The organism is Pseudomonas sp. M5 (assembly GCF_016907075.1).
Taxonomy (GTDB): domain Bacteria; phylum Pseudomonadota; class Gammaproteobacteria; order Pseudomonadales; family Pseudomonadaceae; genus Aquipseudomonas; species Aquipseudomonas putida_E.
Window position 1 is genome coordinate 1,580,490 of the sequence record NZ_JAFBBH010000001.1, and the last position, 56,096, is coordinate 1,636,585.

Sequence of the window (56,096 nt, forward strand, 5' to 3'; positions counted from 1 at the left end):
GTCGACCTGGGTGTAGGCCATCTTGTGGAATTCGCTTTCCACAGTAACGCCTGGGAAGGATTTCTCGACCAGGAACAGACTCAGACGTGGACGACCAGTTTCGGCATCGACGCTAGTACGCGCCAACGTCAGCAGCAGCGTGGCACGCTCACCGTTGGTGACGAAGATCTTGGTACCGTTGATCACGAAATCCGAGTCGTCTTGCGACGCAACAGTGGTGATCGATTGCAGGTCAGAACCCGCAGCAGGCTCGGTCAGGCAGAGAGCGCCACGGTGTTCACCGGTCGCCATCAGAGGCAGGTAATGACGCTTTTGCTCTTCGGTACCGTGCTTGCTGATCGCGTAGGCCACAGTACAGTGGCTATTGATGAAGGCAGCCAAGGTTGTCCAGCCGGCAGCGATGGTTTCCATCACAGCAGCGAACACCGGCAGGCGCAGTTGGTAGCCACCGTACTCTTCTGGAATTGCCAGACCGAACAGGCCCATCTCCTTCATCGCAGCCAGCATCTCTGCCGGGAACGTCTTGCTCAATTCAAGCTGCTGGACGTTGGGCCGGACTTCTTTGGCGATGTACTTACGGACGGTTTCGAGAATCTCTTTCTCGACGTCGTTGAAGTCGTTGAATTGGCTCATGCTGTCCACCCTCCGTCCGCAGCGATAGCTTGGCCAGTGATGTAGCTCGCCTCTTCAGTGGCCAGGAAATAAATGAGGTTCGCGATCTCTTGCGCAGTACCTTTGCGCTGAGCCGGAATGATTCGGCTGATCCAATCAGGATTCGCACCAACGCCACGGTTCATGAACTCTGCAGCGGAGCTGACGATCGCAGCCGAGTTGCCGCGAACATCAGTGTCGATGGCACCTGGGCAGACTGCGTTGACGGTGATGTTGTGCTTCGCGTGGGTCTTGCTGATCTGACGACTCAGGCCAACCACGCCGAATTTCGAAGCAGTGTAGGAAGCGCCGTCGGCGCCGCCGATCAGGCCACCAATGGATGAGGTATTGATGATTCGCCCATAGTTCTGCTTGACCATGTGCTTGATCGCGGCCTGGCAGCCGAAGAAGGTGCCTTTAAGGTTGATATCGACCATGTGATCCCATAGGTTCTCAGTGGTCTCTTCGATATCAGCCATGCCGTCGAAGACGCCGGCATTGTTGACCAGAATGTCGACGCGGCCATATTGGTCGACAGCACCCTGCACCAGCGCTTCCACTTCCGCCTGGTTGCGTACATCTACCTTGACGAACCGGACTTCAGCGCCGGTTTCTGCCAGTTCACGAGCAACGGCTTCACCGCGCTCAGCGAGAATTCCGCCAATGACGGTTTTCACGCCAGCAGCTGCGAAGGTTTTGGAAAGCGCTAAGCCGATACCGGACTCACCGCCGGTGATGACCGCTACGCGGCCTTTGAGGTCAAACATGGTTATCTCCACATCACGGGGCCGGGTCGAAGGACTCAGCCCCTCAAACAGACTTATTTAGTGAAGCGCTGACGACGTCCGAAACGCTCACGAACCTCAGCAAATTCTTCTGGACGCTTCTGGGTCATTTGCTCGTAGTAACCGATGCGGCTGATGCCGTATGCGCCCATCTGCTTCAGCAGGCCGAGCGACTCTGCCATCTTCAGTGCGAAGGTGTTGGGGTTGAGAATAGTGGGGTCGCGGTACTGGCGATTGCTGAGCAGCCATTTCTCTGTTGCTGCAGAAATGATGGTGCAGGACAGAATGACGGCTTCTACGCCGCCAACCTCGCGGGCCTTTTCAGACGCCGAAAGCGCGTCACGTGCGACGCCTTCCAAGTCCTTAATCATGTCGGTGATGTGCCAGTCGATGTAGCGCACGTCGCGGCACTGCTGCTCAGCCCCATACAGACGTACCAGGTCTTTCATATACGCGGCAGATTTGCGGTGGTCGGTGACCAGCAGGTAGTCGTAGCCGAAATAGCTCACGTGCTGCATCGCGGCTTCAAGCGGGCCGATGACCGGAATGTCAACTAACTCGCGGGCTGCACGAACGCCTGGATCATTGCAGCAACCAATGATCACGGCATCGAAGCCATCTTTCTCAGCTTGGATCACGCACTCGAAAAGCTCCTCTTCGACCAGGTGCTTCGGGTACCACCAGTCGCAGTTTTCAGGAACGTTTTCGGTATTGGTAACCACCAGCTCGTTCCCCTGATTGAGGTACGGCGTCAGGGTTTCAGAGATCAAACCGTTGTAGGCCGGCGTCCCGAAGGGGTTGATGAAATTGACACGAACACCCATGAGAAAAGCTCCGCAATTGTTATGTGCCCCATCTTGGACGGAGCTTTCTAAAAAACCAACCGTTCGTATTAAAAATTAGACCGTTGAGTCAGTATGATTGAATCTTGCGTCGTGTCAATAGGCCGCAGCGCTCTTGATCAGCCGCTAATCAGACGCCGATGTGCCCACTCAAGACCGCACCAGATCACGGCATCGTGCTCCAGATCGGTGCAGTGGAAACTCTTCACGAGCCCCTTGCACGGTGAAGGTCTGTTGTATAGATTATACCCACCGGTCAGTTTTTTAGTATGGCGGGACAATCAGACAGAGGTGACTCACACCTCCAATTCCAAGAAACGATGTGAGGAGCAAGGGATGATCAAGGCAGTAAATGTGGGCGCGGGCTTCCCAGGCGTATCCACCGCTACCCTTACGGGGGAGGGCGAAATTCTCTTCTTGAGCGGCCATTGCCCAACCGATAGCAATGGTGACGTGGTCAAGGGCGACTTCGAAGCTCAGGTTCGAGCAGTATTCGAGAACTTGAAAGCGACCCTCGCCGAGGCCGGCGTGGGCTTTGAAGCTGTTGCCAAGCTCACCACCTACGTCGCGAACTTCGAGCCATCGATGCTTCCCGTCTTCAAGAAAGTGCGAAACTCGTATGTCAACGAGGCGTGCCCGCCAGCGAGCGCCCTAGTCACCGTACCGATGCTATACGACCCAGCCGTACTGATCGAAATCGATGGCTTCGCAGTAGTGCCACGTCAACCGAAGTAAATAAGCGAGTTGCCAGAATGTCTCAATTCGATGCTGTAATTGTCGGTGCTGGCCATAACGGCCTGGTATGCGCCGCGTACCTGGCCAAGGCTGGGAAAAAGGTTTGCGTGGTCGAAAGGCGCAACATCGTAGGCGGCGCAGCTCTCACCGAAGAACTGTGGCCCGGCTTCCACCTTTCGGTTGCATCCTATTGGATGTCGTTGATGCAGCCTAAGATCATGCTTGACCTTGACCTGCTCAAATATGGCGTCGAAGTGATTCCGACCCCGCCGGGCATTCATCCATTCCAGGACGGCTCTGTCGTCACACATTGGTCGGACGTCGACCGCATGTGTGCTGAGATCCGCCGGTATTCCGAGAAGGATGCGGATGCCTACCCGGGCTATGTCGAGCACATGAAGAAACTCGTGGGCCACCTGCGGAAGCTGTTGTTCGAAGTACCCATCGACATCTCTACCGGCAAAGTGAAGGATCTCACTAAGTCTGCCGCCCTTCTGTGGCGCATGAAAGCGGCAGGCCCAATGTTCTACGACATCTGGGATTTGCTGACGCTGAGCTGCCACGACTTCCTGCGCCGCTGGTTCGAGAGCCCTCAAGTGCTCACCATGTTCGGCTGCTACACCTCGGGCAGCGGCGGCAACATTGGCCCGATGGTACCTGGGACTGCGTATGTACTCGCACGCCCTTACCTGCGAGATGGCACCACCAAAGCTGGCCAGGGAGGCCTGGTTAAAGGTGGCATGGGCGCACTGGCGAACGCCATCAAGCAGTCGTGCCTGGATCATGGCGTTACCATCCGTTGCAGCGCTCCCGTAAAAGAGATCGTTGTCAAAGACAAACGCGCCGTTGGCGTGCGCCTGGAAAGTGGTGAGGTCATCCACGCCAAGTCTGTCGTCAGCAACGCGAACGCTAAAACTCTGTTCTTGCGACTGCTTAAACCTCAGGATCTGCCGCCGGCAGTCATTGATGCCGTGAAGCGCATTCGCACCAAAGCGAGCACCTTCAAGATCAACATGGCGCTCTCCGGTCTGCCCAAATGGCAAGGCCTAAAGGCTTCGGACAACCAGACTCCTGGCTCGATCACGATCGCAGAGAACCTAGAAGAGCTGCAGACTGCGTATGAGTCGGCTCAGCACGGTGAGATGGCCCAGCATCCTTATATGTGGATTCTGACACCAAGCGTGTTCGATCCGACCGCCGCGCCTGAAGGCAAACATACAATGAGCCTGCTGGGCGGTCATGTGCCTTACGCACTTCGTGATGGCCGGCCCTGGGACGAGACTACCAAGGAGGAGCTATTCAACATCGTGGTCAACCAGATCGAGCGCTACGCCCCTGGTTTCCGTGAGCTCGTGCTGCACAAACAGGTGCTGGTACCGTCCGATCTAGAGGCAATGTTCGACCTCCCAGACGGCCACGTTCACCACGGCGAGTTGAGCATCGACCAGATCTTCTTCCGTCGCCCAATCGCCCACTACGCCGATTACCGCTCGCCAATCGCCGGGCTGTATCAATGTGGTGCATCGACCCACCCAGGTGGCGGTGTGACAGGGGTTCCCGGTCACAACGCTGCTCAGGTCATCCTCAGCGAAATCTAGTTATTGTTGTGTCGTTTCCCCCCTCTGCTTGTCAGAGGGGGGTTCCCACCCTCTCCCACTGATGTCTTTCCTTTCCCTCCGCCCTTCCCTAACCGGTCTTTTCGCCTATTCCTTGGCAATTCTGTATGCACCCATAGAGCGCTGACTCGACACTCCGCCGAGCCAGACTAGCAAGATAAAAAATTTGACGTGTCGGTCTATAAAACTGACAATGGACATCCAAGGAGCGTGAAGAACCACTTCATTCGCTCTCTATCGCATGCCAGTATCGAGTGGATGAATGAATGGAAATCACGTACCGAGGTGTTGTTTACCCAGCGCAAACGGATGCAATGGGGCACATGACTGTGCAGTATTATGTGGCAGCCTTCGACCAGGCCTTCTGGCATCTGATCCACTCGTTGGGCTATAACGCCGACTGGCGCTTCGAGCGCAAGGAAGGCTGGGCAGATGTTCGCTACGAAATTGACTACAGAGCCGAACTGAAGGTAGGTGACCTGTTCAAAGTGGCGAGCATGGTTAAGAAAGTAGGTAATGCCTCTATTGTCACTCACCATCAGATGTTCAGCGCCAACGATGAGCTCTGCGCGGAAATCCAAATGACGTCGGTCTATTTCGATTTGGAGCAGCGGACGTCCAAGGCCATACCGAATGCCATCAAAGAAGCAGCCATGAGCAGGATTCAACTGCCTAGCGATCTTTAACCTTTATCCAGGTGGATACCTTGAATACTGTCGATATGCGCGACCAACTCAAACAAAAAAAACAAGCCTACGTCCAGGACGAGATCCTCTCTTCCGCCGCCACCCTTTTCGCTGACAAAGGGTTCCGTGCCATCACTATCAATGATGTTGCGGCCAGCCTGGGGTACACCAAATCGGTCGTTTACTACTACTTCAAGAACAAGAACGAGATCTTGTGGCAAATCTTCAATCGCATGCACCAGTGCTACGAAGACACGATCGTAGGGATCCTGCAGGAAGATCTGCCAACTGATGAGACCCTTAAGAAGATCCTGTGCCAGCACGCTCTCAACGTGATGCAGCGCAAGGACTGGACGGCGATCTACTTCCGGGACGAAAGCGAGCTGGAAGAACCGCAGCGCCTGCTGATTCGCAAGCGTAAGCGTGAGTACGACAAGATGATCGAAGGCGTTTACCAGCGCGGTGTGGACGAAGGCTTCTTCAAGCCAGTGCCCACACACATCGCGGTAAGCGGCTTCATGGGTATGTGCAACTGGCTGCACACCTGGTTCGACGAGAACGGCAAGATGACTGCCGAGCAGATCGCCGAGACCTACGTGGACATGATGGCCGGCGGTTACCGGAAATAAAAAAAGCGCCTCACGAGAGGCGCTTTTTGTTTCACCCTACTTACTGGTCAGCATAACGAGGCTCGCCGACGTCCGCACCATCAGCACGCAGGCCCTGGTCGGTAAGCAGGCTCCCCAGCTTGCCCGATTCACGCATGCTCTTGACGGTAGCGTTGATGGCCGCACCCAGCTCAGGATTGCCCTTGCTGTAGATGAACGCCGTTTGGGCCGGGTAGACCGAAGATTTCACCTTCTCGTCCGGCTTCGCAACCTTGATCTGGATGTCCTTACCGATACCGCCTTTTTTCTGGCTTTCAGCACCGATTGCATAGGTGTTGACTGCAGCATCGATGCGACCACTGTTCAGATCTTGAGAAAGCGCCACGGCGTTTGGATACAGCGACAGCTTGCCACCGTAGAGCTTCTTAAGCTCCGGTACCCAGAGGTAGCCAGTTACAGTACCCACCTTGCGATCTTTGAGCTGATCGAATGTGTCGGCGCCGTCACGCGAGTAGATGGCGGTCTGCTCCAGGTAGACAGGATCGGAGATGCCCATGACCTTCGAGCGCTCGAAGGTGCGGTACCAGGCGCCCACGGAGATGTCCGATCGAGATGCCACAACGTACTGAATCGAAGCCGCAGAATCGGTGACGATGTGATTGACCTTCAGGCAGTTGTCCTTGGCGATCTGCTGAATGATTTCCCCGTCCACGCCGCTGAAGCGACGGGCCTGGTCATCATATGCAAACGGCGGCAACACCACCGAGGTAACCGTCAGCTCGCCAGGCTGGATGGTCTTGAAGGAGTGCAAAGGCTTGCACTCTTCCGCCACCGCAGAAGCCGAAATGGCCAGAGCCAAAACCGAAGCGCCCATGCCCAGCAGACCTTTGATGCTATTTGTTTTCATCGTCTCACCTAGCTTTTTGGATTAACCGAGGGAACGTGAGCTTCAGCAAATGAAGGGTAGCTCGCGTCAACTACTACTTACTCGTCACAGCTTGAAGCACGAATTTCTGGATCTGCCTCACCAGAGAGTCGACACAAAGGTCGCTTCCCCACTCCTTGGTGAGCGCGCCATCCAAGGTGGCGCAAATCGTCCCTGCGGTCAGGCGGTCATCCTGGAGATGAAAAACGCCCTTCTTTCGACCTGAAGCGATAACACCAGACAACACCTCTACAACTCGAACGCGGATTCGATTGATATCCGCCTGCTGATCAACCATCAGATTGCAGGTTTCACGTCGCGACAGGACATAAAGCGAGCGGTTTTCAAGCGCAATGCTCATGTAGGTTTTGACGAAGGCACCGAGCGCATCAATCGAATTGCTGCGACCTTTGAGCTCTTTCATAACCGCATGCAACAACAGCGAGTCGAGCTCCTCAATGAAGTCAAACAAAAGCGTTTGTTTGCTCTCAATGTGGTTGTACAAAGAGCCAGCCTGAATTCCTACAGCATCGGCCAATTGCCGAAGGCTGACAGACTGAAACCCTTTGGTAACGAATAATTCCAACGCAGTGCGACGCACAACAAGCGACTTGCATGAGCCGCTTTCAATATTGGCATGGGTGGCAAGCGAACTGGCAAGACTTCCCATATTGATACCACCAACCTCGTACAACTTGATGCCGTTGTACTTAATGAAAGAGTTTCAATGAAAACGCTGCCGCCTGTGAAAGCGGCAGCAGTACCGCTTACAGGCCGCTTTTCGCCAAATCTTCAGCAAAGTTGCGGCGCTCGCGAGCGTAGTCCACCTCACTGTCACTGATCGCGCGAATACGCACCTTGCTCTTCATTTCCTCGGAAATGTGGGCGACCACACCTGGCATGGTGGAGATGACAGCCAGACCGGTCATCTCTGCTGGGGTGAAGCCCATCTGAGCCAGGATGGCACCCATCATGCCGACTTCGTTGATCACGATCTCAGGCTTGTTGGCCTGGGTGGTAAAGGCCTTGTGCACGGCCTCATACCACTCGCAGATGTCACCCCATACACCGGTTTCGATTGCCAGGGCCTTGAGCTGCTGGGCACGCGGATCGGTATAACGGAAAACCGGGTGACCCAGGCCTGGCACACGCTCTTTCCGGGCACGCATCCCTTCCACCAAGGCGTTGGCCGAAGCTTCGAAGTCGCTTGCGTCTGCCGAGAAGGTAGCGTTCAGGAAGTTGCCAGTCTGGTCAGGGGCCAGCGAATACTCACCTGCAGACAAAACGGCAGTGGCCAGGCCAGCAACCATGGACGGGTTACTGGAAACGCAGAAGCGAGCAGCGGCAGTGCCTGGTTTCTTCAGCGCGTAATCCAAAACCGAGCAAAGGATGCCGTCGATCATCTTGGACTCGCCGGCATTCGGCAGACGGCCACGGATCAGCAGGTAGGTGGCCGAAGCGAAGCTCAGCTTGCCGATCAGGTCGCCCAGATCGTAGCCCCGGATGTAGACAGCGGACTCCTCAACGTCGCTTACCGAGGTGCTCCAATACCGCTTTTCTGTAGTCATTGCTGGTTCCTATCGAGTGTGCCTGCACCGCCCACTTGGACGATCGCTTGGTTCGACTGTATTCCAGGTATATTTTTTTGTCCAGCGGGTACGTAAAAATGATTGGCGGGTTTTGACCTCGCCCGGAATCTCGGCCAGGCAGCGTCCGAAAGCCAGGGAAACTCGGGCGGACGAAGCAGCCATAGGTGGGTCAGGGAGGAGGACGCATCGGGTCCGTGGAAGGCGATGAGAGGTACATACCAAATGTTCAAAAGTTTTGACCAATGGGTTTTTTCAGGTATCGTGCGTCCTCTCAGGACGAGCTCGCCACTCGCGAGCAACCATCGAACAAATGGTGGTGCTTCGCAGCTTGGCTACATGAGCCTTTGATACATCTGCCCAAATAAATCTAAAAGTACAGCGGATGAATTACGCCCCCTCCCCCAGTCAGAATCGGTGCACAGTTGACTCCATCCGTTGCAGGCCAACGGAACGCTCTCTCTTACAAGACTAAAAAATTTCTACCGCTGTTGCTGCAGTAGTACTTAGAGATAACCTGGATATTTACATGGCTCGTTCACAATCGCTTGATGACGCGGTGCTCACGCGCACCCATAAACATATTTTCCTTTCAGCCCTGGGTAGTCCATTTATTGCCGGCTACGTTCTGAGCTTGATTGGTGTCGTTATTGCCCAGATCTCAGGCGAGCTGAAACTCTCAACAATGTGGGGGGGCCTGATCGCTGCTGCCGCCCTGTTGGGTGTGTTCTTTGGGGGCACGCTAGGGGGATGGATCACCGACATTTCGGCAGAAAGTTTCTATACCTCTTGAACCCGGTGCTGATTTTCGTTTTCTCTGTGGCGCACATGTTCACCGAAACGGCACTGACGTTATGCCTTCTGCGCTTCATCATCGGAGTGGCAGTCGGGGCGGATTATCCTGTTGCCTCCACAATTCTCTCTGAGTTCATGCCCAAGAAACATCGCGCTCCCATGATCGGCGGCCTCGTCATCATGTGGTTTGCGGGCTCTGCGACTGCCTACATCAGCGGTGAGCTGATCAGGAGCACCTGGGGTGATAAGAGCTGGAGGATAGTGCTCGCCGCTGCAGCCATCCCATGCGCCCTGTTCTTCTTCATGCGTCTGGGCAGTCCAGAATCCCGACGCTGGATGGGAGATCGCGGAAACCTGGCGGCAGCCGACCAGATCGTCAAAAGCGTTTACGGCCAGCAATACTCCATCAACGACATGCCCGAGGAAGAAGAGAAGAAGCTGTCACTTCGCTCCCTCTTCAGCGCTGGTCATGGCCGCAACATGCTGTTCGTCACGCTCTTCTGGACTTGCTCGATCATTCCCCTGTACGCGGTCAATATTTTTGCCCCCAAAGTTATGCAGGCCCCGGCACTCTCCGGGCGCTGGGCGAGCCTTGGCTCCATCATGATCATGCTGCTCTTCGTCGTCGGATCGATGCTGGCATCTAAGATGCTCAACATGATGGGCAGGCGCCAATTGCTCACTCAGAGCTTCATAGGCTCGACGATCCCCCTGCTGTTGCTCGGGACTGCATTGGTGGCACCCAGGTGCTGCTCTTCGTTTACCCGACGGAATTGTTCCCGACTTCCATCAGAGCCTCCGCGCTGGGTGGAGGTACCTCGTTCTCAAAGCAGGGCGCAGCTGTGGGAATTTAGCTGGTACCAATGTCGGTAGCGTCGTTCGGCATTTCACCAACGATGTATGCCGCAGCGGTAATATCACTGATCGGCCTGATAGCTACAGTGCTCATGGCACCCGAAACACGATCAAACGGACTCATGAAAACCGCATAACAAAAAAGGGCGCTCAGCGCCCTTCTTTTAGCTTAAACCCCTGCCCAAGGTATCTCTTGGGCAGGCATTTTTACCCCCGGCTCAAAGCCCGATCCTGCAACAGGGCACGACACCAGCTCGGCAACCTGCCGGCCGACGGCCAAGGCGCAAATCGCGTTCACATCGTGTCCCACGGCCATGATTGCCCCGGGTTTACCTGCAGGGCGCACAACATAAGGTTTACCGAGTGGTGTGATCGGAACGTTCACCATATCGTCACCCGCTGCGACACGCTCCTCCTTGAGCTTCAGATCCAAGCCTAAACACCCTTCAAACCTGGCGCTTAGCACGCCTGCCGCAATTACCGTTTCATCTGCCAGGAACTGCCCACCAGTGGTGGAGACGCCAACGACTTTACCGCCAGAGACCATCAGCTCAGACACTTGTAGGCCTTCGAAAATGCGACCACCGCGATCATTCACAATGTTCTTCATGTCCATGAGCATGTCATGCATCAGAAGCTCATCCGCACGAGTGCCACGACGCACGCTATTGGCGGTGATCGTTGACTGCGAGGTGAAACAGAATCGGCTGACTAGACGCATGTTGTAGCCCAGATCCTCAAATAGCGGGAACAGCAGCTCCTTGCCACGCTTAGCCAAATCAGTAGATAGCTCGTCACCTACACAATCGACGAAGGGTGCCCGGGGCGCATTGGCCCCTACCCTTGACTGCTCGATCAGGGTAACCCGCATCCCGGCCTGCTGCAGGAAGTAAGCAGAGCTAACGCCAACCGCTCCTCCGCCGATGATGATCACATCCAGCCCAACGTGTTTTCCCACAGCGTCTACCTCGCGGTTAGCAATGCCTCGGCGTGCACAAACAATCGTCCGTTGAGCAGCCCTCAACAAAAATACCCAATGGACTATTTAGAATACCCGGAGGTCAGTATTTCGCTCGAACCTGTCCCTGTCAATGATCCTTCGAGCGCTAGGGCAATATAGGTTGACCAGTGGTAAGCCGGATTGGAGACAGAGCGTCTGCGTCCGTGAAGGAGAGATCACTCAAGATGCTTTTTGGGGGCAGAGAGAGGCATGTGTATACGATGAACGTGAGGACGATGACTCGCCTGGGCTTATCTACCGTTAGCCTAGATTTTTTTGATGCTCATCACGTTTTAGAATCAAATCAGAAAGACTGCTCTGTCATTTTTTTTTGCGGGACGGAATTCTATATTTGAGGCCTAAAGAAAAGCGGGATCTCCGTCCCACCGCCTTTCTCGGATCGAATTGAACGCCAAGGCGCCTGCTTTTCGGGCGTCTTTTTTCAGGCTGGGAGGTTGCTCAGGTCACTTGCCCTTCTCTGCCCCCTTGGGCAGGGGGGAGTCGGGCCTTCGGTAGCTTCAGCTACCGCTGCTTTAGCCTTTGACTTCAAAGAACAAAAACCTTTTCAATTTTTTGACAAGTGTGCAGCTGGAATTCTGATAGGACTCTCGGGATCAGAGGTATGCATTAGTGTGCATCCGAGGGCAGTTGACTCACGTGAATGCTTGGACAAGGGACGCTTGCCCCAAGAGAGGAAGGGTAAAAACAGGCACAAAAAAAAGGGCTCAGATCTCTCTAGCCCTTGATTCGCTTGTGTTTGGCGGGGAACCAGGGATTCGAACCCTGGGAACGCTCTCACGTTCGCCGGTTTTCAAGACCGGTGCATTCAACCACTCTGCCAATTCCCCGATGCAATTCTGAAGATATCCTGAAGTGCGCATCTGGGGACTACCTGAGATAAGAACTCTAGGATAGTTGCCCATCGACGGTTTTCAAGACCGTTGCCTTAAACCACTCGGCCACGCTTCCAGCTCGTTTTGCGGCCGCCATAATACCGTAATGAAACACGCTGTCAAACTCTCTATGTCGCCGGTTGCAGGAGCTCTGATAGACTCCTAGCATCTGAACGTTCCAAAACCACAGGTTTACCAAGGAGTGTCGCCATGCGCGAACAGGATTATGCCGTACACAGCGGCCAACAGGTCGAGCAGCGCGAGGTCAGCAAGGTCCTGCGCAACACCTACAGCCTGCTGGCACTCACCCTAGCCTTCAGCGGTGTCATGGCTTTCGTTGCCCAGCAGATGCGTGTCGGCTACCCGAACATCTTCGTCGTGCTGATCGGCTTCTACGGCCTGTTCTTCCTCACCAACAAACTGCGTGATTCGGTCTGGGGCCTGGTTTCCACCTTCGCTCTCACCGGCTTCATGGGCTTCATCCTCGGCCCAATCCTCAACCGTTACCTGGGCATGGCCGGTGGCGCTGAGGTGGTCAGCTCGGCCTTCGCCATGACGGCCCTGGTGTTCGGTGGCCTGTCGGCTTATGTGCTGATCTCGCGCAAGGACATGAGCTTCCTCAGCGGTTTCATCACCGCCGGCTTCTTCGTCCTGCTGGGCGCCGTAGTGGCCAGCTTCTTCTTCCAGATCAGCGGCCTGCAACTGGCGATCAGCGCTGGCTTCGTGCTGTTCTCGTCGGTCTGCATCCTGTTCCAGACCAGCGCGATCATCCACGGCGGTGAGCGTAACTACATCATGGCGACCATCAGCCTGTATGTATCGATCTACAACCTGTTTGTCAGCTTGCTGCAACTGTTCGGCATCATGGGTCGCGACGACTGATACCGGTTGCTTGAGCCCGTTGAAAAAGCCCGCTTCGGCGGGCTTTTTTGTGGGTACGTGCAGGCCTGTATCCTGTAGCCCACCCTTTCCGCGCCAGCTGACCTAAAAGTCAGGTTATTACCCGAATGCTCGCCGATCTTGCTGCCATCGTGCGCGCCACTACCGCAATCCCCCTTCACCCCGTAGAATGCGCTCCTTTTTTCTTCCGGGGCAGCTTCACCGATGAGCTCACACGAACACAGCCCGGGCGCGGATGCGCCTGCCAACGAACTGGTGCTTGGCCTTGAGGACAAGCCACGGCTGCTTATCGGCCTGCTGGCGGCGCTGCAGCACCTGCTGGCGATCATCGTGCCGATCGTGACCCCGGGCCTGCTGATTTGCCAGGCGTTGGGTGTTTCGGCGCGTGATACCAACCTGATCGTGTCGATGTCGCTGGTCATCTCGGGTATCGCCACCTTCGTGCAGTGCAAGCGGTTTGGGCCGTTTGGCGCGGGCTTGCTGATCGTGCAGGGCACCAGCTTCAACTTCGTCGGCCCACTGATTGCCGGTGGTGCGCTGATGGTCAAGCAGGGCACCCCCGTCGAAAGCGTGATGGCAGCGATTTTCGGCGTGGTGATCGCCGGCTCGTTCGTCGAGATGGGCGTGTCGCGCATCCTGCCCTTCGTCAAGCGTCTGATCACGCCGTTGGTGACGGGCATTGTGGTGCTGATGATCGGCCTGACCCTGATCAAGGTCGGTTTGATCAGCATGGGCGGCGGCTTTGGCGCCATGGCCAATGGCACCTTCGCCAATGGTGAGAACCTGCTGCTGTCGGGCGTGGTGCTGGCAATCATCGTCATCCTGAACCGCATCCCGGTGGTGTGGATGCGCAGCTGCGCCATCGTCATCGCCCTGGCGGTGGGTTACGCCCTGGCGGGTTACCTCGGCCGGCTGGACTTCACCGGCATGCATGAAGCTGCACTGTTCCAGGTACCGACGCCGCTGCACTTTGGCCTCGGTTTCTCGTGGGCGCTTTTCATCCCGATGCTGGTGATCTACCTGGTGACCTCGCTCGAAGCCATCGGCGACGTTACAGCCACCAGCAAGGTCTCGCGCCAACCGGTCGAAGGCCCGGTGTGGATGCAGCGCATCAAGGGCGGCGTGCTGGTCAACGGTGCCAACTCGCTGCTGGCGGGCCTGTTCAACACCTTCCCCAGCTCGATCTTCGCGCAGAACAACGGCGTGATTCAGCTGACCGGCATCGCCAGCCGTCACATCGGTATCTGGATTGCCGTGATGCTAGTGGTACTGGGCTTGTTCCCGAGTGTTGCCGGCGTGATTCAGGCTGTGCCTGAGCCTGTGCTGGGCGGCGCGGCCATGGTCATGTTCGGTGCCGTGGCCGCTTCGGGCATCAACATTCTGGCCAGCACGCGCCTGGACCGCCGTGCACTGCTGATCATCGCCGTGTCGTTGGCGTTGGGCTTGGGCGTGGCTCAGGTTCCGGAGTTCTTGGCGCACATGCCGGCGGCCATTCGTAACGTACTGGAGTCGGGCGTTGCCACCGGTGGTATCTGCGCCCTGGTGCTGAACTGGTTCCTGCCAGAGAGCAAGGAACACACCTGATAGCCCCTCCCCGGCCAACCAGCCCGCGCCCACCCGCGCGGGCTTTTTGCTTTATCATGGCCGCATTCCTTTACACGAGTTGCCCATGAAATTCGCTATCGCGGTTTTTTCCCCGGCCCATGCGCCCTCCTCGCGGCGCGCCTTGCGCTACGCCGAGGCGGTGCTGGCCGGCGGGCATGAGATTGCCCGGTTGTTCTTCTATCAGGACGGTGTTCACAGCGCCTCGGCCAACGTGGTCGCGCCCCAGGACGAACAGGACATCGCCGCCCAGTGGCGCGCTTTTGTCGAGCAGCACCAGCTGGACGCCGTGGTGTGCATCGCCGCTGCCTTGCGCCGCGGCGTGCTCGATGAGACCGAAGCCAGCCGCTACCAGCGCCAAGCGGTGAACCTGCCCAAGCCGTGGGAGCTCTCCGGCCTGGGCCAATTGCATGAAGCGGCACAGCTGGCCGACCGCCTGGTCTGCTTTGGAGGCGACTGAAATGGCCAAATCCCTGTTGATCATCAGCCGCCAGGCGCCCTGGAGCGGCCCGTCTGCCCGCGAAGCGCTGGACATCGCATTGGCCGGCGGCGCTTTCGATCTGCCACTGGGCATGCTGTTCCTCGATGACGGCGTGTTCCAGCTTGCTCCTGATCAGCAACCGGTTGCCGTGCAACAAAAGAATCTGGCCGCCAACCTGCAGGCACTGCCGATGTTCGGTGTGGAGGAGCTGTTCGCTTGCCAGCACAGCCTGGCCCTTCGCGGGCTTGCTGCCGACACCCTGGACCTGCCCGTTGAGGTGCTGGACGACGCGGCCTTGAAGGCACTGGTTGCCCGTTTCGACCAAGTGGTGACGCTCTGATGCCGACTTTGCATGTGATATCCCACTCGCCCTTCGGCGATGATCGCCTGGGCAGTTGCCTGCGCCTGCTCGGCGGCGAAGATGCCTTGCTGCTGTGCGGCGATGCGGTTTATGCCCTGCGTGACGGCAGCGAACCACAGCGCCTGCTGCAGGCGGCAGCGCTGGAGCAACGCCTGTTCGCCCTCGACGAAGACCTGCAGGCGCGCAGCGTCAGCAGCGGGCTGGCAAAGGCCGTGGACTACCCAGCGTTCGTCGCGTTGTCGTTGCACTATGACAAGGTCAACAGCTGGCTATGAACACCTTGACCATAGACAACCAGGCAATCGCCCTGGACAAGGACGGCTTTCTGGTCGACCTGCAAGACTGGTCCCACGCCGTCGCCGAGGCACTGGCCGCGCGCGAAAGCATTGCCCTGACCGCCGAACACTGGGAAGTGCTTGAACTGCTACGCCAGTTCTATGAGGAATTCCAGCTGTCTCCGGCCACGCGCCCGCTGATCAAGTACACAGCGCTAAAGCTGGGCCCTGAAAAGGGCAACAGCCCGCACCTCAACCGCCTGTTCAACGGCACCCCCGCCAAACTTGCCGCCAAGCTGGCGGGCCTGCCCAAGCCGACCAATTGCATATGACAGACGCTCGCCCGCTCACCCTTCAAACCCCGGCCGAACACCCGTTCGCCGAATTCGTGCGCATCCTTGGCAAAGGCAAACGCGGTGCCCGCAGCCTCACCCGTGAGGAAGCCCGAGCCGCCATGGCCCTGCTGCTTGAAGGCAAGGTTGAAGACACTCAGCTCGGTGCCTTCCTCATGTTGCTGCGGCACAAGGAAGAGAGCGCCGAGGAGCTGGCCGGCTTCACCGAGGCCCTGCGCGCCCAACTGCATGCACCACGCATCGCTGTCGACCTGGACTGGCCCAGCTATGCCGGCAAGAAGCGCCACCTGCCCTGGTTCCTGCTGGCCGCCAAATGCCTGGCCGCCAACGGCGTGCGCATCCTGATGCACGGTGGTGGCGCCCACACCGCCGGGCGCATGTACACCGAGCAATTGTTGGCCCTGCTGGACATTGCGCTGTGCCGCGATTGGTCTGCTGTCGAGCAAGCACTGGACCAGCAACGCCTGGCGTTTTTCCCGCTGCACGATTGGGCCCCGCAACTGCAGCGCATGATTGACCTGCGCAACATACTTGGCCTGCGCTCCCCCATCCATTCGCTGGCCCGCGTGCTCAACCCGCTGAGCGCCCGCTGCGGCCTGCAGAGCATCTTCCACCCCGGCTACCAGGCCGTACACCGCGAGGCCAGCCGGCTGCTGGGTGACCATGCGGTGGTCATCAAGGGCGATGGCGGCGAAATCGAAGTCAACCCGGATGTCATCAGCCACCTGTACGGCACCAGCGCAGGTGAAAACTGGGACGAAGAGTGGCCGGCGCTGAGTGAGCGGCGCCATGTAAAACCTGCAAGCCTGCAGCCAGAACAACTGCTGGCGGTTTGGCGTGGCGAGGCTCAGGACAGCTATGGGGAAATGGCCGTGGTGGCGACCATGGCCCTGGCGTTGCGCGGCTTGGGGCAGGAGCGGGAGCAGGCGTTCGCGACCGCACGCGGCTATTGGGGCGCTCGAAACCAATCGAATAACTAGATCATTTTTGCGCAGTCTTTGCGCTATTTATTCGAACGCTTTGCCCTAGACTGGGTTCCAACGACAAACAACTTTGTTCCGAGGAGCTCACCATGGGCCTTTTGATCGACGGTCGCTGGCACGACCAGTGGTACGAAAACGGCAAGGATGGCGCCTTCAAGCGCGAGAACGCCCAGCGCCGCAATCAGTTGCCCGCCCCCGAAGCCGGTCGCTACCACCTGTATGTGTCGCTGGCCTGTCCATGGGCTCACCGCACCCTGATCGTGCGTGCGCTCAAAGGCCTGGAGCCGCTGATCGATGTGTCGGTGGTCAGCTGGCTGATGCAGGAAAACGGCTGGACCTTCGACCAGCAACAGGGCTCCACGGGCGATCACCTCGACGCCCTAGAATTCATGCACCAGCGCTATACCCAAGATGACCCGCACTACACAGGCCGCGTGACCGTGCCCGTATTGTGGGACAAAAAGGAAAAGCGCATCGTCAACAACGAGTCGGCGGAGATCATCCGTATCTTCAACAGCGCCTTCAACGAACTGACAGGCAATACCCTCGACCTGTATCCGCAGCCGCTGCGCCCGACCATCGAAGCGCTCAATGCACGCATCTACCCAGCGGTGAACAATGGTGTTTACCGTGCAGGCTTCGCCACTACGCAAGAAGCCTACGAGGCTGCGTTCGACGAAGTGTTCAACGAGCTGGACTACCTGGAAGCGCTGCTGGACCGCCAACGTTACCTGGCAGGCGAGCACCTGACCGAGGCCGATGTGCGCCTGTTTACCACGCTGGTGCGCTTCGATGCGGTGTATCACGGCCACTTCAAGTGCAACCTGCGCCGGTTGAGCGACTACCCGAACCTGTCAAACTGGCTGCGTGAGCTGTACCAGTGGCCGGGTGTGGCGCCGACGGTGAACATGGAGCACATCCAGAAGCACTATTACATGAGCCACAAGACCATCAACCCGAACGGAATCGTGCCCAAGGGGCCGCTGCAGGACTTCAATCTGCCGCATGATCGGGAGCGGTTGCCAGGCAAAGGGATCTGGGGCTGAGAAAGTTGGGGCTGCGTTGCAGCCCCCGCTATTACTGGTCTTGCTGCGAACCTTCAAACCAGGCCAGCTTTTCGCGCAACTGCACCACTTCCCCGACAATCACCAGGGTTGGCGCGTGCACTTCATGCTCGGCCACCAATGCTGGCAGGTCGGCCAAGGTGCCAGTGAACACCCGCTGATTGCGCGTAGTCCCCTGCTGCACCAACGCCGCAGGCGTGCTCGATGCACGCCCATGGCGAATCAGCTCGGCGCAAATGGTCGGCAACCCTACCAGGCCCATGTAGAACACCAAGGTCTGGTTCGGCGCCACCAGGTCATTCCAAGGCAGGTTGCTGGTACCGTCCTTGAGGTGGCCGGTCACGAAACGCACCGACTGGGCATAATCGCGGTGGGTCAGCGGAATGCCACCATAGGCAGAGCAACCACTGGCCGCGGTAATACCGGGCACCACCTGGAACGGGATGCCATGCTCGGCGAGCTCTTCGATCTCTTCGCCACCACGACCGAAAATGAACGGGTCGCCTCCCTTCAGGCGCAACACGCGCTTACCCTCGCGGGCCAGGTCGACCAGCAGACGGTTGATCTGGTCCTGCGGCACGGCATGCTCGGCGCGGCGTTTGCCGACGTAGATACGTTCGGCATCGCGGCGGCACATTTCAATGATTGCCGGCGCCACCAGGCGGTCATACAACACCACATCGGCCTGCTGCATCAGGCGCAAGGCACGGAAGGTGAGCAAGTCCGGATCACCCGGCCCCGCCCCCACCAGATACACCTCACCACCCTGCTGCACCGGCGCACCGTCGACCATGGCCTGCAACAGCCGCTCGGCCTCGGCACCCTGCCCGGCCAGCTGACGCTCGGCGATCGGGCCCTGGAACACGGTCTCCCAGAAGCCGCGCCGCTGATTGACATCCGGGTACAGCGCCTTGACCTTGTGCCGGAAGCGCGCCGCCAAGGCGGCCAGTTCGCCATAAGTGGACGGGATCCAGGTTTCCAGCTTGGCGCGAATCAGGCGCGCCAGCACCGGGGCGTCACCGCCGCTGGATACCGCAACCACCAGGGGCGAGCGGTCGACAATGGCCGGGAAGATCACCGTGCACAGGGCCGGTGCATCCACCACGTTGACCGGCACGCAAAGCGCCTGCGCATCCGCCGACACCTGGGCATTGAGCCCGGGGTCGTCGGTGGCTGCGATCACCAGGCGGCAGCCGACCAGGTCGGCCGCCTGATAACCACGCACCAGGACCTCACCGCCACCTTCACGGGCCAGCGCAGCCAGTTGGCCGTCGACCTCGGGCGCCACCACCCGCAGCGCGGCGCCAGCATCGGCTAGCAGGCGCGCCTTGCGCAAGGCGATCTCGCCGCCGCCGACGACCAGCACGCGGCCGCCCTGCAGCTTGTGGAACAGCGGCAGGTAATCCATTTAGCGGATGACCTCGACACCGCCCATGTAGGGCTTGAGCACTTCCGGCACACGGATGGAGCCATCGGCCTGCTGGTAGTTTTCCAGCACAGCGACCAGGGTACGGCCTACGGCCAGGCCCGAGCCATTGAGGGTGTGCACCAGCTCCGGCTTGCCGGTTTCCGGGTTGCGCCAGCGGGCCTGCATGCGGCGCGCCTGGAAGTCACCACAGTTGGAGCAGGAGCTGATCTCGCGGTACTTGTCCTGGCTTGGCACCCACACTTCCAGGTCGTAGGTCTTCACGGCGCCGAAGCCCATGTCACCGGTGCATAGGGCCAGTACGCGGTAGGGCAGCTCCAGCAGCTGCAACACGCGCTCGGCGTTGGCGGTGAGGCCTTCCAGGGCTTCCATGGACTTGGACGGCTCGACCACCTGGACCATCTCGACCTTGTCGAACTGGTGCTGGCGGATCATGCCGCGCGTGTCACGGCCCGAAGCGCCAGCCTCACTGCGGAAGCACGGGGTGTGGGCGACCAGCTTGAGCGGCAGCTGCTTGGCGTCGATGATCTCGCCGGCCACCAGGTTGGTCAGCGACACTTCAGCGGTCGGGATCAGGTAGAAGTCGGCTTCGCCTTCGCGGGTGATCTTGAACAGGTCCTCCTCGAATTTCGGCAGCTGGCCGGTGCCCTGCAAGGCCGGAGCCTGGACCAGGTAGGGGGTGTAGTGTTCTTCGTAGCCATGCTCACCGGTGTGCAGGTTGATCATGAACTGCGCCAAGGCACGGTGCAGGCGGGCAATCGGGCCGCGCAGCACGGCAAAGCGGGCGCCCGACAGCTTGGCAGCTGCTTCGAAGTCCAGGCCACCGCTGATCTCGCCCAAGGCGACGTGGTCCTTGATTTCAAAATCGAATGCCCTCGGCGTGCCCCAACGGCGCACTTCGACGTTGTCGTCCTCACTGGCACCGACCGGCACGCTAGCGTCCGGCAGGTTGGGGATGGTCAGGACAATGCCATCCAGTTCGGCCTGGATGCCGTCCAGCTCGACCTTGCCAGCGGCCAGCTCATTGGCCATGCGTTCGACGTCAGCCATCAGCGGCGCGATGTCCTCGCCCTTGGCCTTGGCCTGGCCGATCGATTTGGAGCGGGCGTTACGCTCGGCCTGCAGCTGCTCGGTGCGGGTCTGCACCGCCTTGCGGCGCTCTTCCAGCGATTCGATGCGCGCGACATCCAGGCTGAAGCCACGGGAGGCGAGGCGGTCCGCCACTTCCTGAAGTTGGCCGCGTAACAGTTTGGAATCGAGCATGTCGTTCTCTCGTTATGTGTGTAGGTTGGTTCAGAGTCGGGTCAGGGACAGGCCGGCCCAGGTGGCCAGTAGCCCGCCCATCACGCTAATACCGGTATAGCCCACGGCCAGGGGCGCTTGCCCACTTTCCATCAGGCGCACGGTATCGAGCGAAAAAGAGGAAAACGTCGTCAGCCCACCGATGAAGCCGACGATAAGGCCAAAGCGCAGGAACAGCCCATGGAACAGAGCGCTCACGGCTTTCTCCGTTGACGCGGGCTGCTGCGATCAAGGTCGGCCAGGTGACGCAGTTTCTCGCCGATCTTCAGCTCGAGCCCTCGGGGCACGGGCTGATAATACTGGCGTGGCTCGAGCTGATCGGGGAAGTAATCTTCACCCGCAGCATAGGCATCGGGCTCGTCGTGGGCATAGCGGTACTCCTCGCCGTAGCCGAGCTGCTTCATCAGCTTGGTCGGGGCGTTGCGCAGGTGCAGGGGCACCTCCAGCGAGCCGTGCTCGGCGGCTTCGCGCAGGGCAGTCTTGAAGCCCATGTACACGGCGTTGCTCTTTGGCGCGCAGGCAATATAGGTAATGGCCTGAGCCACCGCCAGCTCGCCCTCAGGGCTGCCCAGACGCTCCTGCACGTCCCAGGCCGCCAGGCACAGGCTCAGGGCCCGGGGGTCGGCGTTGCCGATGTCCTCGCTGGCCATGCGCACCACGCGGCGGGCAATGTACAGCGGGTCGCAGCCGCCATCGAGCATGCGCGCGAACCAGTACAGCGCGGCGTCCGGGTTGGAGCCGCGCACAGACTTGTGCAGGGCGGAAATCTGGTCGTAGAAGGCCTCGCCGCCTTTGTCAAAGCGCCGGCGGCTGTCACCGAGCAGGCTCTGCAGCAGGTCTACGCCAATCTCGCCGCCATCTTCGGCCAGGTCCGAGGCGTTTTCGAGGAAGTTGAGCATGCGCCGGCCATCACCATCGGCGGCGGCCATGAGCATCTTGAAGGCGTCGTCGCCCACGCTCAGGTTGCGCTTGCCCAGGCCGCGCTCTTCGTTGAGTGCGCGGTCGACCAGCTTGCGCAAGGCAGGCTCGTCCAGGCTCTTGAGCACATACACCCGTGCCCGCGAGAGCAAGGCATTGTTCAGTTCGAAGGACGGGTTCTCGGTGGTGGCGCCGATGAAGATCAGCGTGCCGTCTTCGACAAAGGGCAGGAAGGCGTCCTGCTGGGACTTGTTGAAGCGGTGCACCTCATCGACGAACAGGATGGTCCGGCGGCCATACTGGCCGGCCTGCTGCTTGGCCACCTCGACGGCCTGGCGGATTTCCTTGACCCCCGCCAGTACCGCAGAAACCGTCTCGAAGTGCGCATCGCAAAACTGTGCCAGAAGCCGTGCGAGCGTGGTCTTGCCCACGCCCGGCGGCCCCCAGAAGATCATCGAGTGCAGCGCACCCTGCTCCAGCGCCTCACGCAGCGGTTTGCCACGCGCCAGCAGGTGCTCCTGGCCGACATACTCGTCCAGGTTGGACGGGCGTAGCCTGGCAGCCAGGGGCTGGGCAACGGGTTCGCTTCGAAACAGGTCCATGGTGCGCTCTGCTTACTCCTTGATGACGTCCGCGCCTTTCGGGATGTCGAACTTGAAGGTGCTGTCCGGCACCGCCTGGTTGGCCTTGACGCCATTGAACAGGATGTTGGTGCGCTGGCCGACGCTGTCGATCAGCTGCATGTCGTTGATCAGGCCACGGCGGAACGACACGCGCAGCGAATCGAACAGGGTGTCCTTGGTCGTTGGCTTGAGGGTGAAGTCCATCACTTCGCCCTGCTCCTTGGAGGTGATGTCAAAGCTCTGACTGATCTTCGACACGTCACCGGACAGCAGCAGCGCCGGGGTCTGGTTCAGGCGCACATCGAGCTTCTTGATGGTGGCCTGCTCCAGGTCAGGGTCCCACAGGGTGACGTTCTTGCCGTCGGACACCACCACCTGCTCCTGGGGAGCATCGGTGTGCCAGTAGAACAGGCCCGGGCGCTTGACCGTCATCTTGCCGGTTGTCTCCTGCAGGCTGGTGCCGCCGGCATCCAGGGTCAGTTGGGAGAAATTGGCCTCGATGGTCTGCGACTTTTCCAGCAACTGGGTCAGGCGCTGCACGTCCTGCTCACCAGCGTGAGCCGACAGTGTGGCCGATAGCGAACCCAGGGTCAGGGCAGAAACCAACAGCATGCGAATCGCGCGCATGTTAATCCTCATTGAGCATTTAAGAAGCCGGGCGCCACCGTCGGCGCCCGGCAAGGTGTTCATCAGTCGCGCGGGCCGCCCGGGGCAATCACTTCCCGCGAGCCGTTGCTGTTCATGGGGGTGACCACGCCGGCCATTTCCATCGCCTCGATCATGCGCGCAGCGCGGTTGTAGCCGATCTTGAGCTTGCGCTGCACGGCCGAAATCGACGCCCGACGGCTTTCGAGGACGAATTGCACCGCCTCATCATACAGCGCGTCGCTTTCCGAATCCTCGTCGCCGCCACCGCCACCACCGCCTTCGAAGCCGCTGCCGGCCTCCTCGACGCCGTTGAGGATGTCGTCGTTGTAGTCCGGGGCGCCACGCAGCTTCCAGGCTTCCACCACGCGGTGCACTTCATCGTCGGAGACGAATGCGCCGTGTACCCGGATCGGCAGGCTGGTACCTGGCGGCATGTAGAGCATGTCACCGTGGCCGAGCAACTGCTCGGCGCCACCTTGGTCGATGATGGTGCGCGAGTCGATCTTGCTCGACACCTGGAACGCCATGCGGGTCGGGATGTTGGCCTTGATCAGGCCAGTGATCACGTCCACCGATGGGCGCTGGGTGGCGAGGATCAGGTGAATACCGGCGGCCCGCGCCTTCTGGGCGATACGGGCGATCAGCTCTTCGACCTTCTTGCCGACGATCATCATCATGTCGGCGAATTCGTCGACCACCACCACGATGGTCGGCAGGGTCTTCAGGGCCGGCGGCTCGTCTTCCATGCTCTCGCGGCGGAACAGCGGATCGTGGATGATCTCGCCAGCCTCCTGGGCATCCTTGATCTTGCGGTTGAAGCCGGCCAGGTTACGCACGCCCATGGCCGCCATCAGTTTGTAACGCCGCTCCATCTCGGCCACGCTCCAGCGCAGCGCGTTGGCGGCGTCCTTCATGTCGGTGACCACCGGGCACAGCAGGTGCGGGATGCCTTCGTAGATCGACAGCTCGAGCATCTTTGGGTCGATCATGATCAGGCGCGCGTCTTCAGGGCCGGACTTGAACAGGATCGACAGGATCATCGCGTTCACACCCACCGACTTACCGGAGCCGGTGGTACCGGCCACCAGCAGGTGTGGCATCTTGGCCAGGTCGGTGATGACCGGCTTGCCGCCGATGTCATGACCCAGGGCCAGGGTGACGGGCGACTTCTGCTCGTCGTACTGCGGCGTCGACAGCACCTCGGAGAAGCGCACCATTTGCCGGTTTTCGTTGGGGATCTCGATACCCACGGTGGTCTTGCCGGGGATGACCTCGACCACCCGCACACTGGTCACGGCCAGCGACCGTGCAAGGTCCTTGGCCAGGTTGGCGATGCGGCTGACCTTGACCCCGGCCGCAGGCTGGATTTCGTAGCGGGTAATGACCGGGCCCGGGTGGATGGAGTCCACCGAGACTTCGACGCCGAATTCCTTGAGTTTGATTTCCAGCAACTGACCGACGCCGGCCAGTGATTCTGGCGAATACTCGATCTTCTTCTGCTCGGCCGGGTCGAGGATGGAGATGGACGGCAAGGTACCTTCCACGGCGCTGTCGACGAACAGCGGCGCCTGCTTTTCCTTCATCACCCGCTTGCTCGGCTCCACTGCCTTGGCCGGCGCTGCCGGCGGCATGATCACAGGGGCAATCGAGGGTTCACGAGGGACAACAGTCTCGCGCGGGGCAATGGGTTCGCGCTGGGCTACGACAGGGCGCGCGGGCGGCTCATCGCGCTCACCGATGCGCTCGCGCAGTTGCGCCTTGGCCGGTTCGCGTTTCTCGGCAGCCGCCGGCGCCGCGTCGAACCTTGGTTCGTCCACCTCGCGCAGCTGCGCCTCCAGGCGTTTGCGCTCGTTGCGCGCCTCCCACCAGCGATTGGCCGCGCCTTGCACGAGCTCGAACAGGTCGAGGGTGATCTTGCCGGTCATGTCCATCACCTTGAACCACGAGAGGTCGGTGAACACGGTCAGGCCGAACAGGAACAGGGCGATGAACATCAGCGTGCTGCCCTGCACGTTGAGCAGGTTGCGCGCCAGGTCGCCGAGGCTTTCGCCCAAGGCACCACCGGCGGAGAACGGCAGGCTCGCCGGGGGGTGGAAATGGATATGCGCCAGAGCGGCACCCGACAGCACCAGGAACACCAGGCCGATGAGGCGCCAGGAGAACAACCAGCCGCTCCACTGCCAGGGTTGATGGCGCTCGCGGAAGATCTGCCAGGTTTTGATGGCCAGCAGTAAAGGGAAGATGTAGGCGAAGTAGCCCAGCACCATGAACATGATGTCGGCGAAGTACGCACCGGCACGCCCGGCAGCGTTCTGCACCTGGTCGACGTTGCTGGTGTGGCTGAAGCCTGGGTCGGAGGTATCGTAGGTCAGCAGCGCCATCCACAAGTACAGGCACAGGGCGCCGACAGCGATCAACGCACCTTCCTTGAGGCGGTAATGCAGCTGCTGCCGCCACAGGGGCACAGGCAGAGGAGCTGGAGTTGCGGTGGATTTCTTCAAAACGCGTCTATTCCTGCGCGTGCTGCGCGTCCAGTAGTGATTGGCCGATAACGGGCCAATGAACCACTACTTTTAACATTACTGCCCGCCGGCCGCCATGGCGGCACGCCCTATGGCGTTTGGGTGGGGGCGACTTTCGTATAGGTGCAATTTGAGCATGCATTTTCTTTTGTGACAAAGGCTTATGCTGTGTTTTTGCACAGGTGTGACAGCAAATGTGCCAGATGGTGCCTGCAACCTCACGATTGTGTAGGAAATTGCCGACCATATCGCCTGACTGAACGCACACGCAGGCAGGCCTGGCCCCACATGGGCCAGCATTGACCCAAAGCGCCCTCCTTGCCATGCTGCCCCTCCCCTCCCCCACCGCACGATAGACCATGCTCACCTGGCTGACTCGCGACTCGCTGACCTTCCCACCCCTGGAAAAGGCCCTGCAGGATCCTAACGGCTTGCTCGCCGCTGGTGGCGACCTCAGCCCCGAGCGCCTGGTGCAGGCCTATCGCCATGGCTGCTTCCCGTGGTACCAGGACGGCCAACCCATCCTCTGGTGGTCGCCCGACCCTCGCACCGTTCTGTTCCCGGACGAGCTGCATGTCTCGCGCTCGCTGGCCAAGCTGTTGCGCCAGGGGCGCTATCAGGTCAGCTTCGACAGCGACTTCCCCGCCGTGATCGACGCCTGCGCGGCACCGCGTGACTACGCGGATGGCACCTGGATCACCGACACCATGCGCAACGCCTACTGCGAGCTGCACCGGCGCGGTATCGCCCATTCGGTGGAGGTGCGCCACAACGGCGAACTGGTGGGCGGCCTGTACGGCCTGGCCATGGGGCGGTTGTTTTTCGGCGAGTCGATGTTCAGCCGCGCCGACAATGCTTCCAAGGTCGGCTTCGTGACCCTGGTCAAGCACCTGCAAGAGGCGGGCTTTGTGCTGATCGACTGCCAGATGCCGACCGAACACCTGCATAGCCTGGGCGCCCGCGCCATCAGCCGCGCCAGCTTCGCCGATTACCTAGCCCACCACCTCGACCAGCCCAACAGTGCCAGCTGGCGCAGCTAGGCGAGTTCCGAGAGCTGGCTTACACTTAAAGCAAAGTCTCACCGAAGGGGTCGACCATGACAGAGTTGGCGCGGTTGAAGTTCTATGCCACTCAGCCCCACTCCTGCAGCTATCTGCCGAACGAGCAGGCGACCACCCTGTTCCTCGACCCCAGCCAGCCGATGGACGTGCATGTGTATGCCGACCTTTCGGAGATGGGCTTTCGGCGCAGTGGCGACCACCTGTACCGCCCACATTGCCAGAACTGCAATGCCTGCGTTCCAGCCCGCATTCCGGCCGCACGCTTCATCCCCAACCGCCAGCAGCGGCGCATCCTCAAGCGCAATGCCGACCTCACCGTGACGGCTGCCCGGCCGGCGTTCAAGGAAGAATATTTCGACCTGTACCGGCGCTACATCGAAACCCGCCATGCCGATGGCGACATGTACCCGCCAAGCCGCGATCAGTTTTCCACCTTTCTGGTGCGCGACTTGCCGTTCTGCTGGTTCTACGAATTCCGCCTGGCAGGCCGCCTGCTGGCGGTGGCGGTGTGCGACCTGCTGCCCAACGGGCTGTCAGCGGTGTACACGTTCTACGAGCCCGACGAAGAACGGCGCAGCCTGGGGCGCTTTGCCATCCTTTGGCAAATCACCGAAGCCCTGCGCCAGGACCTCGAAGCGGTATACCTCGGCTACTGGATCAAGAACTGCAAGAAGATGAACTACAAGACCCAGTATCGCCCGATCGAACTGCTGATCAACCAGCGTTGGGTCACCCTCAACTGAAAGCATTGGCTTGACACACTATTTTCCGGCATAATCCACGCCACTTTTTTGCCCGGTGCGGTTATGCGTCGGGCCAACACTGGACACCGAGGGCTCAACTGCATGTCGAAAGAAGACAGCTTCGAAATGGAAGGTACTGTCGTCGACACCCTGCCCAACACCATGTTCCGCGTGGAGTTGGAAAACGGGCACGTCGTAACCGCGCACATCTCCGGAAAGATGCGCAAGAACTACATCCGTATTCTCACTGGCGACAAGGTCCGCGTCGAGCTGACGCCTTATGACCTGAGCAAGGGCCGCATCACCTACCGTGCGCGCTAAGCTCCAGCCATGAAAAAGCCCGGCCATGTGCCGGGCTTTTTTGTACCTTCAAATTGCAAGGGGCCGCAAAGCGGCCCCTTGCGTCACGCTACTTCTGCCGTAGTCTCGAAGTCGAACACCAACTCGCCATCGCGCAGGTCGATGTGCACCACACCGCCATGCTCGGCCAGCTCGCCAAACAGGATCTCCTCGGCCAGCGGCCGCTTGATCTTGTCCTGGATAAGCCGCGCCATCGGCCGCGCACCCATCTGCACGTCGTAGCCAGAAGCCGCCAGCCAGCCGCGGGCGGCATCGCTGACTTCAAGCAGCACACGCTTGTCTTCCAGCTGCGCCTGAAGCTCGATGAGGAACTTGTCGACGATGCTCTTGATCGTCTCGTGACTCAGGCGGCCGAACTGGATGATTGTGTCCAGACGGTTGCGGAACTCCGGCGTGAAGCTCTTGCGAATGACTTCCATCGCATCGGACGCATGGTCCTGATGGGTGAAACCGATGGAAGCGCGTGCCGCAGTTTCAGCGCCGGCATTGGTGGTCATGATCAGGATCACGTTGCGGAAGTCCGCTTTGCGCCCGTTGTTGTCGGTAAGCGTACCGTGGTCCATCACCTGCAGCAGCAAGTTGAAGACTTCGGGGTGCGCCTTCTCGATTTCATCGAGCAGCAGCACGCAATGCGGCTGCTTGGTGATCGCCTCGGTCAGCAGGCCACCCTGGTCGAACCCCACATACCCGGGAGGAGCGCCGATCAGGCGTGACACAGTGTGCCGCTCCATGTACTCGGACATGTCGAAGCGCACCAGCTCAACGCCCAGTGCCTTGGCCAACTGGCGTGCCGCTTCGGTCTTGCCCACCCCGGTAGGGCCGGCGAACAGGAACGAGCCGACCGGCTTGTCCGGTGCCTTGAGGCCTGCACGGGACAGCTTGATTGCCGTAGCCAGCGAATCGATCGCCTGGTCCTGACCGAACACGGTCAGTTTCAGGTCACGCTCCAGGTTACGCAGCAGCTCCTTGTCGGAGCTGGTGACGTGCTTCGGCGGAATCCGCGCGATCTTGGCCACGATATCCTCGACTTGCGGCACATCGATACGCTTGACCCGATTCGCCTCAGGCTGCAGGCGCTGATACGCACCGGCCTCGTCGATCACGTCGATGGCCTTGTCCGGCATGTGGCGGTCATTGATGTAGCGTGATGCCAGCTCAGCGGCGGCGCGCAGGGCTTCATCGCTGTACTCGATGTTGTGATGGCTTTCAAAGCGCCCCTTGAGGCCGCGCAGAATGCCCACAGTGTCCTCGACGGACGGCTCGCTGACATCCACCTTCTGGAAGCGCCGCGCCAAGGCACGGTCCTTCTCGAAGATGCCGCGAAACTCCTGGAAGGTCGTCGAACCAATGCAGCGAATCTCGCCGGAAGACAGCAGCGGCTTGAGCAGGTTGGACGCGTCCATCACGCCGCCCGACGCAGCACCGGCACCAATGATGGTGTGGATTTCGTCAATGAACAGGATGGCCTGTGGGCGTTTGCGCAGCTCACCGAGCAACGCCTTGAAGCGCTTCTCGAAGTCGCCGCGGTACTTGGTACCCGCCAGCAGTGCGCCAAGGTCGAGGGAATACACCACGCTCTGCGACAGCAGGTCGGGCACCTGGCCATCGACGATGCGTTTGGCCAGGCCTTCGGCGATGGCAGTTTTGCCCACACCAGCCTCACCGACCAACAGCGGGTTGTTCTTGCGCCGACGGGCAAGGATCTGCGCCACGCGCTCGACTTCCTGCTCGCGCCCTACCAGCGGGTCGATCCGCCCAGCGCGGGCCAGTTCATTCAGGTTGCTGGCGTAAGCATCCAGCGGGTTACTCGAGGACGACGTCTCGCCGCCCTCCTCGTCCTGCATTTCCGGGTCGCTGTCGCTGTGCGAGCCGTGGCCCGGCACCTTGGAAATGCCGTGGGCAATGTAGTTGACCACGTCGATACGGGCCACGCTCTGCTGCTTGAGCAGGAACACGGCCTGGCTTTCCTGTTCGCTGAAAATCGCCACCAGCACATTGGCACCGGTGACTTCGCGCTTGCCAGAGCTTTGCACGTGGAACACGGCACGCTGGAGCACACGCTGGAAGCCCAGGGTCGGCTGGGTTTCGCGATCCTCGTCGTTGACGGGAATCAGGGGAGTGGTGGAATCGATGAACTCTTGCAGGTCATGCTTGAGTTTGTCGAGATTGGCGCCACAGGCGCGCAGAACGGTCGCAGCAGCCTCATTGTCAAGGAGTGCCAGCAGCAGATGCTCGACGGTCATGAACTCATGACGCTTCGAACGAGCCTCCTTGAAGGCAAGATTGAGGGTGACTTCGAGCTCGCGGTTTAACATAGCTTCACCTCATACCCAAGTGGTCGGCGATTAACCGTCCTTCTCGATTTCACAGAGTAGCGGATGCTGGCTTTCCCTGGCGTATTGGTTGACCTGCATGGCCTTTGTTTCGGCGATGTCCCGGGTAAACAATCCGCACACTGCCCGCCCTTCGGTATGGACGGTCAGCATGATCTTGGTCGCCAGCTCGCGGTTCAGACTGAAGAACGTTTCGAGCACTTCGACGACGAAATCCATCGGCGTGTAGTCATCGTTGAACAAAACCACCTTGTACATCGGTGGCGCCTGCAGGATCGGCTTGGCTTCCTGTACCGCAAGCCCTGAGCCGTCGTCCTCATTCGATTGCGGGCGATCCTGATTGAATGTTAGTCGAATCTCGCTACGTGCATGCATGGAAAGAATTTCATCATGATCGACAGGTTAAGGTTGTGAGTTGACCGCTCAAGCCGCAGCCCGCGCGAAGACGGGGCGACCTTGACTATCGGCAAAACGGTGTTACAACCAATAAGAACCCACCGTGGTCGATAAAGATCCGCGCAGTCAACCAGATTTTTCGCAAGGTTCGTATGCGGATGAAGTGGATGATACTCCAGTGATGGAGTCCTTTGCAGAGGGACATAGGGATGGCAAGCGGTAAAGTCAAGTGGTTCAACAATGCCAAGGGCTACGGATTCATCAATGAAGACGGCAAAACCGACGATCTGTTCGCCCATTATTCGGCGATCAAGATGGACGGTTACAAAACCCTGAAGGCCGGACAAGCCGTGACTTTCGAGATCGTGCAGGGCCCCAAGGGCCTGCATGCGACCGAGATCGCCAACGCTGTTGCCAGCACCTCAACAGGAGCCTCGCAATCATCGACCGCTGAAGCCTGATCCCTGCTTTGCGTCGGCATACGAAAAAACCGGCCGCCCCACTTAACAGGGGCGGCCGGTTTTCAATTGTTTCACATATGCTTGATCATTTCGTCGCCGAAGCCTGAACTACCCACCAGCTTCGCGCCTTCCATCAGCCGCTCGAAGTCGTAGGTAACCGTCTTGGCCCCGATCGCGCCATTGGTGCCTTTGATGATCAGGTCGGCCGCCTCGGTCCAGCCCATGTGGCGCAGCATCATCTCTGCAGAGAGGATCACCGAGCCCGGGTTGACCTTGTCCTGGCCGGCATACTTGGGCGCAGTGCCGTGGGTGGCCTCGAACATGGCCACGGTGTCGGACAGGTTGGCGCCTGGCGCGATACCGATCCCACCCACTTCCGCCGCCAGTGCATCGGACAGGTAGTCGCCGTTGAGGTTGAGGGTGGCAATCACGTCATACTCGGCCGGGCGCAGCAGGATCTGCTGAAGCATGGCGTCGGCAATGGCGTCCTTGACGATGACCTCGCGGCCGGTCTTGGGGTTCTTGAACTTCATCCAAGGGCCACCATCGAGCAGCTCGGCGCCAAACTCATCCTTGGCCACCTCGTAACCCCAGTCCTTGAAGGCACCTTCGGTGAACTTCATGATGTTGCCCTTGTGCACCAGGGTCAGCGACTCACGGTCGTTGTCCACCACGTATTGCAGGGCCTTGCGCACCAGGCGCTTGGTGCCCTCGCGGGAAACCGGCTTGACGCCGATGCCGCAGTCCTGGTCGAAACGGATCTTGGTGACGCCCATTTCCTCCTTGAGGAACTTGATGACCTTGTTCGCTTCGGGCGAGCCGGCTTTCCATTCGATACCGGCGTAGATGTCCTCGGAATTCTCGCGGAAAATCACCATGTCGACATCGCCGGGCTTCTTGACCGGGCTAGGCACGCCCTCGAACCACAGCACCGGCCGCAGGCACACATAGAGGTCAAGTTGCTGGCGCAGCGCCACATTCAACGAACGGATGCCCCCGCCGACCGGAGTGGTCAGCGGCCCCTTGATCGATACGACATAGTCGCGCACCGCGTCCAGGGTCTCCTGCGGCAGCCAGGTGTCCTGGTCATAGACCTGGGTAGCCTTTTCCCCGGCGTACACCTCCATCCAGGCGATCTTGCGCTTGCCGCCGTAGGCCTTCTGCACGGCAGCGTCCACCACCTTGATCATCACCGGTGAGACATCGACGCCAATGCCGTCGCCTTCGATATAGGGAATGATGGGGTTGTCGGGCACGTTGAGCGAATGGTCTGCATTGACGGTGATCTTGGCGCCGTCGGTCGGAACCTTGATTTTCTGGTATCCCATGCTTGCACTACTCCGCTTTCGGGTGTGATTGGACATCATGCGATCCCACTGAGCCTAAACCACATCTGCCGACCTGCAAGCGCTGCGACATCACGCCACATTGCCGCTACGTCTTTGGTCTTATAAATGGCGCCGATGTCACTTCGCCTTGCTGAATAGCCCGATTGGTTTGATATACTGCGCCGCGACCGAAGGGTCATCGGGGCGAATCCCAGGAAAATGCGGCTCGCCCTCGGCCAGTAACTGGCCAAAAAGCCTGGGCTGTTACCGCAGTTCAGCACTTGACGCTCGACTGATGCATCCACCATCACCGCTCGCAGCCTCTCGACTTTCCGCTCATGGCGTCGCCAGGGCGAAGCGCCTACCCTGCGCACCTCGAGACTCGAGTACGCTCAGCACATAGAGAGTTAACCCGCATGCCCACCCGTTCCAAGATCATCTATACCTTCACCGACGAAGCCCCCGCCCTCGCCACCTACTCGCTGCTGCCGATCGTCGAAGCTTTCACCGCTTCGGCTGACATCGCCGTCGAAACTCGCGACATTTCCCTGGCTGGCCGCATCCTCGCGGCATTCCCGGAGCAACTGGGCACCGAGAAGCAGGTAGGCGATCACCTGGCGGAACTGGGCCAACTGGCTACCACACCTGAAGCCAACATCATCAAGCTGCCGAACATCAGCGCCTCGGTACCGCAGCTCAAGGCCGCGATCAAGGAACTGCAAGGCAAGGGCTTCAATATCCCGGACTACGCCGACGAGCCGGCCACCGCGGAAGAAAAAGAATCCCGCGCGCGCTACGACCGCATCAAGGGCAGCGCCGTGAACCCGGTACTGCGCGAAGGCAACTCCGACCGCCGCGCACCCCTGTCGGTCAAGAACTACGCGCGCAAGCACCCGCACAAGATGGGTGCCTGGGCCGCCGACTCCAAGTCGCACGTTGCCCACATGACCCAAGGCGACTTCTACGGCAGCGAAAAGGCCGCACTGATCGAGGCTGACGACAGCCTGCGCATCGAGCTGGTCGCCAAAGACGGCAGCACCACCGTGCTGAAAGAAAAGACCGCCGTCAAAGCCGCCGAAATCATCGACTGCGCAACCATGAGCCGCAAGGCACTGAAAGCCTTCATCGCCGAGCAGATCACCGATGCCAAGGCCTCCGGCGTGCTGCTGTCGGTGCACCTGAAAGCCACCATGATGAAGGTTTCGGACCCGATCATGTTCGGCGTCATCGTCGAAGCCTTCTACGGCGAAGTGCTGGCCAAGCACGCTGCCGCGCTGGCCGAAGTGGGCTTCAATGCCAACAACGGCATCGGTGACCTGTATGCCCGCATCAAGGATCTGCCAGCCGACAAGCAGGCCGAGATCGAAGCCGACATCCAGGCCCTGTACGCCGAGCGCCCGGCCCTGGCCATGGTCAACTCCGACAAAGGCATCACCAACCTGCACGTGCCGAGCGACGTGATCGTCGACGCCTCGATGCCGGCCATGATCCGTGACTCGGGCAAGATGTGGAACACCGCTGGCGAGCTGCAGGATGCCAAGGCGATCATCCCGGACCGCTGCTACGCCGGCATCTACCAGGCCACCATCGAAGACTGCAAGGCCAACGGCGCGTTCGACCCGACCACCATGGGCAGCGTACCGAACGTCGGCCTGATGGCACAGAAGGCCGAAGAGTACGGCTCCCACGACAAGACCTTCCAGGTCAAGGCTGACGGCGTCGTGCGCGTGGTCGATGGCAAGGGCAAGGTCGTTCTGGAGCAGAACGTCGAAGCCGGTGACATCTTCCGCATGTGCCAGACCAAAGACGCGCCGATCCAGGACTGGGTCAAGCTGGCCGTCAACCGCGCCCGCCTGAGCGACACCCCGGCGGTGTTCTGGCTGGACCCAGCCCGCGCCCACGACGGCGTGATGATCGAGAAGGTGCAGAAGTACCTGAAGGATCACGACACTGCAGGCTTGGACATCCGCGTTCTGGCGCCGGTCGACGCCATCAAGTTCTCGCTCGCCCGCATCCGCGAAGGCAAGGACACCATCTCGGTGACCGGCAACGTGCTGCGCGACTACCTGACCGACCTGTTCCCGATCATGGAGCTGGGCACCAGCGCCAAGATGCTGTCGATCGTGCCGCTGATGAACGGCGGCGGCCTGTTCGAAACCGGCGCTGGCGGTTCGGCACCCAAGCACGTGCAGCAGTTGGTTGAAGAAAACTTCCTGCGTTGGGACTCGCTGGGTGAATTCCTGGCCCTGGCCGCTTCCCTGGAGCACCTGGGCAACACCTACGACAACCCGCGCGCCAAGGTCCTGGCCAACACCCTGGACCAGGCCACCGGCAAGTTCCTCGACACCAACAAGTCGCCTTCGCGCAAAGTCGGTGGTATCGACAACCGTGGCAGCCACTTCTACCTGACCCTGTACTGGGCAGAAGCGCTGGCCGCCCAGACTGACGACGCCGCCCTGCAGGCGCGCTTCGCACCACTGGCAAAAACCCTGGCCGAGAACGAAGCGACCATCGTCGCCGAGCTCAACGCCGTGCAGGGCAAGCCGGCCGACATCGGTGGCTACTACGCTCCGGATGCCGAGCTGACCGCCAAGGTGATGCGCCCAAGCCAGACCCTGAACAGCGCCATTGCCGCCCTGTAAGGCTCGCTTGAGGTAACAGCACAAACCCCGGCCACGCACCGGGGTTTGTGCTTTCTGAAGCACAGACGCGCCAGCTGTGTAGGAGCGGCCCGCGCCAACCATAGGAAATGCCCATGTCCTGGCAACCCCACATCACCGTCGCCACCATCGTCGAGCACGCAGGCAAATTTCTCTTCGTCGAAGAGTTCAAAGCCGGCCAGCACGTGTTCAACCAGCCCGCCGGCCACCTGGAGCCAAACGAAACACTGCCCCAGGCCGCCCTGCGCGAAACCCTGGAGGAAACCGCCTGGGAAGTCGAGCTTACCGGCGTGGTCGGCATCTACCTGTACACCGCACCCAGCAACGGCGTGACCTACCAGCGCATCTGCTTTGCCGCACGCCCCGTGCACCACCACGCCGACCTTGCGCTGGACAGCGACATCGTCCGTGCCGTCTGGCTCACCCGCGAGGAACTGTTGGCTGCCCCCGACCGCTGGCGCAGCGAGCTGGTACCACGCTGCCTGGATGACTACCTTGCAGGCCCGCTGCATAGCCTTGATTTGCTGCGCGACTGACGCGCAGCCTCGGGTTTGGTAGACTCGGCGCTTTTCCCCCTTGATACACATCGGTAGCCATGACCAGCCCAGCACTCAAAGACCCCGCCAAGACCCGCGTCATCGTCGGCATGTCCGGCGGCGTGGACTCTTCCGTCTCCGCCCTTCTGCTCATGGAGCAGGGCTACCAGGTGGAAGGTCTGTTCATGAAGAACTGGGAAGAGGACGACGGCACCGAATACTGCACTGCCCGTGAAGATCTGGCAGACGCCCAGGCCGTGTGCGACCGCATCGGCATCAAGCTGCACACCGCCAACTTCGCTGCCGAATACTGGGACAACGTTTTCGAGCACTTCCTCGAAGAGTACAAGGCCGGCCGTACACCCAACCCGGACATCCTCTGCAACCGCGAAATCAAGTTCAAGGCGTTTCTCGACTACGCACTGTCGCTGGGTGCAGACCTGATCGCCACTGGCCATTACGTGCGCCGCCGCGACACCGGCGCAATCACCGAACTGCTCAAGGGCCTGGACCCGAACAAGGACCAGAGCTACTTCCTGCATGCCGTCGGCGGCAAGGAAATCGCCCGCACCCTGTTCCCGGTCGGCGAACTGGAAAAGCCCGAGGTTCGCGCCATCGCCGAAAAGCACGGCCTGGCCACTGCCAAGAAGAAGGACTCCACCGGTATCTGCTTCATCGGTGAGCGCCGCTTCAGCGACTTCCTCAAGCAGTACCTGCCGGCCCAGCCAGGTGAGATACAGACCACCGACGGCGAAGTCATCGGCCGCCATCACGGCCTGATGTACCACACCATCGGCCAGCGCCAGGGCTTGGGCATCGGGGGCTTGAAAGACGCCGGCGACGAGCCGTGGTACGTGCTGCACAAAGACCTGACCCGCAATGTGCTGGTGGTCGGCCAGGGCAACGAACACCCTTGGTTGTTCTCCCGCGCCCTGCTCGCCTCGGAGATCTTCTGGGTCAACCCGATCGACCTCAGCAGCCCGCGTACGCTCACTGCCAAGGTGCGCTACCGTCAGAGCGACCAGCGCTGCACCCTGGAGCTGACCGAAAGCGGCTACCGCGCTGTGTTCGACGAGCCGCAGCGCGCCGTTACCCCTGGCCAGTCGGTAGTGTTCTACGACGGCGAGGTGTGCCTGGGCGGCGGCGTGATCGAGACGGCCGAGCCGTGGAGCCCGCGCGCATGAACAAACTGCAGGAGCAATTGATTGCCCTGGGTGGGGTGTTTCAGGCCGCCGTGCTGGTCGACCGCATCGCCCGCACCGGCCAGGCCAGCGAGGCCGATATCGGCTGCATGCTGGGCAGCCTGCTGGTGCGCGACCCCAAGGACACCCTGGAGGTATTCGGCGGCGACGACCTCAACCTGCGCGACGGTTACCGCGCCCTGGTCGGCGCCCTGGAACGCGACCCCAGCAGCCTACAGCGCGAACCGCTGCGTTATGCGCTGTCGATGCTCGGGCTGGAACGCCAGCTGAACAAGCGTGGCGACCTGCTCGACACCATCGGCAACCGCCTGCCGCAAATCCAGTCACAGGCCGACCATTTCGGCCTGGTTCACGAAAACGTCATCGCCTCCAGCGGCGCCTTGTATCAGGACACCTTGAGCACACTGCGCCAGCGCATTCAGGTGCATGGCGACATGCGTTTCCTGCAGCAGGCCAGCAACGCGTCGAAGATCCGCGCCCTGCTGCTGGCAGGCATCCGCGCCGCACGCCTGTGGCGCCAGCTGGGCGGGCATCGCTGGCAGCTGGTGTTCAGCCGGCGCAAGTTGCTCAACGAACTGTACGATATGATGCGCACACCTTCCTGAAGGCGACGCTGAACCCTCGGTAGGAGCGGCCTTGCGTCGCGAAAAGGCTGCGCAGCAGCCCCGGCAATCTATGCTGGGGCGGCGATTTGGGGGCCGCTGCGCAGCCCTTTCGCGACGCAAGGCCGCTCCTACAGGCATTTTTCATGTATCATATGCGCCCTTCCAAAAGCCTGACTGTCCGAGAACACCCCATGCAGCTTTCTTCGCTCACTGCGGTTTCCCCTGTAGACGGCCGTTATGCCGGCAAAACCCAGGCCTTGCGCCCCATTTTCAGCGAATTCGGCCTGATCCGTTTCCGCGCCCTGGTCGAAGTGCGCTGGCTGCAGCGCCTGGCCGCTCACCCGCAAATTGGCGAAGTGCCGGCGTTCTCCGCTGAAGCCAACGCCCTGCTGGACGGCCTGGCCACCGACTTCAAGCTCGAGCACGCTGAACGCGTCAAGGAAATCGAGCGCACCACCAACCATGACGTCAAGGCGATCGAATACCTCCTCAAGGAGCAGGCTGCGCAACTGCCTGAGCTGGCAAAGGTCAGCGAATTCATCCACTTCGCCTGCACCAGTGAGGACATCAACAACCTGTCCCACGCGCTGATGCTGCGTGCTGGCCGCGACGACGTGCTGCTGCCGCTGATGCGTCAGATCGCCGAAGCCATTCGTGCCCTGGCCCATGCCCACGCCGACGTGCCGATGCTGTCGCGCACCCACGGCCAGCCGGCTTCGCCGACCACCCTGGGCAAAGAGCTGGCCAACGTCGTCTACCGCCTGGAGCGCCAGATCGCTCAAGTGGCCGCCGTGCCGCTGCTGGGCAAGATCAACGGCGCCGTGGGCAACTACAACGCCCACCTGTCGGCCTACTCGCAGATCGACTGGGAAGAAAACGCCCGCGCCTTCATCGAAGACGAACTGGGCCTGGTGTTCAACCCGTACACCACCCAGATCGAACCGCACGACTACATCGCCGAGCTGTTCGACGCCATCGCCCGCTTCAACACCATCCTCATCGACTTCGACCGCGACGTCTGGGGCTACATCTCGCTGGGCTACTTCAAGCAGAAGACCGTCGCTGGCGAAATTGGCTCGTCGACCATGCCGCACAAGGTCAACCCGATCGACTTCGAGAACTCCGAAGGCAACCTGGGTATCGCCAACGCCCTGTTCCAGCACCTGGCCAGCAAGCTGCCGATCTCGCGCTGGCAGCGTGACCTGACCGACTCCACCGTGCTGCGCAACCTGGGTGTGGGCTTCGCCCACAGCGTCATCGCCTATGAAGCCAGCCTGAAAGGCATCGGCAAGCTGGAAGTCAACGCCGCGCGTATCGCCGCCGACCTGGACGCCTGCTGGGAAGTCCTCGCCGAGCCAATCCAGACCGTGATGCGCCGCTTCAACATCGAGAACCCCTACGAGAAGCTCAAAGAGCTGACCCGTGGCAAGGGCATCACCCCAGAAGCGCTGCTGACCTTCATCGACGGCCTGGACATGCCAGCCGAAGCCAAGGCCGAGCTCAAGCAATTGACCCCTGCCAGCTACATCGGTAACGCCGCAGCGCAGGCCAAACGCATCTAAGCTGAGCGTCGCCTTCAACGCCCGGCCTGGCCGGGCGTTTTTATTCCCGGACGAAAATTACGTTTTTTCAATAGGTTGAACATGAATCCTGATACTCCACTGCAGTTGCTCGGCGGCATCTCGGCCCGCGAATTCATGCGCGACTACTGGCAGAAGAAGCCGCTGCTGGTGCGCCAGGCATTCCCGGACTTCGAAAGCCCGATCGACCCCGACGAGCTGGCCGGCCTGGCCCTGGAAGAGGAAGTCGAGTCGCGCATCGTGCTCGAGCACGGCGCCCACCCGTGGGAGCTGCGCCGCGGCCCGTTCAACGAAGACACCTTCGCCGACCTGCCTGAAAAGGACTGGACCCTGCTGGTTCAGGCCGTCGACCAGTTCGTACCGGAAGTGGCCGAACTGCTGGAGCACTTCCGCTTCCTGCCAAGCTGGCGCATCGATGACGTGATGATCAGCTTCGCCACCCCCGGTGGCAGCGTAGGCCCGCACTTCGACAATTACGACGTGTTCCTGCTGCAAGGCCACGGCCAGCGCAACTGGAAGATCGGCCAGATGTGCAACAGCGACAGCCCGCTGCTGGACCATGCCGACCTGCGCATCCTCGCCGAATTCGAACAGAGCGGCGAATGGACCCTGGAGCCAGGCGACATGCTCTACCTGCCACCGCGCCTGGCCCACTACGGCGTAGCCGTGGACGACTGCCTGACCTACTCGGTCGGCTTCCGCGCCCCAAGTGCCGCCGAAGTGCTGACCCACTTCACCGACTTCCTCGGCCAGTTCCTGCCGGACGAGGAGCGCTACAGCGACGCCGACGCCGAGCCTGCCAGCGACCCACACCAGATCCAGCACGACGCCCTCGACCGCCTCAAGGGCCTGCTCGACAAGCACATGAACGACAAGGACCTGCTGCTGACCTGGTTCGGCCAGTTCATGACCGAGCCGCGCTACCCCGAGCAGGTCGTCGGTGAAGAACTGGACGAGCAGGAGCTGATCGAAGCGCTCGAAGATGGCGCCATCCTGATCCGCAACCCAAGCGCACGCATGGCCTGGTCGGAGCTTGGCGACGACCTGATGCTGTTCGCCAGCGGCCGCAGTTGCCCGTTGCCAGCCAAACTGCGCGAGCTGCTGAAGCTGGTTTGTGCCGCCGACGCGTTACACATCGACAACCTTGCACAGTGGCTGGAGGATGAAGATGGCCTTATGCTGGTACAGCAATTGATCAAACAAGGAAGCTTGGGATTCGCCAATGAATAAGATTCGTGTGCGCCTCGCCGACTGGCAGAAAGACAACGCCGATATCCGTCGTATCCGTGAAGCGGTGTTCGTCGCCGAACAGCACATTCCGCCGGAGCTGGAGTTCGATTCGGAAGACCAGGACGCGCTGCACTTTCTGGCGCTGGAAGGTGATTACCCTATTGGCACGGCCCGCCTGCTGGCGGACGGCACCATCGGGCGCATCTCGGTGCTCAAGGACTGGCGCGGGCTAAAGGTTGGCGACGCGCTGGTCAATGCGGTAATCCTTGAGGCACAGAACCGCGACCTCAAGCAGCAGATGCTGAGTGCTCAGGTGCATGCCACGCCGTTCTATGAGCGGCTGGGCTTTCGCGTGGTCAGCGAGGAATTCCTCGAAGCCGGCATCCCGCATGTGGACATGGTGCGCGACTCCCGCGAGATCGCCTGAAGCTTCAAACTTGCGCTAAACCCGTGCAGGAGCGGCCTTGTGTCGCGAAAGGGCCGCACAGCGGCCCCGGGCTTATTGCAGCGCCGTCTGTAACGTCGGGGCTGCTTCGCAGCCCTTTCGCGACGCAAGGCCGCTCCTACGGCAACTGCGTTGTTTGGGTAAACCATGCAATAACAAACCTGTACATCCATCCAGATAAAACTTGCCACCGCGCCCCCGCTTGCGCATCCTACTGCCTATCACCCTCGATAAAGCGTCCCGGCCATGCGCCTGTTCCTCTGCGAAAAACCCTCCCAGGCAAAAGACATCGCCAAGATCCTTGGCGCCAACCGCAGGGGCGACGGCTGCTGGCAAGGCACCGACGTCTGCGTCACCTGGTGCATCGGCCACCTGTTGGAAACCGCTCCGCCCGACAGCTACGACGAACGCTACAAGCGCTGGAACCTCGCCGACCTGCCGATCATTCCGGAAAAGTGGAAGATGCTGGTCAAGCCCAAGACTGCCAGCCAGTTCAAGGCCGTCAAGCGCCTGCTCGGCGAAGCACGCGAACTGGTAATCGCCACCGATGCCGACCGCGAAGGCGAAATGATCGCCCGCGAGCTAGTCGAGCATTGTCGCTACCGTGGGCCCATTCAGCGCCTGTGGTTGTCCGCTCTGGACGATGCCTCGATTCGCAAGGCGCTGGCACGCCTACTGCCGGGGCAGGATACCTTCAACCTCTATCACTCGGCGCTGGGCCGCTCACGCGCCGACTGGCTCATCGGCATGAACATGAGCCGGCTTTTCACCTTGTTGGGCCGCCAGTCCGGCTATCAGGGTGTACTACCCGTTGGCCGGGTACAAACACCCACCCTGCGCCTGGTGGTGGACCGCGACCGTAGCATCGCTGATTTCGTACCGCTACCGTTCTGGGCCATCGACGTGCAACTCGAGCATGCCAACATTGGCTTCAACGCCCAATGGCGAGCACCGCAAGATACCTGCGACGACCATGGGCGCTGCCTTAACCAGGCGCTGGCCCAACAGGCTGCAACAGATATCGGCAACGCCCGCACTGCACGGGTGCTCAAGGTGGCCACCGAACGTGTACGCGAGGCAGCACCCCTGCCCTTCGACCTCGGCACCCTGCAGGAGTTGTGCTCAAAGAAGTTCGGCCTTGGCGCCCAGGAAACCCTCGACATTGCCCAGGCCCTGTACGAAACCCACAAGCTGATCACTTACCCTCGAAGCGACTGCGGTTACCTGCCGGTCAGCCAACACAGCGAAGCGCCGGCAATCCTCACTGCATTACAGCGCGCCGATAGCAGCCTGGCGCCGTTGCAAGCGCACCTTGAGCCGCACCGCCGCTCGCGGGCCTGGAACGATTCCAAGGTCACCGCGCACCACGGCATCATCCCTACTGCGGCCGCCAGCGACCCGTCACGCTTGCCGGCCAAGCACAAGGCGGTCTATACCCTGATCCGCGCCCGTTACCTGGCCCAGTTCCTACCCAACCACGAGTACGATCGAACCCAAGCCGAGTTCGACTGTGCAGGCCATGCACTGCGCGCCGTGGGCAAGCAGATCGCGGAGCCGGGCTGGCGTCGCGCATTACCAGAAGCGTTGGCCCCGGCCAAAGGCCGCGAAGCGCCGCCGGCGCAAGTCCTGCCAACGTTGCGTGAGGGCCAGGACTGCTCGGTGCAGGGCCTGCAGTTGAAAGACCTGTGGACCCAACCGCCCAAACCCTTCACCGAAGGCGACCTGATCAAGGCCATGAAGAACGTCGCCAAACTGGTGGACGACCCGCGGCTGAAACAGAAGCTCAAGGAAACCACCGGCATCGGCACCGAGGCGACCCGTGCCAGCATCATCCAGGGCCTGCTCGACCGCGGCTACCTGGTCAAGAACGGCAAGGCACTGGCCGCCACCCCAGCGGCTTTCAGCCTGATCGACGCCGTGCCACGCGCCATCGCCGACCCAGGTACCACGGCAATCTGGGAGCAGGCGCTGGACATGGTGCAAAGTGGTGAAATGAGCCTGGAGGACTTCGTGGCGCGGCAGTCGGCATGGATGGGCAAGCTGGTGGAGCGCTGCAGCGGCATGCGCATGACGATAAACGGGCCAGCGGTGGGCAAGGCGGCGCCGTGGAAGAAAAAGCGCAGGAGCGGGGGCAAAGGCAAGCCTGCAGCTAACGGCGCCAAGGCCACGGGCAGCAAGGCCCGGCAGCCTCGGCGCAAGGCCCCCAACTGAATAGCCAGCCACAGCAGCACGGCATCACCTCCAGACGCGATCCTCGCTCCAGCCAAGCTCGGCAAAATCATGCGCCCGCAAACCGGCCTCTTCCTCACAGAAGAACTCATCCAGCTGGGGGGGTCGCACCGCTGTATCGCTGAGCATGGCATGGACCTGCCCACGGTGATGGATCTGGTGCTCGAACAGGTGGGCAAGCAAGCGCAACCGCTGTTCACGCTGCACACGGTCGGGCCTTACGATACTCACGTAGCGCGATAGCTGGTCGTCGCTCAGCACACTGCAGTAGGCGATCAGCCGGTGGTCAGCCTGGGCCTGTTCGGCGTGCAGGTCGGTGCATGTGGCAAAAGGTTGCTCCGGCTCGAAGAAGCGTTCGCCGTCGGGCTCAGGCGCCTCGCCACGCTGCTCGCACTCGAGCATGTGCAGGTAGAACCAGTCCACCGTCAGCAAATGGTTGAGGGTGGCCTTGATCGATGGGAAGAAGCTGCACCGAGGCGCGACGAACTCGTCCTGGGTCAGTTGCAGGCAGGCCTTGTACAGGCGGTGATTGGCCCAGCCATTGTTGTAGGCCTGGGTCAGCAGATGATGCGACAGCGGCTCCATGGTTCGGCTCCTTCAGGCGAAGCGTTGCAGTTGCATCTCCCGTAGCCGGCTCAGGGTCCTTTGGTACGGGAACGCCAGATACCCTTGAGTGTAGAGCGCTTCGAGCGGAACCTGCGCCTCAAGGTACAGCGCCACCCTACGGTCGTAACATTCGTCGACCAGGGCAATGAAGCGGCGGACGGCGTCATCCTTGGCAGCCAGCGCTGGCAGTTGCCGATCCCCCGCCTCTACCCGCGCGGCTCCATCTTCGGTACCACGGGCAATACGCCCGGCCCGCTGCTCGCCGCTCAGGGCTGGAATGCCTTCGACCAGGATTGCCGAGAACTGATCGCACAGCGCCATGAACTCCATCGCCGCCAGTGGTTGCTCGCACAGGTCGGCGAAGCGACACCAGATCGCTTGGCTGCTACGCCGGATCACTTGGATTTGCCGTGAACCCACTGCGAACGGCTGCGCACTGCCCGGATCGTCGGGGCTGAGCTGCTTGAAAACCGCCTCGAGCGCCTTTGCCTTACCAGCTTCAGCCACCCAGTAGCGCTGGTGTGCGGCCCCAGGGTGAAGACGATGGTCTTGCTCGCCTGCCACCGCCAGGACCTGCATGTGCCGTTCGATGGCGGTGATGGCCGGCAGAAAACGATCGCGGTTGAAACCGTCCTGGTACAGCAGATGCGGCGGCTGGTTGGAGGTGGCAACCACCACCACGCCATGATCGAACAACACCTGGAACAGGCGGCCGAGAATGATTGCATCTGCGATGTCGCTGACAAAAAGTTCGTCGAAGCACAGCACGCGGATTTGCCCTGCCAGCTCTCGGGCAAGAGCCTGCAACGGATCCGCGGTGCCGTTGAGCTGGAACAGCCGCTGATGGACCCATGCCATGAAATGGTGAAAGTGCTGACGCCGGGCGGCAATGCTCAGGCCGCGGTGGAACAGGTCCATGAGCCAGGTCTTGCCGCGGCCGACCGGCCCCCACAGGTAAAGCCCCTGGGCGGGACTGCCCCGCTCGAGGGCTTCGAAACAGGCTTGCAAGGCATTGACGGCCTGCGCTTGCTGCGGGTCGGGGACGTAGCCTTGATCGGCAAGGGCCTGCTGATAGAGCGTTTTGGGGTCAAATGCCATGCAGCATTATGTTGAAGGGCCCCATCGTCGGCAAGCCTGCGCCCACTCATGCATCACCGCGCTTGCAATTAGCGAGGCAGCTTGCCAGCGATAGGGCCGGTAAAGCCCGGAATAGCTTTCAGCCCTCGCTCAGACCCACTTTGAGCAGCGACCCGTCCTTTTCATCGATGAGCACATACAGGTATCCATCCGGCCCAACCCGCACATCGCGGATTCGCGCCCTCAAATCCCCTAGCAAGCGCTCCTCATGGACGATCTTGTCGCCCTCTAGCTGCAGGCGAATCAGCTCTTGGGTAGCCAGCGCACCGATGAACAGATTGTGGTCCCAGGCCTTGAACGTGGAGCTGTCATAAAAAGCCATGCCACTGATGCCTGGGGACTTTTCCCAAACATGATGCGGGTCGACCATACCGTCGACATGTTCGCCCTTGGCCTCAGGGATCGGCATCAGCGAGTAGTTGATGCCGTGGGTGGCGATCGGCCAACCGTAGTTCTTCCCCGCCTGCGGGATATTGATCTCGTCACCGCCGCGGGGGCCATGTTCGTGGGTCCAGAGCTTACCGGTCCAAGGATTGAGGGCCGCCCCCTGCTGATTACGGTGGCCGAATGACCAGATCTCGGCGCGAACTGCTTTTTTCCCGACGAAGGGGTTGTCTTTGGGCACTTCACCATCGGGCAGGATGCGCACGATTTTGCCCTGCAGCTTGTCCAGGTCCTGCGCCGTGGGGCGCTGGTTGTTCTCGCCCAGCGCAATGAACAGGTAGCCGTGGCGATCGAACACCAAGCGCGAGCCGAAGTGATTGCCCACCGAAAGCTTCGGTTGCTGACGGAAGATCACGTCGAAGTTCTCCAAGCGTGCGCGATCTTCGGACAGTTGGCCACGACCAACGGCAGTGCCGGCCTTGCCATCACTGCCCTCTTCGGCATACGACAGGTATACGGTACGGTCCTGGGCAAACTCGGGTGACAACACCACATCGAGCAGACCGCCCTGGCCCTCTGCCCAGACCTTGGGCACCCCGCTTATGGGGGGCCCGACCTTGCCTTCGGCATTGACCACACGCAGGTTACCGGAGCGTTCAGTCACCAGCATATCCTTGCCGCCTGGCAGGAACGCGAGCGCCCAAGGGTTGCGCAAGCCGTCGGCCACGGTGCTGACGGTTACCTGCCCCTCCTCGCTGGGGAAGTGCTCCTCGGCGGCGGCGTGCGCGAGCAGTGGCAGCAGTGTGGCAGCGGTAAGCGTGGTCAGCCAGGTAGCTTTGATCATGCAGGATTCCTTTCAGTGGTACTCAGGGCGCGCGCCGGGTGTCACGCGGTGGGCGGGTGGGTTCCAGATTCGGCGTCTGCTGCTGGCGGCGCAGATTTTCACCATTACCGATGCCGCGGTTGTCCAGGGAAGGTGTGCGCTGGATGGGCTGGGTAGAAGGGCCGCGCACCGGTGGTGTGACAGGTTGGCTGCCTTGGCGGCTGTTGGGGTTGGCGCGCTGGATCGGGCTGTTGTAGGGGTTGTTGTTACTGGCAGCGAGCAGCAAGGGCTGCACGGGCGCCGCCTGTGCAGACAAGCCCAGCAACAAGCCGACGGCCAGGGCTGGCAATGTAAGATTCATACTCCACCTCGTGTACGAAAAGGTGCGCCTCATGCGTTTGATAGCGTAAGGCGCGAGGCGTTCGCAGAAAAAGGGTGAATGCGATTCGTGATGTTTCAATATGAACCTCAGGCAGCCCTGCTCGCCTTGCAGACTATGCCAGGCATGGGCCTTCGATGCTCGAAGGTTGAGATTGCGGCATCCTCAGAAGTAGAACCGCTGCTTTCAACACTGACTTACATTTGCCACACTTAAGGCCAGTTTCCATTGGCAAGGTCCATTTGCATGACTGCCGCTTTGCAACGCTACGCCCGACTATCGCTGGTCTTGCTGCTGGCTGGCGTGTTAAACGCCTGCGCTTTGTTGCAGGCGCGCGACCCGCTGAACATCAGCGTGATCGGCATCGAACCACTGGCGGGGCAAGAACTGGAGATGCGCATGGCGGTAAAGATGCGTGTACAAAATCCTAACGAGGCCCCAGTCGACTACAACGGCATCGCGCTGAATCTGGAGGTCAATGGCCAGGCCCTGGCCTCTGGGGTTAGCGACCAGCAGGGGCATATTGGCCGTTACAGTGAAGCGGTGGTGGTGGTACCGGTGAGCGTCACGGCTTTTGCATTCCTGCGCCAGGCCTATGGTCTGAGCAGGCTCGACTCGCTACAAGGGATGCCTTATATACTGCGCGGGAAACTGGCTGGCGGCCCCCTGGGCACCGTGCGCTTCACCGATGAGGGCAAGCTGGACCTGCCCAAAGGGGGCAACCTGTATTGGTGACAGGCTGCGGATAATCAACGGTTGGTGCTGGCGGCGGCCATCATCTTGTTGACCTCGCTGCGTACCATGCTGGCGTATTCAGGCGGCGACATGCCGTCCAGTTCGGCACGTACCCATTCGGCCCATTTGCCCTTGCGGCGCGGCTTTTCCGAAATCAGCCGAGCTGCGTCGCCCTTCGCCTTGCCCAGGTTGTTCTGCCACAATTCGAACAGCCGCGCCTTTTCTGCCTCGATCTGTGCCCGTTCCTCGAAGCTCCTGTTGGCCAGATTGAAACTCATGAAAGTACCTGCCAGTTGAAATGGCCGCTATCTTACACCGTAGTGCTGCTTCATCGCTAAGCCGGCGCAACTTTCCCGGCGCACCGGCATCCATTGCTTACCCCCCTATCGACGAGGACATGTTCATGGCCCGAAAATCAGCCATTGCAGCTAACAGCGAGCAGATCAAGGATCAGGTGTTCAGTGAGCTGCAGGCATTGATCGAAGAGTCGGAGAAGCTGCTCAACGACAGCGCCTCTCTGGTAGGTGAAGAAGCCGACACGCTGCGCGCGCAGGTCAGCCTGAAACTTCGCCAGGCTCGAGAGGCGGCCGGGCAGGTGCGCGCCAAGGCACAACCGGTAGTAGACGCAACCCAAGACTATATCGGCGGCCACCCATGGCAGACCGTTGCGGTTTCTGCCGGGTTTGGCCTGGTAATTGGCCTGCTGCTAGGCCGCCGTCACTAAACCGTTCCCCAGGCGTAGTGCCGGCTGCTTCAAATCAGGCGGCCTGCGCCATCGGAATACCACTGTGGAAACGCAATTCCTGGTCAGCAGACAGGATCAACTCCGCTTCCGCATCGCGCACCTGCTGAACCCGCTGGGCTATATCTGCTTCATCACCATACTGATGGGCGAGTTTCAGGTAGCCCTGGTAGTGACGCGCTTCGCTTTTCAGCAAGCCGTGATAGAAAGTGCCGAGCTCTTCATCAAGGTGCGGGACCAATGCTGCAAAGCGTTCGCAGCTGCGTGCTTCGATAAATGCCCCTACCACTAGCGTATCCACCAGCTTGACTGGCTCATGGGCACGTACCACGCGACGCAAGCCAGAGGCGTAGCGCCCTGCCGACACTGGCCGCAAAGGCACACCACGGCGCTTCATCAAGCGCAAAACCTGCTCATGATGTACTAGTTCCTCTCGGGCCAGGCGCGACATCATGTTGATCAGGTCCAGGTGGGTGTTGTACTTGGCGATCAGGCTCAGCGCAGTGCTGGCAGCTTTGAACTCACAGTTCTTGTGGTCGATCAGCAAGGTTTCCTGGTCGGCGATGGCCGCTTCGATCCAGGCGTCTGGAGTCTTGCAACCTAGGAAGGCATCGATTTCGGGGATCAGGGACATAACGTACAACCACACACAGCAGGCAGGACGGGCGATTATACCGGCGCCAATCATGAGCGCCAGTAGCTATGCTTGATGTACATCAAGCGGCGACGCAAGGCTCGCCTACTATAGTCAGGCATAGGCCACCATCTTTTGAGGGGAGTTCATGCCCATGCAAGCTGTCCGTAGCATTCTAGTGGTACTCGATCCCGATCATGCCCATAGCCGTGCGTTGACCCGTGCCAAGCTTATAGCCGGCGTAACCGGTGCGCGCCTGCACCTGCTCATGTGCGACAAAAAACAGGATCACAGTGCACTACTCAGCCTGCTTGGCAGTCAGCTACACGACGATGGCTACGATAACGTCTCTCATGAACAGAACTGGAACGAGACCCTGCACGAGTCGATCATCGCCGTTCAGCAGGCTGAAGGCTGTGACCTGGTGATCAAGGAACACCGGCCGGACAACCCCCTGCGCAAGGCATTGCTGACGCCAAGTGACTGGAAACTTCTGCGCCAGTGCCCTTGCGCCGTGTTGATGGTCAAGAGCGAGCGGCCCTGGACGGGAGGCAAGATTTTGGCAGCAGTGGATGTCGGTAACGATGACGAAGATCATCGGCGGCTGCATACCAGCATCATCGACCATGGCTATGACATTGCCAGCCTGGCAAAAGGTGAACTGCACGTGATCAGTGCGCATCCCTCCCCCATGCTGGCGGCATCCGATCCGGTCTATCAACTCAGTGAAACCATCGAAAAACGCTACCGAGAGGCGTGCAGTGCTTTCCAGGCCGAATACGATATCAGCGAAGATCGCCTGCATGTAGCAGAAGGCCCTGCAGATGTGCTGATACCTCATACCGAGCAGAAGCTCGATGCAGTGGTCACGGTCATTGGCACTGTCGCGCGCACGGGCATCTCAGGTGCCTTGATTGGCAATACCTCTGAAGTCGTACTCGATACGCTGGTAGGTGATGTGCTGGTACTTAAAAGTGAAGAGGCGATCGCGCACTTGGCTGAATTGGCCCGAGGCTAGAAATTTTTGCGCACAAAGACAAAACCCCTACCTGCTCGCGCAGATAGGGGTTTTGCGAAATGAATCTTGACGATGACCTACTCTCACATGGGGAAACCCCACACTACCATCGGCGATGCATCGTTTCACTACTGAGTTCGGGATGGGATCAGGTGGTTCCAATGCTCTATGGTCGTCAAGAAATTCTGTAGCCAGAATGTCCAGATGGACAGCCCAGCGAATTCGGATATGCGATATTTGTGATGCTGCGAACTTTCGGTTCTTTCGTCTTCACCACCACAATCTGCAGAAGCAAATTGCTTGGGTGTTATATGGTCAAGCCTCACGGGCAATTAGTATTGGTTAGCTCAACGCCTCACAGCGCTTACACACCCAACCTATCAACGTCGTAGTCTTCGACGGCCCTTTAGGGGATTCAAGATCCCAGTGAGATCTCATCTTGAGGCAAGTTTCCCGCTTAGATGCTTTCAGCGGTTATCTCTTCCGAACATAGCTACCCGGCAATGCCACTGGCGTGACAACCGGAACACCAGAGGTTCGTCCACTCCGGTCCTCTCGTACTAGGAGCAGCCCCTCTCAAATCTCAAACGTCCACGGCAGATAGGGACCGAACTGTCTCACGACGTTCTAAACCCAGCTCGCGTACCACTTTAAATGGCGAACAGCCATACCCTTGGGACCGGCTTCAGCCCCAGGATGTGATGAGCCGACATCGAGGTGCCAAACACCGCCGTCGATATGAACTCTTGGGCGGTATCAGCCTGTTATCCCCGGAGTACCTTTTATCCGTTGAGCGATGGCCCTTCCATACAGAACCACCGGATCACTAAGACCTACTTTCGTACCTGCTCGACGTGTTTGTCTCGCAGTCAAGCGCGCTTTTGCCTTTATACTCTACGACCGATTTCCGACCGGTCTGAGCGCACCTTCGTACTCCTCCGTTACTCTTTGGGAGGAGACCGCCCCAGTCAAACTACCCACCATACACTGTCCTCGATCCGGATAACGGACCTGAGTTAGAACCTCAAAGTTGCCAGGGTGGTATTTCAAGGATGGCTCCATGAGAACTGGCGTCCCCACTTCAAAGCCTCCCACCTATCCTACACAAGCAAATTCAAAGTCCAGTGCAAAGCTATAGTAAAGGTTCACGGGGTCTTTCCGTCTAGCCGCGGATACACTGCATCTTCACAGCGATTTCAATTTCACTGAGTCTCGGGTGGAGACAGCGCCGCCATCGTTACGCCATTCGTGCAGGTCGGAACTTACCCGACAAGGAATTTCGCTACCTTAGGACCGTTATAGTTACGGCCGCCGTTTACCGGGGCTTCGATCAAGAGCTTCGCTTGCGCTAACCCCATCAATTAACCTTCCGGCACCGGGCAGGCGTCACACCCTATACGTCCACTTTCGTGTTTGCAGAGTGCTGTGTTTTTAATAAACAGTCGCAGCGGCCTGGTATCTTCGACCGGCATGAGCTTACGGAGCAAGTCCTTCACCCTCACCGGCGCACCTTCTCCCGAAGTTACGGTGCCATTTTGCCTAGTTCCTTCACCCGAGTTCTCTCAAGCGCCTTGGTATTCTCTACCTAACCACCTGTGTCGGTTTGGGGTACGGTTCCCAGTTATCTGAAGCTTAGGAGCTTTTCTTGGAAGCATGGCATCAACCACTTCGTCGCCTAAAGGCAACTCGTCATCAGCTCTCGGCTTTGAGATCCCGGATTTGCCTAAGATCTCAGCCTACCACCTTAAACTTGGACAACCAACGCCAAGCTGGCCTAGCCTTCTCCGTCCCTCCATCGCAATAACTGGAAGTACAGGAATATTAACCTGTTTTCCATCGACTACGCTTTTCAGCCTCGCCTTAGGGACCGACTAACCCTGCGTCGATTAACGTTGCGCAGGAAACCTTGGTCTTTCGGCGTGCGAGTTTTTCACTCGCATTGTCGTTACTCATGTCAGCATTCGCACTTCTGATACCTCCAGCAAGCTTCTCAACTCACCTTCACAGGCTTACAGAACGCTCCTCTACCGCATCACCAAAGGTGATACCCGTAGCTTCGGTGCATGGTTTGAGCCCCGTTACATCTTCCGCGCAGGCCGACTCGACTAGTGAGCTATTACGCTTTCTTTAAAGGGTGGCTGCTTCTAAGCCAACCTCCTAGCTGTCTAAGCCTTCCCACATCGTTTCCCACTTAACCATGACTTTGGGACCTTAGCTGACGGTCTGGGTTGTTTCCCTTTTCACGACGGACGTTAGCACCCGCCGTGTGTCTCCCATGCTCGGCACTTGTAGGTATTCGGAGTTTGCATCGGTTTGGTAAGTCGGGATGACCCCCTAGCCGAAACAGTGCTCTACCCCCTACAGTGATACATGAGGCGCTACCTAAATAGCTTTCGAGGAGAACCAGCTATCTCCGAGCTTGATTAGCCTTTCACTCCGATCCACAGGTCATCCGCTAACTTTTCAACGGTAGTCGGTTCGGTCCTCCAGTCAGTGTTACCTAACCTTCAACCTGCCCATGGATAGATCGCCCGGTTTCGGGTCTATACCCAGCGACTAAACGCCCTATTAAGACTCGCTTTCGCTACGCCTCCCCTATTCGGTTAAGCTCGCCACTGAATATAAGTCGCTGACCCATTATACAAAAGGTACGCAGTCACCTAACAAAGTAGGCTCCCACTGCTTGTACGCATACGGTTTCAGGATCTATTTCACTCCCCTCTCCGGGGTTCTTTTCGCCTTTCCCTCACGGTACTGGTTCACTATCGGTCAGTCAGTAGTATTTAGCCTTGGAGGATGGTCCCCCCATATTCAGACAAAGTTTCTCGTGCTCCGTCCTACTCGATTTCATTGATAAGAGATTTTCGTGTACGGGGCTATCACCCACTATGGCCGCACTTTCCAGAGCGTTCCACTAATCTCAAATCAACTTAAGGGCTGGTCCCCGTTCGCTCGCCACTACTAAGGGAATCTCGGTTGATTTCTTTTCCTCAGGGTACTTAGATGTTTCAGTTCCCCTGGTTCGCCTCTTGCACCTATGTATTCAGTACAAGATACTCAGCTTATGCTGAGTGGGTTCCCCCATTCAGAGATCTCTGGATCACAGTCTGTTTGCCGACTCCCCAAAGCTTATCGCAGGCTACCACGTCTTTCATCGCCTCTGACTGCCAAGGCATCCACCGTATGCGCTTCTTCACTTGACCATATAACCCCAAGCAATCTGGTTATACTGTGAAGACGACATTCGCCGAAAATTCGCATGTTGCTCTTTCGAGCAGAACTCACAAATTTTACCTTAGCCTGATCCACCAGCAGTGAAACTGGTGTTCAGTCTATTTCTATCACATATCCGAATTTTTAAAGAACGATCTGACAAAAGCCAGAAATCAACATTCAAGCCGAATGTTCATTTCTAAGTTCTGACAAGTTACTGCAAAAGTGGTGGAGCCAAGCGGGATCGAACCGCTGACCTCCTGCGTGCAAGGCAGGCGCTCTCCCAGCTGAGCTATGGCCCCGTATTCTACGGCTGAACCATGTAATGGTAGGTCTGGGCAGATTTGAACTGCCGACCTCACCCTTATCAGGGGTGCGCTCTAACCAACTGAGCTACAGACCTATAACAGGGTCGCGTTACAGCATCGTCTTTATACAAAGAATCAAGCAATTCGTGTGGGAGCTCATCAGCAGGCTGATGTCGTCGATTAAGGAGGTGATCCAGCCGCAGGTTCCCCTACGGCTACCTTGTTACGACTTCACCCCAGTCATGAATCACACCGTGGTAACCGTCCTCCCGAAGGTTAGACTAGCTACTTCTGGTGCAACCCACTCCCATGGTGTGACGGGCGGTGTGTACAAGGCCCGGGAACGTATTCACCGCGACATTCTGATTCGCGATTACTAGCGATTCCGACTTCACGCAGTCGAGTTGCAGACTGCGATCCGGACTACGATCGGTTTTGTGAGATTAGCTCCACCTCGCGGCTTGGCAACCCTCTGTACCGACCATTGTAGCACGTGTGTAGCCCAGGCCGTAAGGGCCATGATGACTTGACGTCATCCCCACCTTCCTCCGGTTTGTCACCGGCAGTCTCCTTAGAGTGCCCACCATAACGTGCTGGTAACTAAGGACAAGGGTTGCGCTCGTTACGGGACTTAACCCAACATCTCACGACACGAGCTGACGACAGCCATGCAGCACCTGTGTCAGAGTTCCCGAAGGCACCAATCCATCTCTGGAAAGTTCTCTGCATGTCAAGGCCTGGTAAGGTTCTTCGCGTTGCTTCGAATTAAACCACATGCTCCACCGCTTGTGCGGGCCCCCGTCAATTCATTTGAGTTTTAACCTTGCGGCCGTACTCCCCAGGCGGTCAACTTAATGCGTTAGCTGCGCCACTAAAATCTCAAGGATTCCAACGGCTAGTTGACATCGTTTACGGCGTGGACTACCAGGGTATCTAATCCTGTTTGCTCCCCACGCTTTCGCACCTCAGTGTCAGTATCAGTCCAGGTGGTCGCCTTCGCCACTGGTGTTCCTTCCTATATCTACGCATTTCACCGCTACACAGGAAATTCCACCACCCTCTACCGTACTCTAGCTTGCCAGTTTTGGATGCAGTTCCCAGGTTGAGCCCGGGGCTTTCACATCCAACTTAACAAACCACCTACGCGCGCTTTACGCCCAGTAATTCCGATTAACGCTTGCACCCTCTGTATTACCGCGGCTGCTGGCACAGAGTTAGCCGGTGCTTATTCTGTCGGTAACGTCAAAACACTAACGTATTAGGTTAATGCCCTTCCTCCCAACTTAAAGTGCTTTACAATCCGAAGACCTTCTTCACACACGCGGCATGGCTGGATCAGGCTTTCGCCCATTGTCCAATATTCCCCACTGCTGCCTCCCGTAGGAGTCTGGACCGTGTCTCAGTTCCAGTGTGACTGATCATCCTCTCAGACCAGTTACGGATCGTCGCCTTGGTGAGCCATTACCCCACCAACTAGCTAATCCGACCTAGGCTCATCTGATAGCGCAAGGCCCGAAGGTCCCCTGCTTTCTCCCGTAGGACGTATGCGGTATTAGCGTTCCTTTCGAAACGTTGTCCCCCACTACCAGGCAGATTCCTAGGCATTACTCACCCGTCCGCCGCTGAATCAAGGAGCAAGCTCCCGTCATCCGCTCGACTTGCATGTGTTAGGCCTGCCGCCAGCGTTCAATCTGAGCCATGATCAAACTCTTCAGTTCAATACTGCTTGGGTTTTTAAGAAACCCTAAACTTGGCTCAGCAATCTCAAATGACTATGTGATTTCTCGCATGGTCACTTGTGATGCTGATAATCTTTCTGACTATCAGTCCATACTCACAAGCACCCACACGAATTGCTTGATTCGATTTGTTAAAGAGCGTTTGGTTAAGAGCTTTTCGTCTCAACCGAGGCGCGCATTCTACGCTTTCCTCAGAGCCTGTCAAGCGTTTATTTTGAAGTTCTTTGCGAGAAACTCGTTCAACTTCAAACACTTGGCTCGCTGCGATCTCTCGTAGCGGGAGGCGAATCATACAGCGTTTAGAAGCGCTGTCAACCACCATTTCACCGCTATCGATCAGGCGATCGAAGCACCACCAGCACTACCTGGATTAAGCAACTCTTTGAATTTCAAGGAGTTTCTCGTTCCGACTACGCTGGAAGTGGGGCGCATTATAAGGGGATTCAAGAGGGCGTCAAGGCTTTATTTCAAATCACTGAACATACATGCAAGAAGGTGTTTTGGCGGGCACCTTGCACCTCACCCTTGCAATTGCGCACTATATTGCACACCCACACCCATCATTAAAAGGATTGCCGCGTACAAATGAACACCCAGCCCCGCAGCTTGGCCACCATGCTGTTTCCTATAGGCCTGCTGCTTATCGCCATGGCATCGATACAGTCCGGTGCCTCCCTGGCCAAAAGCATGTTCCCGATCATCGGCGCACAAGGCACCACAACCCTGCGCCTGATCTTCGCCAGCATCATCATGCTTCTAATTCTGCGCCCTTGGCGCGTACGGATGACCACCAAGACGCTGCGCAATGTGATCATCTACGGCATGGCCCTGGGCGGGATGAATTTCCTCTTTTATATGGCACTGCAGACAACACCACTGGGCATCGCCGTAGCCCTCGAGTTCACCGGCCCATTGGCCGTAGCGCTTTTCGCGTCGCGGCGCGCCATTGATTTCCTGTGGATTGCACTGGCAGTCAGCGGCCTGCTGCTGCTGATCCCGGTCGGCCATGGCGGCCAGCCCCTCGACCTCACGGGCGCCGCCTATGCACTGGGTGCCGGCGTGTGCTGGGCCCTTTATATCCTCTTTGGCCAACGCGCCGGAGCAGAACACGGGATTCAGAGCGCAGCACTGGGTGTAGTGGTCGCGGCGATATTTGTTGCGCCGATCGGTATCGTTCATGCCGGCACCGCACTGTTGACACCTGCGCTCATACCACTGGCCCTAGGGGTCGCAATACTCTCGACCGCCCTGCCCTATAGCCTGGAAATGGTCGCCCTGACCCGCATGCCAGCCCGTACATTCGGCACTCTGATGAGCATAGAACCGGCCATTGGTGCCCTTTCCGGTTTATTGTTCCTGGGCGAGTTGCTGAGCGTAACCCAGTGGCTGGCCATTCTCGCCATCATTGCCGCATCAGTGGGTGCCACGCTGTCCATGCGCCGCGACGCGAAGCCCCCTGTTGCAGCCGACTGATTTGAGAAATATTTTCATTTGACCCGGAATTGGCCATTGTAGCGCGCAGTCCTGCTGATTAAGCTGTCACAAAACCATAATCTTTACGCTATCTACTTGCATGCACACGGATGTCAAAGGCTATTCAGGAAGAACCGAAGCGATAACGACAGGGTCAGACAACTGATCAACCCTGCATTTAAGGACAGGAATGAAACGTATTTTGCTCATCCTGGCCGTCTTGGCCATTGCCGGATGTGCCGCAACGGCCAAGACTGAGGTCAAAAAAGGGAAGAAGGGCCTGCACATCAACTGCTCCGGC

General features: G+C 59.4%; 52 protein-coding genes, 3 tRNA genes, 3 rRNA genes and 1 pseudogene (2 of these 59 cut by a window edge). 31 read left to right on the plus strand and 28 right to left on the minus strand.

What is annotated here, in order from left to right; translation table 11 throughout:
* The 3 genes in view from JOE27_RS07260 to JOE27_RS07270 are tightly spaced (at most 53 nt apart) and all read right to left on the minus strand, a layout consistent with a single transcriptional unit that may run on beyond the window.
* Positions 1–633: the 5' portion of an acyl-CoA dehydrogenase family protein gene (locus JOE27_RS07260; protein WP_014590594.1), read on the minus strand. 552 nt of this gene lie to the left of the window's left edge; the window shows 633 of its 1,185 coding nt (coding positions 1–633); its start codon is at positions 631–633; its stop codon lies beyond the left edge, outside the window.
* Positions 630–1,418 (minus strand): SDR family NAD(P)-dependent oxidoreductase, encoded by a 789-nt coding sequence (locus tag JOE27_RS07265; protein WP_014590593.1) that lies wholly within the window; start codon positions 1,416–1,418, stop codon positions 630–632. The genes JOE27_RS07260 and JOE27_RS07265 overlap by 4 nt, the downstream gene beginning before the upstream one ends.
* Positions 1,419–1,471: 53 nt before the next feature.
* The gene (locus tag JOE27_RS07270; RefSeq protein WP_204918418.1) at positions 1,472–2,260 is read right to left on the minus strand and encodes an aspartate/glutamate racemase family protein; all 789 of its coding nucleotides are present in this window, start codon (positions 2,258–2,260) and stop codon (positions 1,472–1,474) included.
* A 354-nt stretch (positions 2,261–2,614) separates the two neighbouring features.
* Here JOE27_RS07270 and JOE27_RS07275 point away from each other — a divergent pair, with 354 nt between their 5' ends.
* The 4 genes from JOE27_RS07275 to JOE27_RS07290 all read left to right on the plus strand — a co-directional run bounded on the left by JOE27_RS07275 (position 2,615) and on the right by JOE27_RS07290 (position 5,944).
* Positions 2,615–3,013 carry a RidA family protein gene (locus JOE27_RS07275; protein ID WP_014590591.1) on the plus strand — a complete coding sequence of 133 codons (399 nt, stop codon included), beginning with the start codon at positions 2,615–2,617 and terminating at the stop codon, positions 3,011–3,013.
* Positions 2,911–4,611, plus strand: a complete 1,701-nt coding sequence (locus JOE27_RS07280) for an NAD(P)/FAD-dependent oxidoreductase (RefSeq protein ID WP_274378354.1) — start codon at positions 2,911–2,913, stop codon at positions 4,609–4,611. The genes JOE27_RS07275 and JOE27_RS07280 overlap by 103 nt, the downstream gene beginning before the upstream one ends.
* Positions 4,612–4,895: 284 nt before the next feature.
* Positions 4,896–5,315 carry an acyl-CoA thioesterase gene (locus JOE27_RS07285; protein ID WP_041166930.1) on the plus strand — a complete coding sequence of 140 codons (420 nt, stop codon included), beginning with the start codon at positions 4,896–4,898 and terminating at the stop codon, positions 5,313–5,315.
* Positions 5,316–5,326: 11 nt separating this feature from the next.
* Complete coding sequence (locus JOE27_RS07290) at positions 5,327–5,944, plus strand: TetR/AcrR family transcriptional regulator (protein ID WP_238530844.1); 618 nt, start codon at positions 5,327–5,329, stop codon at positions 5,942–5,944.
* A gap of 40 nt (positions 5,945–5,984) precedes the next feature.
* Here the strand turns inward: JOE27_RS07290 and JOE27_RS07295 are convergent, their stop codons facing one another.
* The 3 genes from JOE27_RS07295 to JOE27_RS07305 form a co-directional block, all read right to left on the minus strand.
* A complete protein-coding gene (locus tag JOE27_RS07295; RefSeq protein WP_014590587.1) occupies positions 5,985–6,830 on the minus strand; it encodes a transporter substrate-binding domain-containing protein in 846 nt (281 codons plus the stop codon).
* 73 nt (positions 6,831–6,903) lie between these two features.
* A complete protein-coding gene (locus JOE27_RS07300; protein ID WP_049870126.1) occupies positions 6,904–7,518 on the minus strand; it encodes a TetR/AcrR family transcriptional regulator in 615 nt (204 codons plus the stop codon).
* Positions 7,519–7,615: 97 nt separating this feature from the next.
* Positions 7,616–8,416, minus strand: a complete 801-nt coding sequence (locus tag JOE27_RS07305) for a citryl-CoA lyase (protein WP_014590585.1) — start codon at positions 8,414–8,416, stop codon at positions 7,616–7,618.
* Positions 8,417–8,963: 547 nt separating this feature from the next.
* Here JOE27_RS07305 and JOE27_RS24975 point away from each other — a divergent pair.
* Entirely contained in the window at positions 8,964–9,227 is a 264-nt protein-coding gene (locus JOE27_RS24975) for a hypothetical protein (RefSeq protein WP_337999030.1), read from the plus strand.
* Entirely contained in the window at positions 9,185–10,102 is a 918-nt protein-coding gene (locus tag JOE27_RS07310; protein WP_348632616.1) for an MFS transporter, read from the plus strand. Before JOE27_RS24975 ends, JOE27_RS07310 begins: the two co-directional genes overlap by 43 nt.
* 151 nt (positions 10,103–10,253) lie before the next feature.
* On the opposite strand, the gene JOE27_RS07315 is transcribed toward JOE27_RS07310, so the two are convergent.
* Together JOE27_RS07315 and JOE27_RS07320 are read right to left on the minus strand one after the other, a co-directional pair.
* A complete protein-coding gene (locus tag JOE27_RS07315; RefSeq protein ID WP_204918420.1) occupies positions 10,254–11,042 on the minus strand; it encodes an FAD-binding oxidoreductase in 789 nt (262 codons plus the stop codon).
* Positions 11,043–11,842: 800 nt separating this feature from the next.
* A tRNA-Ser gene (locus tag JOE27_RS07320) sits at positions 11,843–11,932 on the minus strand.
* A 255-nt stretch (positions 11,933–12,187) separates the two neighbouring features.
* On the opposite strand from JOE27_RS07320, the gene JOE27_RS07325 reads away from it, so the two are divergent.
* The 8 genes from JOE27_RS07325 to JOE27_RS07360 all read left to right on the plus strand — a co-directional run bounded on the left by JOE27_RS07325 (position 12,188) and on the right by JOE27_RS07360 (position 17,978).
* Entirely contained in the window at positions 12,188–12,859 is a 672-nt protein-coding gene (locus tag JOE27_RS07325; RefSeq protein ID WP_012315235.1) for a Bax inhibitor-1/YccA family protein, read from the plus strand.
* 222 nt (positions 12,860–13,081) lie between these two features.
* A complete protein-coding gene (locus JOE27_RS07330; RefSeq protein WP_174142239.1) occupies positions 13,082–14,461 on the plus strand; it encodes a uracil-xanthine permease family protein in 1,380 nt (459 codons plus the stop codon).
* An 85-nt stretch (positions 14,462–14,546) separates the two neighbouring features.
* Positions 14,547–14,939, plus strand: a complete 393-nt coding sequence (tusD, locus tag JOE27_RS07335; RefSeq protein WP_174142240.1) for a sulfurtransferase complex subunit TusD — start codon at positions 14,547–14,549, stop codon at positions 14,937–14,939.
* A gap of 1 nt (position 14,940) precedes the next feature.
* On the plus strand, positions 14,941–15,300 hold the full coding sequence (gene tusC / locus JOE27_RS07340; protein ID WP_204918422.1) for a sulfurtransferase complex subunit TusC: 360 nt from the start codon (positions 14,941–14,943) through the stop codon (positions 15,298–15,300).
* Positions 15,300–15,596, plus strand: a complete 297-nt coding sequence (tusB, locus tag JOE27_RS07345; RefSeq protein ID WP_204918424.1) for a sulfurtransferase complex subunit TusB — start codon at positions 15,300–15,302, stop codon at positions 15,594–15,596. The genes tusC and tusB overlap by 1 nt, the downstream gene beginning before the upstream one ends.
* The gene (locus JOE27_RS07350) at positions 15,593–15,928 is read left to right on the plus strand and encodes a TusE/DsrC/DsvC family sulfur relay protein (RefSeq protein WP_119687451.1); all 336 of its coding nucleotides are present in this window, start codon (positions 15,593–15,595) and stop codon (positions 15,926–15,928) included. The genes tusB and JOE27_RS07350 overlap by 4 nt, the downstream gene beginning before the upstream one ends.
* Complete coding sequence (locus tag JOE27_RS07355) at positions 15,925–16,929, plus strand: glycosyl transferase family protein (protein ID WP_204918427.1); 1,005 nt, start codon at positions 15,925–15,927, stop codon at positions 16,927–16,929. Before JOE27_RS07350 ends, JOE27_RS07355 begins: the two co-directional genes overlap by 4 nt.
* Positions 16,930–17,021: 92 nt before the next feature.
* The gene (locus JOE27_RS07360) at positions 17,022–17,978 is read left to right on the plus strand and encodes a glutathione S-transferase family protein (RefSeq protein WP_046788258.1); all 957 of its coding nucleotides are present in this window, start codon (positions 17,022–17,024) and stop codon (positions 17,976–17,978) included.
* Positions 17,979–18,009: 31 nt separating this feature from the next.
* Here JOE27_RS07360 and cysG read toward each other — a convergent pair whose 3' ends face one another.
* The 6 genes and pseudogenes from cysG to JOE27_RS07390 form a co-directional block, all read right to left on the minus strand.
* Positions 18,010–19,404 (minus strand): siroheme synthase CysG, encoded by a 1,395-nt coding sequence (gene cysG / locus JOE27_RS07365; protein WP_115274337.1) that lies wholly within the window; start codon positions 19,402–19,404, stop codon positions 18,010–18,012.
* Positions 19,405–20,685: a serine--tRNA ligase gene (gene serS / locus JOE27_RS07370; protein ID WP_046788260.1), complete on the minus strand. Its 1,281-nt coding sequence runs from the start codon at positions 20,683–20,685 to the stop codon at positions 19,405–19,407. It lies immediately after the preceding gene.
* 30 nt (positions 20,686–20,715) lie between these two features.
* Positions 20,716–20,886: pseudogene (locus JOE27_RS07375) on the minus strand (CrcB family protein); the annotation flags it as partial.
* Between the two features lie 32 nt (positions 20,887–20,918).
* A complete protein-coding gene (locus JOE27_RS07380; RefSeq protein WP_115274336.1) occupies positions 20,919–22,244 on the minus strand; it encodes a replication-associated recombination protein A in 1,326 nt (441 codons plus the stop codon).
* 12 nt (positions 22,245–22,256) lie between these two features.
* Positions 22,257–22,892, minus strand: a complete 636-nt coding sequence (lolA, locus tag JOE27_RS07385; protein ID WP_012315247.1) for an outer membrane lipoprotein chaperone LolA — start codon at positions 22,890–22,892, stop codon at positions 22,257–22,259.
* 62 nt (positions 22,893–22,954) lie between these two features.
* Positions 22,955–25,414, minus strand: coding sequence for a DNA translocase FtsK (locus tag JOE27_RS07390; RefSeq protein ID WP_174142243.1), 2,460 nt, complete (start codon positions 25,412–25,414; stop codon positions 22,955–22,957).
* Positions 25,415–25,794: 380 nt separating this feature from the next.
* Between JOE27_RS07390 and aat the strand changes: the two genes are divergently transcribed.
* The 3 genes from aat (at position 25,795) to infA (ending at position 27,560) form a co-directional block, all read left to right on the plus strand.
* A complete protein-coding gene (gene aat, locus JOE27_RS07395; protein WP_125923910.1) occupies positions 25,795–26,475 on the plus strand; it encodes a leucyl/phenylalanyl-tRNA--protein transferase in 681 nt (226 codons plus the stop codon).
* Between the two features lie 56 nt (positions 26,476–26,531).
* Positions 26,532–27,239, plus strand: a complete 708-nt coding sequence (locus JOE27_RS07400) for an arginyltransferase (RefSeq protein WP_046788264.1) — start codon at positions 26,532–26,534, stop codon at positions 27,237–27,239.
* 102 nt (positions 27,240–27,341) lie between these two features.
* Positions 27,342–27,560 carry a translation initiation factor IF-1 gene (gene infA / locus JOE27_RS07405; RefSeq protein WP_002553999.1) on the plus strand — a complete coding sequence of 73 codons (219 nt, stop codon included), beginning with the start codon at positions 27,342–27,344 and terminating at the stop codon, positions 27,558–27,560.
* Positions 27,561–27,643: 83 nt separating this feature from the next.
* Here infA and clpA read toward each other — a convergent pair whose 3' ends face one another.
* Complete coding sequence (gene clpA, locus JOE27_RS07410; RefSeq protein ID WP_046788265.1) at positions 27,644–29,914, minus strand: ATP-dependent Clp protease ATP-binding subunit ClpA; 2,271 nt, start codon at positions 29,912–29,914, stop codon at positions 27,644–27,646.
* Positions 29,915–29,944: 30 nt separating this feature from the next.
* The gene (gene clpS, locus JOE27_RS07415) at positions 29,945–30,307 is read right to left on the minus strand and encodes an ATP-dependent Clp protease adapter ClpS (protein WP_012315251.1); all 363 of its coding nucleotides are present in this window, start codon (positions 30,305–30,307) and stop codon (positions 29,945–29,947) included.
* Between the two features lie 230 nt (positions 30,308–30,537).
* On the opposite strand from clpS, the gene cspD reads away from it, so the two are divergent.
* Entirely contained in the window at positions 30,538–30,789 is a 252-nt protein-coding gene (gene cspD, locus JOE27_RS07420) for a cold shock domain-containing protein CspD (protein ID WP_046788266.1), read from the plus strand.
* 71 nt (positions 30,790–30,860) lie between these two features.
* Here cspD and icd read toward each other — a convergent pair whose 3' ends face one another.
* Positions 30,861–32,117 carry an NADP-dependent isocitrate dehydrogenase gene (gene icd / locus JOE27_RS07425; protein ID WP_012315253.1) on the minus strand — a complete coding sequence of 419 codons (1,257 nt, stop codon included), beginning with the start codon at positions 32,115–32,117 and terminating at the stop codon, positions 30,861–30,863.
* Positions 32,118–32,533: 416 nt separating this feature from the next.
* Here icd and JOE27_RS07430 point away from each other — a divergent pair, with 416 nt between their 5' ends.
* The 8 genes from JOE27_RS07430 (at position 32,534) to JOE27_RS07465 (ending at position 42,586) form a co-directional block, all read left to right on the plus strand.
* Positions 32,534–34,759: an NADP-dependent isocitrate dehydrogenase gene (locus tag JOE27_RS07430; RefSeq protein ID WP_204918429.1), complete on the plus strand. Its 2,226-nt coding sequence runs from the start codon at positions 32,534–32,536 to the stop codon at positions 34,757–34,759.
* A gap of 113 nt (positions 34,760–34,872) precedes the next feature.
* Entirely contained in the window at positions 34,873–35,313 is a 441-nt protein-coding gene (locus JOE27_RS07435) for an NUDIX hydrolase (protein WP_046788268.1), read from the plus strand.
* A gap of 59 nt (positions 35,314–35,372) precedes the next feature.
* Complete coding sequence (gene mnmA / locus JOE27_RS07440) at positions 35,373–36,497, plus strand: tRNA 2-thiouridine(34) synthase MnmA (protein WP_115274332.1); 1,125 nt, start codon at positions 35,373–35,375, stop codon at positions 36,495–36,497.
* A complete protein-coding gene (hflD, locus tag JOE27_RS07445; RefSeq protein ID WP_012315257.1) occupies positions 36,494–37,120 on the plus strand; it encodes a high frequency lysogenization protein HflD in 627 nt (208 codons plus the stop codon). The genes mnmA and hflD overlap by 4 nt, the downstream gene beginning before the upstream one ends.
* Before the next feature lie 191 nt (positions 37,121–37,311).
* Positions 37,312–38,682: an adenylosuccinate lyase gene (purB, locus tag JOE27_RS07450; RefSeq protein ID WP_046788271.1), complete on the plus strand. Its 1,371-nt coding sequence runs from the start codon at positions 37,312–37,314 to the stop codon at positions 38,680–38,682.
* 81 nt (positions 38,683–38,763) lie between these two features.
* Positions 38,764–39,930 (plus strand): cupin domain-containing protein, encoded by a 1,167-nt coding sequence (locus JOE27_RS07455; RefSeq protein WP_039604938.1) that lies wholly within the window; start codon positions 38,764–38,766, stop codon positions 39,928–39,930.
* Positions 39,923–40,357, plus strand: a complete 435-nt coding sequence (locus tag JOE27_RS07460) for a GNAT family N-acetyltransferase (RefSeq protein ID WP_012315260.1) — start codon at positions 39,923–39,925, stop codon at positions 40,355–40,357. Before JOE27_RS07455 ends, JOE27_RS07460 begins: the two co-directional genes overlap by 8 nt.
* Positions 40,358–40,621: 264 nt before the next feature.
* Complete coding sequence (locus tag JOE27_RS07465; protein ID WP_174142245.1) at positions 40,622–42,586, plus strand: DNA topoisomerase III; 1,965 nt, start codon at positions 40,622–40,624, stop codon at positions 42,584–42,586.
* A gap of 24 nt (positions 42,587–42,610) precedes the next feature.
* Here the strand turns inward: JOE27_RS07465 and JOE27_RS07470 are convergent, their stop codons facing one another.
* The 4 genes from JOE27_RS07470 to JOE27_RS07485 all read right to left on the minus strand — a co-directional run bounded on the left by JOE27_RS07470 (position 42,611) and on the right by JOE27_RS07485 (position 45,915).
* A complete protein-coding gene (locus JOE27_RS07470; protein WP_115274330.1) occupies positions 42,611–43,189 on the minus strand; it encodes a DinB family protein in 579 nt (192 codons plus the stop codon).
* Positions 43,190–43,201: 12 nt separating this feature from the next.
* Complete coding sequence (gene zapE / locus JOE27_RS07475; protein WP_204918431.1) at positions 43,202–44,308, minus strand: cell division protein ZapE; 1,107 nt, start codon at positions 44,306–44,308, stop codon at positions 43,202–43,204.
* A gap of 118 nt (positions 44,309–44,426) precedes the next feature.
* Positions 44,427–45,575, minus strand: coding sequence for a PQQ-dependent sugar dehydrogenase (locus JOE27_RS07480; protein WP_204918434.1), 1,149 nt, complete (start codon positions 45,573–45,575; stop codon positions 44,427–44,429).
* A gap of 22 nt (positions 45,576–45,597) precedes the next feature.
* A complete protein-coding gene (locus JOE27_RS07485; RefSeq protein WP_046788277.1) occupies positions 45,598–45,915 on the minus strand; it encodes a hypothetical protein in 318 nt (105 codons plus the stop codon).
* 264 nt (positions 45,916–46,179) lie between these two features.
* Here JOE27_RS07485 and JOE27_RS07490 point away from each other — a divergent pair, with 264 nt between their 5' ends.
* Positions 46,180–46,668 carry an LEA type 2 family protein gene (locus tag JOE27_RS07490; protein WP_161872886.1) on the plus strand — a complete coding sequence of 163 codons (489 nt, stop codon included), beginning with the start codon at positions 46,180–46,182 and terminating at the stop codon, positions 46,666–46,668.
* Positions 46,669–46,682: 14 nt separating this feature from the next.
* Here the strand turns inward: JOE27_RS07490 and JOE27_RS07495 are convergent, their stop codons facing one another.
* On the minus strand, positions 46,683–46,946 hold the full coding sequence (locus JOE27_RS07495; RefSeq protein WP_012315267.1) for a hypothetical protein: 264 nt from the start codon (positions 46,944–46,946) through the stop codon (positions 46,683–46,685).
* Positions 46,947–47,071: 125 nt separating this feature from the next.
* Here JOE27_RS07495 and JOE27_RS07500 point away from each other — a divergent pair, with 125 nt between their 5' ends.
* Entirely contained in the window at positions 47,072–47,392 is a 321-nt protein-coding gene (locus JOE27_RS07500; protein WP_115274327.1) for a DUF883 family protein, read from the plus strand.
* 34 nt (positions 47,393–47,426) lie between these two features.
* On the opposite strand, the gene JOE27_RS07505 is transcribed toward JOE27_RS07500, so the two are convergent.
* Positions 47,427–48,044, minus strand: a complete 618-nt coding sequence (locus JOE27_RS07505; RefSeq protein WP_115274326.1) for a tRNA-(ms[2]io[6]A)-hydroxylase — start codon at positions 48,042–48,044, stop codon at positions 47,427–47,429.
* 154 nt (positions 48,045–48,198) lie between these two features.
* On the opposite strand from JOE27_RS07505, the gene JOE27_RS07510 reads away from it, so the two are divergent.
* Entirely contained in the window at positions 48,199–49,062 is an 864-nt protein-coding gene (locus JOE27_RS07510) for a universal stress protein (RefSeq protein WP_046788281.1), read from the plus strand.
* Between the two features lie 64 nt (positions 49,063–49,126).
* Here JOE27_RS07510 and rrf read toward each other — a convergent pair.
* From rrf to JOE27_RS07535, 5 genes are all read right to left on the minus strand, one after another.
* Positions 49,127–49,242, minus strand: a 5S ribosomal RNA gene (gene rrf / locus JOE27_RS07515).
* 131 nt (positions 49,243–49,373) lie between these two features.
* A 23S ribosomal RNA gene (locus tag JOE27_RS07520) occupies positions 49,374–52,265 on the minus strand.
* Positions 52,266–52,501: 236 nt separating this feature from the next.
* A tRNA-Ala gene (locus JOE27_RS07525) sits at positions 52,502–52,577 on the minus strand.
* Between the two features lie 24 nt (positions 52,578–52,601).
* Positions 52,602–52,678, minus strand: a tRNA-Ile gene (locus JOE27_RS07530).
* Positions 52,679–52,764: 86 nt separating this feature from the next.
* Positions 52,765–54,301 (minus strand): 16S ribosomal RNA (locus JOE27_RS07535).
* The 16S, 23S and 5S rRNA genes sit together here with 2 tRNA genes alongside, the layout of an rRNA operon.
* A 606-nt stretch (positions 54,302–54,907) precedes the next feature.
* On the opposite strand from JOE27_RS07535, the gene rhtA reads away from it, so the two are divergent.
* Entirely contained in the window at positions 54,908–55,795 is an 888-nt protein-coding gene (rhtA, locus tag JOE27_RS07540) for a threonine/homoserine exporter RhtA (protein ID WP_046785186.1), read from the plus strand.
* A gap of 190 nt (positions 55,796–55,985) precedes the next feature.
* On the plus strand, positions 55,986–56,096 hold the beginning of the coding sequence (locus tag JOE27_RS07545) for a hypothetical protein (RefSeq protein WP_039602547.1). 171 nt of this gene lie beyond the right edge of the window; 111 of the gene's 282 nt are visible here — the first part of the coding sequence; it begins with the start codon at positions 55,986–55,988; its stop codon lies off the right edge, out of view.

Excerpts from the sequence above, each read along its gene's own strand:
- JOE27_RS07330 (WP_174142239.1), top strand. The coding sequence starts at position 13,082 with ATGAGCTCACACGAACACAGCCCGGGCGCGGATGCGCCTGCCAACGAA.
- JOE27_RS07485 (WP_046788277.1), bottom strand. The coding sequence starts at position 45,915 with ATGAATCTTACATTGCCAGCCCTGGCCGTCGGCTTGTTGCTGGGCTTG.
- JOE27_RS07430 (WP_204918429.1), top strand. The coding sequence starts at position 32,534 with ATGCCCACCCGTTCCAAGATCATCTATACCTTCACCGACGAAGCCCCC.
- rhtA (WP_046785186.1), top strand. The coding sequence starts at position 54,908 with ATGAACACCCAGCCCCGCAGCTTGGCCACCATGCTGTTTCCTATAGGC.
- JOE27_RS07380 (WP_115274336.1), bottom strand. The coding sequence starts at position 22,244 with ATGGACCTGTTTCGAAGCGAACCCGTTGCCCAGCCCCTGGCTGCCAGG.
- JOE27_RS07360 (WP_046788258.1), top strand. The coding sequence starts at position 17,022 with ATGGGCCTTTTGATCGACGGTCGCTGGCACGACCAGTGGTACGAAAAC.
- JOE27_RS07495 (WP_012315267.1), bottom strand. The coding sequence starts at position 46,946 with ATGAGTTTCAATCTGGCCAACAGGAGCTTCGAGGAACGGGCACAGATC.
- JOE27_RS07285 (WP_041166930.1), top strand. The coding sequence starts at position 4,896 with ATGGAAATCACGTACCGAGGTGTTGTTTACCCAGCGCAAACGGATGCA.
- icd (WP_012315253.1), bottom strand. The coding sequence starts at position 32,117 with ATGGGATACCAGAAAATCAAGGTTCCGACCGACGGCGCCAAGATCACC.
- JOE27_RS07455 (WP_039604938.1), top strand. The coding sequence starts at position 38,764 with ATGAATCCTGATACTCCACTGCAGTTGCTCGGCGGCATCTCGGCCCGC.
- JOE27_RS07305 (WP_014590585.1), bottom strand. The coding sequence starts at position 8,416 with ATGACTACAGAAAAGCGGTATTGGAGCACCTCGGTAAGCGACGTTGAG.
- JOE27_RS07295 (WP_014590587.1), bottom strand. The coding sequence starts at position 6,830 with ATGAAAACAAATAGCATCAAAGGTCTGCTGGGCATGGGCGCTTCGGTT.
- JOE27_RS07500 (WP_115274327.1), top strand. The coding sequence starts at position 47,072 with ATGGCCCGAAAATCAGCCATTGCAGCTAACAGCGAGCAGATCAAGGAT.
- purB (WP_046788271.1), top strand. The coding sequence starts at position 37,312 with ATGCAGCTTTCTTCGCTCACTGCGGTTTCCCCTGTAGACGGCCGTTAT.
- zapE (WP_204918431.1), bottom strand. The coding sequence starts at position 44,308 with ATGGCATTTGACCCCAAAACGCTCTATCAGCAGGCCCTTGCCGATCAA.
- JOE27_RS07460 (WP_012315260.1), top strand. The coding sequence starts at position 39,923 with ATGAATAAGATTCGTGTGCGCCTCGCCGACTGGCAGAAAGACAACGCC.
- JOE27_RS07400 (WP_046788264.1), top strand. The coding sequence starts at position 26,532 with ATGACAGAGTTGGCGCGGTTGAAGTTCTATGCCACTCAGCCCCACTCC.
- aat (WP_125923910.1), top strand. The coding sequence starts at position 25,795 with ATGCTCACCTGGCTGACTCGCGACTCGCTGACCTTCCCACCCCTGGAA.
- hflD (WP_012315257.1), top strand. The coding sequence starts at position 36,494 with ATGAACAAACTGCAGGAGCAATTGATTGCCCTGGGTGGGGTGTTTCAG.
- JOE27_RS07310 (WP_348632616.1), top strand. The coding sequence starts at position 9,185 with ATGGATCACCGACATTTCGGCAGAAAGTTTCTATACCTCTTGAACCCG.
- tusD (WP_174142240.1), top strand. The coding sequence starts at position 14,547 with ATGAAATTCGCTATCGCGGTTTTTTCCCCGGCCCATGCGCCCTCCTCG.
- JOE27_RS07510 (WP_046788281.1), top strand. The coding sequence starts at position 48,199 with ATGCAAGCTGTCCGTAGCATTCTAGTGGTACTCGATCCCGATCATGCC.
- JOE27_RS07465 (WP_174142245.1), top strand. The coding sequence starts at position 40,622 with ATGCGCCTGTTCCTCTGCGAAAAACCCTCCCAGGCAAAAGACATCGCC.
- JOE27_RS07470 (WP_115274330.1), bottom strand. The coding sequence starts at position 43,189 with ATGGAGCCGCTGTCGCATCATCTGCTGACCCAGGCCTACAACAATGGC.
- JOE27_RS07480 (WP_204918434.1), bottom strand. The coding sequence starts at position 45,575 with ATGATCAAAGCTACCTGGCTGACCACGCTTACCGCTGCCACACTGCTG.
- tusC (WP_204918422.1), top strand. The coding sequence starts at position 14,941 with ATGGCCAAATCCCTGTTGATCATCAGCCGCCAGGCGCCCTGGAGCGGC.
- cspD (WP_046788266.1), top strand. The coding sequence starts at position 30,538 with ATGGCAAGCGGTAAAGTCAAGTGGTTCAACAATGCCAAGGGCTACGGA.
- serS (WP_046788260.1), bottom strand. The coding sequence starts at position 20,685 with ATGCTCGATTCCAAACTGTTACGCGGCCAACTTCAGGAAGTGGCGGAC.
- JOE27_RS07325 (WP_012315235.1), top strand. The coding sequence starts at position 12,188 with ATGCGCGAACAGGATTATGCCGTACACAGCGGCCAACAGGTCGAGCAG.
- JOE27_RS07490 (WP_161872886.1), top strand. The coding sequence starts at position 46,180 with ATGACTGCCGCTTTGCAACGCTACGCCCGACTATCGCTGGTCTTGCTG.
- JOE27_RS07355 (WP_204918427.1), top strand. The coding sequence starts at position 15,925 with ATGACAGACGCTCGCCCGCTCACCCTTCAAACCCCGGCCGAACACCCG.
- JOE27_RS07505 (WP_115274326.1), bottom strand. The coding sequence starts at position 48,044 with ATGTCCCTGATCCCCGAAATCGATGCCTTCCTAGGTTGCAAGACTCCA.
- JOE27_RS24975 (WP_337999030.1), top strand. The coding sequence starts at position 8,964 with ATGGCTCGTTCACAATCGCTTGATGACGCGGTGCTCACGCGCACCCAT.
- JOE27_RS07275 (WP_014590591.1), top strand. The coding sequence starts at position 2,615 with ATGATCAAGGCAGTAAATGTGGGCGCGGGCTTCCCAGGCGTATCCACC.
- lolA (WP_012315247.1), bottom strand. The coding sequence starts at position 22,892 with ATGCGCGCGATTCGCATGCTGTTGGTTTCTGCCCTGACCCTGGGTTCG.
- JOE27_RS07435 (WP_046788268.1), top strand. The coding sequence starts at position 34,873 with ATGTCCTGGCAACCCCACATCACCGTCGCCACCATCGTCGAGCACGCA.
- clpA (WP_046788265.1), bottom strand. The coding sequence starts at position 29,914 with ATGTTAAACCGCGAGCTCGAAGTCACCCTCAATCTTGCCTTCAAGGAG.
- infA (WP_002553999.1), top strand. The coding sequence starts at position 27,342 with ATGTCGAAAGAAGACAGCTTCGAAATGGAAGGTACTGTCGTCGACACC.
- JOE27_RS07265 (WP_014590593.1), bottom strand. The coding sequence starts at position 1,418 with ATGTTTGACCTCAAAGGCCGCGTAGCGGTCATCACCGGCGGTGAGTCC.
- JOE27_RS07300 (WP_049870126.1), bottom strand. The coding sequence starts at position 7,518 with ATGGGAAGTCTTGCCAGTTCGCTTGCCACCCATGCCAATATTGAAAGC.
- JOE27_RS07270 (WP_204918418.1), bottom strand. The coding sequence starts at position 2,260 with ATGGGTGTTCGTGTCAATTTCATCAACCCCTTCGGGACGCCGGCCTAC.
- mnmA (WP_115274332.1), top strand. The coding sequence starts at position 35,373 with ATGACCAGCCCAGCACTCAAAGACCCCGCCAAGACCCGCGTCATCGTC.
- JOE27_RS07350 (WP_119687451.1), top strand. The coding sequence starts at position 15,593 with ATGAACACCTTGACCATAGACAACCAGGCAATCGCCCTGGACAAGGAC.
- cysG (WP_115274337.1), bottom strand. The coding sequence starts at position 19,404 with ATGGATTACCTGCCGCTGTTCCACAAGCTGCAGGGCGGCCGCGTGCTG.
- clpS (WP_012315251.1), bottom strand. The coding sequence starts at position 30,307 with ATGCATGCACGTAGCGAGATTCGACTAACATTCAATCAGGATCGCCCG.
- tusB (WP_204918424.1), top strand. The coding sequence starts at position 15,300 with ATGCCGACTTTGCATGTGATATCCCACTCGCCCTTCGGCGATGATCGC.